At 44.0% G+C, this 57,671-nt stretch carries 57 protein-coding genes, 8 tRNA genes and 1 pseudogene (2 of these 66 running past the window's edge); 30 read left to right on the top strand and 36 right to left on the bottom strand.

The genetic code is table 11. The annotated features are described in order from the left end of the window. Together K5620_RS06580 and K5620_RS06575 are read right to left on the bottom strand one after the other, a co-directional pair. A protein-coding gene (locus K5620_RS06580) for a class I SAM-dependent methyltransferase (protein WP_016403915.1) crosses the window boundary here: on the bottom strand, positions 1-557 show its 5' portion. The gene continues 325 nt to the left of window position 1, outside the view; the window shows 557 of its 882 coding nt (coding positions 1-557); its start codon is at positions 555-557; its stop codon lies beyond the left edge, outside the window. Next, the gene (locus K5620_RS06575; protein WP_016403916.1) at positions 547-1,602 is read right to left on the bottom strand and encodes an AI-2E family transporter; all 1,056 of its coding nucleotides are present in this window, start codon (positions 1,600-1,602) and stop codon (positions 547-549) included. Before K5620_RS06575 ends, K5620_RS06580 begins: the two co-directional genes overlap by 11 nt. 100 nt (positions 1,603-1,702) lie before the next feature. Here K5620_RS06575 and K5620_RS06570 point away from each other — a divergent pair, with 100 nt between their 5' ends. Further along, on the top strand, positions 1,703-2,194 hold the full coding sequence (locus tag K5620_RS06570; protein ID WP_051147680.1) for a 2-amino-4-hydroxy-6-hydroxymethyldihydropteridine diphosphokinase: 492 nt from the start codon (positions 1,703-1,705) through the stop codon (positions 2,192-2,194). Here K5620_RS06570 and K5620_RS06565 read toward each other — a convergent pair. After that, positions 2,141-2,854: an SDR family oxidoreductase gene (locus K5620_RS06565; protein ID WP_016403917.1), complete on the bottom strand. Its 714-nt coding sequence runs from the start codon at positions 2,852-2,854 to the stop codon at positions 2,141-2,143. The genes K5620_RS06570 and K5620_RS06565 overlap by 54 nt on opposite strands. An 85-nt stretch (positions 2,855-2,939) precedes the next feature. Between K5620_RS06565 and K5620_RS06560 the strand changes: the two genes are divergently transcribed. Further along, positions 2,940-3,842: a TIGR01777 family oxidoreductase gene (locus tag K5620_RS06560; protein WP_016403918.1), complete on the top strand. Its 903-nt coding sequence runs from the start codon at positions 2,940-2,942 to the stop codon at positions 3,840-3,842. A 6-nt stretch (positions 3,843-3,848) separates the two neighbouring features. Here the strand turns inward: K5620_RS06560 and K5620_RS06555 are convergent, their stop codons facing one another. Next, positions 3,849-4,661 (bottom strand): hypothetical protein, encoded by an 813-nt coding sequence (locus K5620_RS06555; protein WP_016403919.1) that lies wholly within the window; start codon positions 4,659-4,661, stop codon positions 3,849-3,851. A gap of 101 nt (positions 4,662-4,762) precedes the next feature. Further along, entirely contained in the window at positions 4,763-5,446 is a 684-nt protein-coding gene (locus tag K5620_RS06550; protein WP_016403920.1) for a DNA-3-methyladenine glycosylase I, read from the bottom strand. 197 nt (positions 5,447-5,643) lie between these two features. On the opposite strand from K5620_RS06550, the gene K5620_RS06545 reads away from it, so the two are divergent. Both K5620_RS06545 and K5620_RS06540 read left to right on the top strand, forming a co-directional pair. After that, positions 5,644-6,618: an acetylxylan esterase gene (locus K5620_RS06545; RefSeq protein WP_016403921.1), complete on the top strand. Its 975-nt coding sequence runs from the start codon at positions 5,644-5,646 to the stop codon at positions 6,616-6,618. Continuing rightward, positions 6,611-7,339: an esterase family protein gene (locus K5620_RS06540; RefSeq protein WP_040307688.1), complete on the top strand. Its 729-nt coding sequence runs from the start codon at positions 6,611-6,613 to the stop codon at positions 7,337-7,339. Before K5620_RS06545 ends, K5620_RS06540 begins: the two co-directional genes overlap by 8 nt. A gap of 80 nt (positions 7,340-7,419) precedes the next feature. On the opposite strand, the gene K5620_RS06535 is transcribed toward K5620_RS06540, so the two are convergent. The 5 genes from K5620_RS06535 to K5620_RS06515 form a co-directional block, all read right to left on the bottom strand. Beyond that, a complete protein-coding gene (locus tag K5620_RS06535; RefSeq protein WP_016403923.1) occupies positions 7,420-8,124 on the bottom strand; it encodes an ankyrin repeat domain-containing protein in 705 nt (234 codons plus the stop codon). 571 nt (positions 8,125-8,695) lie between these two features. After that, a complete protein-coding gene (locus K5620_RS06530) occupies positions 8,696-9,694 on the bottom strand; it encodes a CobW family GTP-binding protein (protein WP_016403924.1) in 999 nt (332 codons plus the stop codon). 181 nt (positions 9,695-9,875) lie between these two features. Next, positions 9,876-10,286 carry a MerC domain-containing protein gene (locus tag K5620_RS06525; RefSeq protein WP_016403926.1) on the bottom strand — a complete coding sequence of 137 codons (411 nt, stop codon included), beginning with the start codon at positions 10,284-10,286 and terminating at the stop codon, positions 9,876-9,878. 30 nt (positions 10,287-10,316) lie between these two features. Continuing rightward, the gene (locus tag K5620_RS06520; protein WP_246612315.1) at positions 10,317-10,790 is read right to left on the bottom strand and encodes a Fur family transcriptional regulator; all 474 of its coding nucleotides are present in this window, start codon (positions 10,788-10,790) and stop codon (positions 10,317-10,319) included. Between the two features lie 236 nt (positions 10,791-11,026). Then, complete coding sequence (locus K5620_RS06515; protein WP_016403929.1) at positions 11,027-12,886, bottom strand: TIGR00341 family protein; 1,860 nt, start codon at positions 12,884-12,886, stop codon at positions 11,027-11,029. A gap of 440 nt (positions 12,887-13,326) precedes the next feature. On the opposite strand from K5620_RS06515, the gene K5620_RS06510 reads away from it, so the two are divergent. From K5620_RS06510 to K5620_RS06500, 3 genes are all read left to right on the top strand, one after another. After that, the gene (locus tag K5620_RS06510) at positions 13,327-14,121 is read left to right on the top strand and encodes a transporter substrate-binding domain-containing protein (RefSeq protein WP_016403930.1); all 795 of its coding nucleotides are present in this window, start codon (positions 13,327-13,329) and stop codon (positions 14,119-14,121) included. 100 nt (positions 14,122-14,221) lie between these two features. After that, positions 14,222-15,169 (top strand): amino acid ABC transporter permease, encoded by a 948-nt coding sequence (locus tag K5620_RS06505; RefSeq protein WP_016403931.1) that lies wholly within the window; start codon positions 14,222-14,224, stop codon positions 15,167-15,169. A gap of 19 nt (positions 15,170-15,188) precedes the next feature. After that, positions 15,189-15,914: an amino acid ABC transporter ATP-binding protein gene (locus K5620_RS06500; RefSeq protein ID WP_040307693.1), complete on the top strand. Its 726-nt coding sequence runs from the start codon at positions 15,189-15,191 to the stop codon at positions 15,912-15,914. A gap of 73 nt (positions 15,915-15,987) precedes the next feature. Here K5620_RS06500 and K5620_RS06495 read toward each other — a convergent pair whose 3' ends face one another. Beyond that, entirely contained in the window at positions 15,988-16,854 is an 867-nt protein-coding gene (locus tag K5620_RS06495) for a LysR family transcriptional regulator (protein ID WP_016403933.1), read from the bottom strand. A 155-nt stretch (positions 16,855-17,009) separates the two neighbouring features. Between K5620_RS06495 and K5620_RS06490 the strand changes: the two genes are divergently transcribed. Both K5620_RS06490 and K5620_RS06485 read left to right on the top strand, forming a co-directional pair. After that, positions 17,010-17,732: a sulfite exporter TauE/SafE family protein gene (locus K5620_RS06490; RefSeq protein WP_040307694.1), complete on the top strand. Its 723-nt coding sequence runs from the start codon at positions 17,010-17,012 to the stop codon at positions 17,730-17,732. A gap of 188 nt (positions 17,733-17,920) precedes the next feature. Beyond that, positions 17,921-18,412, top strand: coding sequence for a VOC family protein (locus K5620_RS06485; protein WP_016403935.1), 492 nt, complete (start codon positions 17,921-17,923; stop codon positions 18,410-18,412). An 85-nt stretch (positions 18,413-18,497) separates the two neighbouring features. Here the strand turns inward: K5620_RS06485 and K5620_RS06480 are convergent, their stop codons facing one another. From K5620_RS06480 to gltX, 9 genes are all read right to left on the bottom strand, one after another. Continuing rightward, positions 18,498-19,334 carry a DUF3626 domain-containing protein gene (locus tag K5620_RS06480; protein ID WP_016403936.1) on the bottom strand — a complete coding sequence of 279 codons (837 nt, stop codon included), beginning with the start codon at positions 19,332-19,334 and terminating at the stop codon, positions 18,498-18,500. A gap of 240 nt (positions 19,335-19,574) precedes the next feature. Beyond that, positions 19,575-20,570: a GGGtGRT protein gene (locus tag K5620_RS06475; protein WP_016403937.1), complete on the bottom strand. Its 996-nt coding sequence runs from the start codon at positions 20,568-20,570 to the stop codon at positions 19,575-19,577. An 11-nt stretch (positions 20,571-20,581) separates the two neighbouring features. After that, a complete protein-coding gene (locus K5620_RS06470) occupies positions 20,582-21,274 on the bottom strand; it encodes an iron-sulfur cluster assembly scaffold protein (RefSeq protein WP_016403938.1) in 693 nt (230 codons plus the stop codon). Positions 21,275-21,405: 131 nt separating this feature from the next. After that, positions 21,406-21,807 (bottom strand): hypothetical protein, encoded by a 402-nt coding sequence (locus tag K5620_RS06465; RefSeq protein ID WP_016403939.1) that lies wholly within the window; start codon positions 21,805-21,807, stop codon positions 21,406-21,408. A gap of 123 nt (positions 21,808-21,930) precedes the next feature. After that, a tRNA-Ala gene (locus tag K5620_RS06460) sits at positions 21,931-22,006 on the bottom strand. 21 nt (positions 22,007-22,027) lie between these two features. Then, positions 22,028-22,103, bottom strand: a tRNA-Ala gene (locus K5620_RS06455). Positions 22,104-22,246: 143 nt separating this feature from the next. Beyond that, positions 22,247-23,944: a fused response regulator/phosphatase gene (locus K5620_RS06450; RefSeq protein WP_016403940.1), complete on the bottom strand. Its 1,698-nt coding sequence runs from the start codon at positions 23,942-23,944 to the stop codon at positions 22,247-22,249. Then, positions 23,944-24,255: an STAS domain-containing protein gene (locus K5620_RS06445; RefSeq protein ID WP_016403941.1), complete on the bottom strand. Its 312-nt coding sequence runs from the start codon at positions 24,253-24,255 to the stop codon at positions 23,944-23,946. Before K5620_RS06445 ends, K5620_RS06450 begins: the two co-directional genes overlap by 1 nt. Before the next feature lie 565 nt (positions 24,256-24,820). Next, entirely contained in the window at positions 24,821-26,308 is a 1,488-nt protein-coding gene (gene gltX / locus K5620_RS06440) for a glutamate--tRNA ligase (protein WP_016403942.1), read from the bottom strand. 229 nt (positions 26,309-26,537) lie between these two features. On the opposite strand from gltX, the gene K5620_RS06435 reads away from it, so the two are divergent. The 7 genes and pseudogenes from K5620_RS06435 (at position 26,538) to K5620_RS06405 (ending at position 27,511) form a co-directional block, all read left to right on the top strand. Beyond that, positions 26,538-26,613: transfer RNA gene (locus K5620_RS06435), tRNA-Val, on the top strand. Positions 26,614-26,662: 49 nt separating this feature from the next. Further along, positions 26,663-26,738, top strand: a tRNA-Val gene (locus K5620_RS06430). Between the two features lie 155 nt (positions 26,739-26,893). Further along, positions 26,894-26,969: transfer RNA gene (locus tag K5620_RS06425), tRNA-Val, on the top strand. Between the two features lie 49 nt (positions 26,970-27,018). Continuing rightward, positions 27,019-27,094: transfer RNA gene (locus K5620_RS06420), tRNA-Val, on the top strand. Between the two features lie 49 nt (positions 27,095-27,143). After that, positions 27,144-27,219, top strand: a tRNA-Val gene (locus K5620_RS06415). A gap of 62 nt (positions 27,220-27,281) precedes the next feature. Continuing rightward, positions 27,282-27,362 (top strand) — tRNA-Val (locus K5620_RS06410). A gap of 62 nt (positions 27,363-27,424) precedes the next feature. Further along, positions 27,425-27,511 (top strand): annotated as a pseudogene (locus K5620_RS06405). A 235-nt stretch (positions 27,512-27,746) separates the two neighbouring features. Here K5620_RS06405 and K5620_RS06400 read toward each other — a convergent pair. The 11 genes from K5620_RS06400 to smc form a co-directional block, all read right to left on the bottom strand. Continuing rightward, the gene (locus K5620_RS06400; RefSeq protein ID WP_016403622.1) at positions 27,747-28,688 is read right to left on the bottom strand and encodes a CgeB family protein; all 942 of its coding nucleotides are present in this window, start codon (positions 28,686-28,688) and stop codon (positions 27,747-27,749) included. 104 nt (positions 28,689-28,792) lie between these two features. Further along, positions 28,793-29,728, bottom strand: coding sequence for a homocysteine S-methyltransferase family protein (locus tag K5620_RS06395; RefSeq protein ID WP_016403623.1), 936 nt, complete (start codon positions 29,726-29,728; stop codon positions 28,793-28,795). 91 nt (positions 29,729-29,819) lie between these two features. Beyond that, a complete protein-coding gene (locus tag K5620_RS06390) occupies positions 29,820-30,542 on the bottom strand; it encodes a substrate-binding periplasmic protein (protein ID WP_084682006.1) in 723 nt (240 codons plus the stop codon). Positions 30,543-30,680: 138 nt separating this feature from the next. Further along, a complete protein-coding gene (locus K5620_RS06385) occupies positions 30,681-31,121 on the bottom strand; it encodes a DUF411 domain-containing protein (protein ID WP_246612314.1) in 441 nt (146 codons plus the stop codon). Positions 31,122-31,128: 7 nt separating this feature from the next. After that, positions 31,129-31,692 carry a c-type cytochrome gene (locus K5620_RS06380; protein ID WP_040307620.1) on the bottom strand — a complete coding sequence of 188 codons (564 nt, stop codon included), beginning with the start codon at positions 31,690-31,692 and terminating at the stop codon, positions 31,129-31,131. Positions 31,693-31,779: 87 nt separating this feature from the next. After that, complete coding sequence (locus tag K5620_RS06375) at positions 31,780-32,202, bottom strand: hypothetical protein (protein ID WP_016403627.1); 423 nt, start codon at positions 32,200-32,202, stop codon at positions 31,780-31,782. 67 nt (positions 32,203-32,269) lie between these two features. Further along, a complete protein-coding gene (locus K5620_RS06370; RefSeq protein WP_016403628.1) occupies positions 32,270-33,580 on the bottom strand; it encodes a hypothetical protein in 1,311 nt (436 codons plus the stop codon). 223 nt (positions 33,581-33,803) lie between these two features. Further along, entirely contained in the window at positions 33,804-34,646 is an 843-nt protein-coding gene (gene focA / locus K5620_RS06365) for a formate transporter FocA (RefSeq protein WP_016403629.1), read from the bottom strand. Positions 34,647-34,808: 162 nt separating this feature from the next. Further along, entirely contained in the window at positions 34,809-36,818 is a 2,010-nt protein-coding gene (gene ligA, locus K5620_RS06360) for an NAD-dependent DNA ligase LigA (RefSeq protein WP_016403630.1), read from the bottom strand. 71 nt (positions 36,819-36,889) lie between these two features. Next, the gene (zipA, locus tag K5620_RS06355) at positions 36,890-37,876 is read right to left on the bottom strand and encodes a cell division protein ZipA (protein ID WP_016403631.1); all 987 of its coding nucleotides are present in this window, start codon (positions 37,874-37,876) and stop codon (positions 36,890-36,892) included. Positions 37,877-37,896: 20 nt separating this feature from the next. After that, on the bottom strand, positions 37,897-41,322 hold the full coding sequence (smc, locus tag K5620_RS06350) for a chromosome segregation protein SMC (protein WP_040307621.1): 3,426 nt from the start codon (positions 41,320-41,322) through the stop codon (positions 37,897-37,899). A gap of 102 nt (positions 41,323-41,424) precedes the next feature. Here smc and cysZ point away from each other — a divergent pair, with 102 nt between their 5' ends. Further along, the gene (gene cysZ / locus K5620_RS06345) at positions 41,425-42,186 is read left to right on the top strand and encodes a sulfate transporter CysZ (protein WP_016403633.1); all 762 of its coding nucleotides are present in this window, start codon (positions 41,425-41,427) and stop codon (positions 42,184-42,186) included. Further along, positions 42,186-42,482, top strand: a complete 297-nt coding sequence (locus K5620_RS06340) for a hypothetical protein (protein ID WP_016403634.1) — start codon at positions 42,186-42,188, stop codon at positions 42,480-42,482. Before cysZ ends, K5620_RS06340 begins: the two co-directional genes overlap by 1 nt. Here K5620_RS06340 and K5620_RS21700 read toward each other — a convergent pair. Beyond that, positions 42,479-43,954, bottom strand: coding sequence for an HD-GYP domain-containing protein (locus tag K5620_RS21700; RefSeq protein WP_016403635.1), 1,476 nt, complete (start codon positions 43,952-43,954; stop codon positions 42,479-42,481). The genes K5620_RS06340 and K5620_RS21700 overlap by 4 nt on opposite strands. 420 nt (positions 43,955-44,374) lie before the next feature. On the opposite strand from K5620_RS21700, the gene cysK reads away from it, so the two are divergent. The 9 genes from cysK (at position 44,375) to K5620_RS06290 (ending at position 51,773) form a co-directional block, all read left to right on the top strand. Then, positions 44,375-45,343, top strand: coding sequence for a cysteine synthase A (gene cysK, locus K5620_RS06330; RefSeq protein WP_016403636.1), 969 nt, complete (start codon positions 44,375-44,377; stop codon positions 45,341-45,343). A gap of 413 nt (positions 45,344-45,756) precedes the next feature. Further along, positions 45,757-46,014 carry an HPr family phosphocarrier protein gene (locus K5620_RS06325; protein ID WP_016403637.1) on the top strand — a complete coding sequence of 86 codons (258 nt, stop codon included), beginning with the start codon at positions 45,757-45,759 and terminating at the stop codon, positions 46,012-46,014. Between the two features lie 51 nt (positions 46,015-46,065). Beyond that, positions 46,066-47,793 (top strand): phosphoenolpyruvate-protein phosphotransferase PtsI, encoded by a 1,728-nt coding sequence (ptsI, locus tag K5620_RS06320; RefSeq protein WP_016403638.1) that lies wholly within the window; start codon positions 46,066-46,068, stop codon positions 47,791-47,793. A 44-nt stretch (positions 47,794-47,837) separates the two neighbouring features. After that, positions 47,838-48,347, top strand: a complete 510-nt coding sequence (crr, locus tag K5620_RS06315; protein ID WP_016403639.1) for a PTS glucose transporter subunit IIA — start codon at positions 47,838-47,840, stop codon at positions 48,345-48,347. A 319-nt stretch (positions 48,348-48,666) separates the two neighbouring features. Continuing rightward, on the top strand, positions 48,667-49,032 hold the full coding sequence (locus tag K5620_RS06310; protein WP_016403640.1) for an ArsC family reductase: 366 nt from the start codon (positions 48,667-48,669) through the stop codon (positions 49,030-49,032). Positions 49,033-49,036: 4 nt separating this feature from the next. Continuing rightward, positions 49,037-50,179, top strand: a complete 1,143-nt coding sequence (gene dapE, locus K5620_RS06305) for a succinyl-diaminopimelate desuccinylase (protein ID WP_016403641.1) — start codon at positions 49,037-49,039, stop codon at positions 50,177-50,179. After that, positions 50,172-50,861 carry a M15 family metallopeptidase gene (locus tag K5620_RS06300; protein ID WP_016403642.1) on the top strand — a complete coding sequence of 230 codons (690 nt, stop codon included), beginning with the start codon at positions 50,172-50,174 and terminating at the stop codon, positions 50,859-50,861. Before dapE ends, K5620_RS06300 begins: the two co-directional genes overlap by 8 nt. Beyond that, positions 50,861-51,562 (top strand): hypothetical protein, encoded by a 702-nt coding sequence (locus K5620_RS06295; protein WP_016403643.1) that lies wholly within the window; start codon positions 50,861-50,863, stop codon positions 51,560-51,562. The genes K5620_RS06300 and K5620_RS06295 overlap by 1 nt, the downstream gene beginning before the upstream one ends. Positions 51,563-51,626: 64 nt before the next feature. After that, complete coding sequence (locus K5620_RS06290) at positions 51,627-51,773, top strand: DUF2897 family protein (RefSeq protein ID WP_084682008.1); 147 nt, start codon at positions 51,627-51,629, stop codon at positions 51,771-51,773. A 30-nt stretch (positions 51,774-51,803) separates the two neighbouring features. Here the strand turns inward: K5620_RS06290 and K5620_RS06285 are convergent, their stop codons facing one another. Both K5620_RS06285 and bamC read right to left on the bottom strand, forming a co-directional pair. Further along, the gene (locus K5620_RS06285) at positions 51,804-52,208 is read right to left on the bottom strand and encodes a hypothetical protein (RefSeq protein WP_040307622.1); all 405 of its coding nucleotides are present in this window, start codon (positions 52,206-52,208) and stop codon (positions 51,804-51,806) included. Between the two features lie 243 nt (positions 52,209-52,451). Continuing rightward, a complete protein-coding gene (gene bamC / locus K5620_RS06280; protein ID WP_221077458.1) occupies positions 52,452-53,639 on the bottom strand; it encodes an outer membrane protein assembly factor BamC in 1,188 nt (395 codons plus the stop codon). A gap of 234 nt (positions 53,640-53,873) precedes the next feature. On the opposite strand from bamC, the gene K5620_RS06275 reads away from it, so the two are divergent. Next, the gene (locus tag K5620_RS06275) at positions 53,874-54,401 is read left to right on the top strand and encodes a glycine cleavage system transcriptional repressor (RefSeq protein ID WP_016403647.1); all 528 of its coding nucleotides are present in this window, start codon (positions 53,874-53,876) and stop codon (positions 54,399-54,401) included. Positions 54,402-54,425: 24 nt separating this feature from the next. Next, positions 54,426-54,890, top strand: coding sequence for a thioredoxin-dependent thiol peroxidase (gene bcp, locus K5620_RS06270; protein ID WP_016403648.1), 465 nt, complete (start codon positions 54,426-54,428; stop codon positions 54,888-54,890). Here the strand turns inward: bcp and K5620_RS06265 are convergent, their stop codons facing one another. Further along, on the bottom strand, positions 54,891-55,979 hold the full coding sequence (locus tag K5620_RS06265) for an AI-2E family transporter (RefSeq protein ID WP_051147670.1): 1,089 nt from the start codon (positions 55,977-55,979) through the stop codon (positions 54,891-54,893). Positions 55,980-55,989: 10 nt separating this feature from the next. Next, positions 55,990-56,217: a sulfurtransferase TusA family protein gene (locus tag K5620_RS21870; RefSeq protein WP_016403650.1), complete on the bottom strand. Its 228-nt coding sequence runs from the start codon at positions 56,215-56,217 to the stop codon at positions 55,990-55,992. Positions 56,218-56,346: 129 nt separating this feature from the next. Here K5620_RS21870 and bepA point away from each other — a divergent pair, with 129 nt between their 5' ends. Continuing rightward, on the top strand, positions 56,347-57,671 hold the 5' portion of the coding sequence (bepA, locus tag K5620_RS06255) for a beta-barrel assembly-enhancing protease (protein ID WP_016403651.1). Its footprint extends 115 nt past the window's final position; only the first 1,325 of its 1,440 coding nucleotides appear in the window; it begins with the start codon at positions 56,347-56,349; its stop codon lies beyond the right edge, outside the window.

Here is a 57,671-nt window from a genome sequence, read left to right as displayed (position 1 = left end):
TCGTGGCCAAAGAAACGGGCTTTTTTGTCATCCAGCTGGTTTAGCCGCAAGTTGTCGCGGCCAACACTTAACGCTGCTTTACTCATATCGATATTAACTACCGACTTAGCGCCACCAGCAATCGCGGCTACGGCAAAGCCACAAGTATAAGAGAACAAGTTAAGCACTTGTTTACCTTCGGCTTGCTGCTTTACCCATTCTCGTCCTTTGGCCATATCTAAAAAGATCCCAAAGTTTTGATGAGTGCCAACTTCAACCTTGTAGCGTAAACCTTGTTCAGTTACTTCATTCGGCGTTTGCTCACAACCCCATAAGTGGCTTACTGGAGCCATGGCTTGGTCACGCTGTTGCAAAAATACGCCCTCAACCAAAGGCTCTGCACTCAATTGCTCCACTAACTGACTCACCAACTCTTCGCTGAGAGGCGCATAAGCCACAATCAGCATTATTGGTGGTAGCCATTCAATATTGAAGGATTCAGCACCTTCTACGCAGTGGCCGCGACCATGTACAACACGTAATGCATTATCACTTAGCTGCGGAAGATTAAGCTTCATCTACAGGTTCACTCTCTTTCTTTAAATCGTCTGGGTGGCTAAGGATACGCGAGAACCAGTGGCCACTGTTACTAGATTCCAAGCCAATTTTGATAATCATGGTCAAGGGTACCGATAACAACATGCCAACACTGCCAAACAACCAGCCCCAGAATATTAACGACAGCACCACCACCAGAGAAGACAAACCTAAACCTTTGCCCATAATACGTGGTTCAACTATGTTGCCCATCACCAAGTTTACGCCCACATATAAACCCGCCACAGCCAAAGCTTGGCTAGGCCCCAATTGCAATAAGGCTAATAATACCGGTGGAATCGCAGCAATAAGCGAACCCACATTAGGAATATAGTTAAGCAAGAAGGCCAAAATACCCCACAAAATCGCATAGTCTAGATCCAGCAAGGTCAGCACAATGGTGATAGGAATCGCGGTAAATAAACTAATCATGGTTTTAACCGCAATGTAGCTGTTAACCGCTTTTAGGAACTTATTCACCTGAGACATACGCACGCCGGGATTATGAATCGCATCGTGCATTCGCTGTGGCATGGTATCGGCTTCTAGCAACATAAAAATCGTCACTAGCAAAATAATGAAGATGTTAGCCGCTGCTCCGCTTAAACCAGTTAAGGTATTAGCAAATAGCCCCAGAATAATACCTGGGTCAAAGTAATCAGTCACAATGCTCATCGACAGGTCGATATCAAAACGCGCTGCAAATGCGCTTAAACCCGCCAATTGCACCAGCAGCTGCTCTCGATAAACCGGAATAGAGGCTCTAAAGTCACTAATCGAGCTACCTACAACGCCTGCTAACAGCATGATTAAAAATACAATTAGCAACAGCACCATCATTACCGACAATACCCGTGGAATTCTTAGTCGGGTTAAAAAATTAACAATGGGACTGGCAATAATGGCGATAAACATCGACATCAAAAATGGGATTAATACAGGTGTTGCAGCTTTAAGCCCTGCCAGTAAAACCACTAAGGCAGCGGCTGTAACTAAGCCATGGCGCATCGAGGTGGGTTGATTCACCACTCACTCCTAGAAATAACTGATTATGCTCAGCAGTTTAGCTTGCATAAGCGCTGGCGAAAAGGCTAAATAAAATCCAATAGCAAACGGGAGTAACCAGATGTTTTACTTATGCAGCCTTGGCAGCAACATTGAGCCACTCGAGCACCTTCCTGCTGCGCTATGCCAACTTAGTGAACGCTTGCATACACTCACCATTAGTTCGTTTATCGAAACCACACCTTTTGATATTCAAACTGAACATAAATTTGTGAATGCCCTAGGCTGGTTTGAATCGAAGCAAAGCCCCAGCCAACTTAAACAGTTTTTTAATCAACTTGAAGCTAGGCACGGACGTAATCGCAACGATCCGCTATCTAGCGCTAAAGACCGAAGCTTAGACATTGATTTAATTGGGCCGGTAGAGCAGCAAGCTGCCCTTGGCTACCTAGCTATAGACCCTTTTTTGCACACGCTACAACAGCAACTATTTACCACCGCAGCAAAAACGCTTCCTCAAGCGCTAGATATAAACCTGCAACTAAGCCCACAACAATGCCTACCACTGGGTAAGCGACCTACCACCATCCACTTTAATCGAGCATCCAGTTAGGAACTCATTGTTAATCAGCAACTCAATGGTTTGCCAAACCGGCGCTATGCCGCCTTCTTTAGCTAAGGGGGTTTGCGCCAGTACCCGCTCTCGATGCTGTTGATCATGCTCATCCAAAAATAACATCGGCCCTGGCTCTATGCCGTTAACTCTCACCTCTGGTGCCCAATGGCTAGCATAAGCTTTTAGCATATTAGCCAAGCCCGCTTTAGAAGCGCAGTAAGAGCGAAACTTAGCATGTGGCTGCTGAGCATAAATATCGGTCATCATTACTACGCAACCTTTGGCCCTACATAATGCGCTATGCATAGTCTCGTTAATCAGCTTGGGGGCTAACATGTGCACTGCATATATTGCGTCAAAAAACTCAGCTTGCTCGGCAGGGCTGTGATTTGGCTCATCGCTAACGAATAACGAAGCGTTATGAATGAGTACGTCCAAGCTGTCGCAAAGCTGTGGTAGCTGCTTCACAAAGCCCAATAGCTGAGTGCGTTGGCTAAAATCGGCTTGTACTAATGTAACCCCTAAGTCTCTTAGCTCAACTAGTTCGGTGCGCTCACTTCGATATTGACCAATAACCCGATAACCTAAGCCAACAAACTGATGCGCAAGAAAAAAACCTAAACGTCGACCAACCCCCGTAATCAAAACCGTCTTCATCTTGCTTTCCATCCTATAAATCTCTGCTATTGTTAACTAAATCAAAGAGTAACATGGCTAGCCCTGACAAGGACTGCTCAACATTATGAAAATACTACTTACCGGTGGAACTGGCTTCATCGGCAGCCGCTTAGTAAAACATTTACAATTTAGTCATGAACTGACGATATTGTCACGCAACCCTATTCGCGCCTATCAAAAGCTTGGGCATAACTTACTGGCCATTCCTTCTCTTAAAGATCTCAATAACCTTAACGAATACGATGCCGTTATTAACCTAGCTGGCGAACCTATCGCCAACAAACGTTGGACCGAACAACAAAAGAAGCGTATTTGCGATAGCCGCTGGGCACTCACCGAGCGCCTAGTAGAGCTATTTGAACAAAGTGAGCAAGCACCAGAAACCTTTATTAGTGGCAGTGCCATTGGCTATTACGGCGAGCAAGGCCAACAAGCCTTAGACGAAACCAGCATCATAGAAGACGACTCCTTCCCTCATCAAGTATGTAAAACCTGGGAGCAAATCGCATTAAAAGCAGCTAACGAGCATACCCGTGTATGTGTTTTGCGCACTGGCGTGGTTATTGGCATAGAAGGTGGGGCATTGGCAAAAATGTTGCCAGCCTTTCGTTTAGGTTTAGGCGGCCCAGTGGCCGATGGCCAACAGCAAATGTCGTGGATCCACATTAGTGACATGGTAGACGCCATTATATTTCTGCTCAACAATCAGCAATGCCATGGCGCTTACAACTTAACCTCTCCTAACCCTGTCACTAACCAACAATTTAGCCAAGCGCTAAGTAAGCAACTTAAACGCCCATGCTTATTTCGGGCACCAGCTTGGGTGTTAAATACCGCAATGGGCGAAATGGCCAGCTTAATTACTGGCGGGCAAAAGGTGCTGCCAAAACGGCTAAGCGGAGAAGGCTTTAACTTTCGCTACAAAGAGCTAGACCATGCCTTCAAAGAAATACTGCTGCGCCGCTAAGAACGTCTAGGGCTCAATCACTACCGAGCGCAACGGCCTTTTCTGCTCTTCATCAAACATTTGTTGGCGCTTTGCATCAAGGAACTGCTGTAACTCGGCTTGAGGCTCACAACGTAAAGTGCCGCCAAATAAACCCGCGGCGATAGTCGCAGCCCGCTTAGCCGAGTTGCTGCAATCCACCTTAACTTCTAGGCTTTGCTTAAACTGCTGCTCTGCGCTCAAGCTGGATTTGTGCTTTTTGGGATTAGCTGTAGCCGGAGCGTTTTTTTGTTGCTCAAAGCGCTTAGCCCGCTGCGTGGCAAGTTTGTCCAGTTGCTGCTGTTGGTAACGTTCTAGATATGACGCTGCTGAGCGCGGCTGTTGCGGCGGAGCAGTTCGTGGAACTGGCGCTTGAACAACACGTTTACTTTTAAAGGCTTGGGTGACTATATCGTCCCGTTCAGTTGGCTTTAAGTTTGCTGTTGGGCTTTCTGCTGGCTCTGCACTGCTAGGCTTGTTAGCGGGTAGCTGACTACCAGAGTTGCTTTGCAGGTTACTTGGTTTATCGGTGACTTTACTCGTGTGTCGTTTAGGCTCTACCAACAAGTTGGCATCTTTAGGGGCTTCAAGTGTTTGGATCTGCTTAGCTTCTTGCTGCGTAGTCAATGCCAGACTTGGTATTTTATACAAACTGGCTTGAATAATCGGGCGAGAGGCCTTGGCAGGCTGACTCACACGAGTTTGATACAAGTGATTCAACAATACATATAACAGCCCCGCATGCGCCAAGGTAGAAACCACCAGCGCCGAATTCCAAAAGCTGTTGCCACGCTTTGCCATCCCTGAAAGCCTATTACCCACAAAAACCAATAGACTGATGGCAACGCGCTTAGTTCAGCAGAGTTTGTGTTGATTCTGTCAGCAGCAAATTGCCCTGGGCTTTATAAGTTGTTTTCACCGATAGAGTAGGCCACGGTTTGGCTAATGGCCGCTAAAGGTAAACTGCTTTGTAACTGCCAACTGTTAAACACCTCTTGCACTGCTTTTAACCCTTTAATACTGGTTGGCGCTTTGTTTATCACTCCACGATTAACCAAGTAAGCCACCACATCATTCGACAACATAAAGGTATCTTTCCCCATGCGACGCAAGGTATAAGAGGCGGAATTACCGCCAAGGCGCGCACCTTGCTTCTTAAGCAATAACCATAAACCTACAATGTCATCACAAGGCCACTGCGCAACAAACTTGGCAAAGCTGCCATGCTCGCTGGCAAGGTCTAAAATCATCTGAGCGTTATGTGGCACGGTGATGATTTTTTGGCGATTACGAATAATGCTGGCATCGTTACATAAACGTTCAATATGGCTGTCGTCCAGCATCAGCATTTTTTCTGGGTCAAAGTCGAAAAAGGCCCGCTCAAAATCTGGCCACTTATTTTCTACCACTCGCCACACAAAGCCAGATTGGAATATAGTTTTAGTCATGGCCGATAGCCAGCGGTCATCACTAATGCCAGCTAAGTGTTCACTACTTAAAGGGGTAGTAAGTAAATGTTGTAACGCAGCATCGCCACCTTTACGCTCCGCGGCTCGTTGCCAAATAGAAGAAAAGTCTTCAACCACAATCAATCCTTATTTGTTAAATCAGAGATGCCTAAGTGAGAATCATTCTATACCGCTTAGCCGTATTGACTAAAGCCTGTTGTTTAGCATTTTTTAATAGCGACTGATTCGACCACACTTACAAAAATATTTAACATTAGAAATCTGTAACATAAAAGCGTTATAGTTTTCATAAACCTAAACGAAGATAGCGAAATATGCCCAGCAAACTTAAACATGATTTTGAGTTTGAGCCAGACTACGGATACACCTTAAGCCAACTTAAAGCGATTCATCCAGATGATCGACCAAGAGGTTTTAAAAGCTTTTGGCAAAACAAATATCAACATGCTCTGCAAATTAGGCCCGACGTCGCTATTCAAGATTGCCACCAAGACACCCCCAACTGGCGCATTTTTAAGTGCTATTACAACTCTACTAAGCAAATGCGTTGCGGCGGCTGGCTGCTACTTCCCCGCTCGGGTGTGGTAAAACAAGCAATCATTAGTGCCCATGGTTATGGTGGTATCGAACAAGTAGACTGCCCAGTATCACTTAAAAATACAGCAGTGTTAATGCCCTGCTCACGGGGCATTGGCTTAAGTGCCAAAGCGCCTATTTCAGACAACCCCATGTGGCACGTACTGCACAACATTCAAGATAAAGACCGCTACATTATTGGCGGTTGTGTTCAAGATTTATGGTGCGGAGTTAGCGCCTTGTTACGCCTATTTCCACAAGTTACTAATAAAATAGGCCTAATGGGCAGCAGCTTTGGTGGCGGACTAGGCATATTTGCTAGCGCCTTTGACCCACGCATTCAGCGTGCTCATTTTCATGTTCCCACTTTTGGTAACGTAGCGCTGCGTTTAAAGCTGGCTACCCACGGCAGCGGCAAAGCATTACAAGACTTTTACCAACAGCAACCAAAACTAGCATTAAGTACATTACGCTATTTTGACTCAGCCACCGCAGCCACTTACTTAAGGTGCCCTAGCCATTGGGCCTTGGCCTTATTTGACCCTTTTGTCGCACCACCAGGACAGTTTTCGGCTTACAACAACGCTCCTCAGCCTAAACAACTCGCAGTGCTAAAAGCAGGACATTTCGACTACCCAGAGCAACAACAGCAGCGCCAGCAGGTAAATCAACAATTGGCTACATTTTTTGCTGAGCTCACTAAGCATGAATAGAGAATATCATCGTTGGTGGAGCCCCAATTTACATCGCGATATGGAGCTATTGGTATTTGGTCACGCAGGGGCTAAAGTGCTGGTATTTCCTACTCGCGGCGGGCGTTTTTATGAATACGAGAACCTAGGGCTAGTTAACTCAATCGCCCACAAAATTAATGCCGGACAGCTTCAATTATATTGTGTAGACAGCATCGATATCGAAAGCATGTATTGTTTTTGGGCCCACCCTGCTGGGCGTATTCAGCGCCACCAGCAATACGAAGACTACATTCTGCGCGAAGTACTGCCCTTAATGGCGCAGAAAAATGACCACCCTTGCACCATCTCTCACGGATGCTCCTTAGGTGCTTATCACGCCGCTAACATTGTATTTCGCCACCCTCACTTGTTTAACAAGCTGGCAGCTTTTTCGGGCCGTTTCGACCTGACTTGGCAGGTTGAATCTTTCAGTGATTTATTCGAAGGCTTTTACAACGACAACGTCTATTTTCACACACCCACCCATTACCTAGTAAACCTAAACTGCCCTCAACGCTTATCTGAGCTAGCCAATACCGATTTACTGTTCATTATTGGTAATCAAGATCCCTTCCTGCAAAATAACCACACCCTAAGCCATATTCTTAATCACAAAGGCTTAAATCATAGAATGATTGAATGGCAAGGGCGCGCCCACCGCGGACGTTACTGGCGAGAAATGGTGCCGCAGTATTTGTAGCGGTTCAATTAAAAAAAACGGTGAACTTCATCACTCTCAATTATCTTTACTAAATGAAAGAAAAACTGTTTAGCTGTAGTCTACTTGATACCTTCAGAGTAGATCGTTTTAATGTAGTTATAATCATCGATATACTCTTTAGATTTATTTAGAAATGGACCATTAATAAAATAGGAAATATCAAAACCATAAGAATCTTTGTGCCAAAGATCGCACCCGTTACTATAGAGCAGCCTAACAATATTCCAATCCCCAACCTCTGCTGCTTTTGAACATATAGTTTCACTATACTTATTAAGAGCTTTTACGTCGGCACCAGAGGAAATTAACAAGTTGATAATAGCTTCATTATTCTTACTAGTCGCTAAGAAAATAGGGGTAGGATAGTTTGCACTATTCATATCTAAATTTACGTCTAAGCCGTATTCAATCAACAAAGATAAGTACCTTGTATTTTCATTTTGAATTGCCAACTTAATTGCAGAGTATTTTTTATCGTGTTCGAAGAGATTAGGATTAGCTCCTAGTTCTAAAAAGTGCTCATAAAGATCTACTCTTCCTTTAACCATCGCATATACCAATGGGCTAACACCATCTCTTGTTTGGAAATCCAGATTTTCAAGTCCCGACTCAAGTCTATCAACATAAAGAGAATCTCCACTTATGATTCCAGCTATAAGATTAGTTTGCTCTTCAGTAAAACCGGTGTTTAGAAGCTCACCTTTACTTCCCGTGCTACAACCAATCAAATAAGTCATAGATAGAACAAATACAAAAACTCTCAATGTAAGTCCTCTGCACTGCTTAGCAAAAATTCAAGTAATATGAGCGAAACTATATGTGTAAAAAACAAAGCCATTAGTAGTAACATCCAGTACCCAAAGGCCTGATAAGGCCTTCTAAGGTTTCAACATTGTTAATTCATACCAATGAAAGAAATAGCATAGAGACAGATAAAATAAAACTGCTCCCCAATAAATATCTAAGTCATATAACGAAGCAATGTAGAATGCTATTACGATACATATATGAGAAGCAATACTTACCGCGCATAGCAACTTGCTTTTCTTCATAAGGCTGAACTCTCTCCCTACCAACCATAAAAAGAATGATAACGCCAGTGAGCAAGCCCCTAACCAAATATCGACTGTGACCAAGCTTAAACCTAATACATAGAATACATGTGGAATAAACAACCCTCTAGCGAAATCAATTTTATCCACTTTCTCACTTCTATAAAACATAGTTAATCTTATTTACCGAAAACTTCAATAATATAAAGTCCAAATTGAGGAACCCTAAAGCCCACAGCGTATTCCATTAGATTAAATCAAGAAATAATATTTTTCTCATTACCTACTCCACCAAACACTCAAGCAACCTTGTTTCTAAATCATCATCTAGCTCATCGGCAATTACTTCTATGCGGCTTTCTAGGCAATCATCTAGCTCGGCTTCGCTTAAGCCATCGCTGGTGTAGTTGTAGCCAAATACGCCGCTGCTAGTGATAAATACGGCTTTTATGCGCTCTACTTTTAAGCTTAATAGCAGCAAACACAGCTTCTTGCGGTCGAATACTTTATTAGGCGCAAAACGCCATCCTATACTGTTAAACCCTTCGCCTTGGTTGCTGGCTTTTAAGTAACCACTCTCTGGAATAACTTGCTCGGAAGCTAGAGGTTTATTATGCCCATGATGATGATGTTCATCAGGTGCATAGCTACCGGCCGTAGCGCCTTGCAGGCAGCTAATGTCCATCTGGCCGTTTTTGCTAAACAGAACTTGCGCACCTTTGCGCCCGTGTTGAGCAACATATTCACGTAGCTGTTGCTGCTCATCTGTTTGATAAAGGTCTAACTTATTGCCTATCACCGTATCGGCTATGGCGATTTGTTGGTTAAAGGTTTCGTGGCCAGTGTAACGGGCATCACTAAGGTTTCTGGCATCAACTAAGGTTATGGTTTTGTTTAGTGCTAACACTTGTTGGTAATACTTGGATGAGAGCACTTGTAACACTTCTTTGGGGTGACCTAACCCGGTAGGTTCGATCAGTAGCCTGTCTGGGGTTGATTCACTTAACAACCGATTTAATGCAATTTGCATTGGCAAGCCCGCAGCGCAGCACATGCAGCCTCCTGGTACTTCGCGAATATATACTTGTTGCTGCTGATGTTGGCCTTGCAACAAAGCGCCGTCGATACCTATTTCGCCAAATTCGTTTACTAATACCGCCCAGCGTTCATTTTCTGGTTTATTGCGCATTAGCTGCAAAATGGCCGAGGTTTTACCTACACCTAAAAAGCCAGTGATGATATTGGTTGGTACGGCGCTAATGGGCTGGCGCTTACTGCTCATGGTTTGTGTTCCAATTAACTAATAGGGTAAGCATTGCTGCAAAAACTAAGTATTGGTTATAGCATTACTTAACTGAGGAAAGAACGTTGATTACTAGACTAACTCAACCAAGCCTTTAAGTTTAAGACTTGGTTTAATGATGGGGCTAAACAAGTAATACAGGTTAAAAAAGCTGAAAGCCTTAATGCTCTGGGCAATCGCAATTGTTGTGATCATGCTGGTGACACAAACGATAGTTCATCCAGTGGCCAACAGCTACTAACGTTGCTCCTAACAAGGTAAGCGATTTTTCGCCAATTTCCCCAATACGGTCTTCACCAAGGGCGACTGCCAAAATCAATAGAGCCAAACCTGCAACACCCCAAAGCAGCACTTTGGTTCGTTTGTGTTGTTTACACCCCATGGTGAGTGCATAAGCGCTAATGGGTATAACCGCTACTACCATCCAAAGGTGAAAGGCCTCGTTGTGTAAAGGTAGCGCAACCATGCTGGGCACTAAGACAAACAACATTGGTAACGCCAAACAATGAATGGCGCACGCAAATGATAAACCGATGGCAAACTTATCGCCGATTGCTTGAGTGACTTTCATTAACTTTCCTTGTTTTAAATGTTGATTAAATTAAGCCGCTTGCTGAATACAATCTTCGCACAGGCAGTTCATTTCCAATTGCTGGCTAACTAAGGTAAAACCAGCCTGCTCGGCATTCTGTTTTAGCTCGTTAATGGTTGAAGCAGCGATGCTGATTTCTTTTACTTTGCTGCACTTACCGCATATCAAAAATTGCGGTACCCCATGGCTATGGCTGCAGCAAATATGCGCACATGCGACATATTTATTGGCCAAGCTAAGTTTGTGCACAAGGTGCTCGGTTTCTAGAAAATCAAGGATGCGATACACTGACATGGCAGGAATGCTTTGGTCGAATAGTTGCTTACAATAATCGGTGAGTTCATAAGCAGAGAGCGCTTTGTTTGACTGTACTAAGCTAGATAACACCTGTTTGCGTTTGGTGGTTAAGCGAACACCTCGTTGCTTGCAGTGTTGCTCGGCATGTTGAATAACGCTATCAATTTGCATCATAAATTTGCTCACATTTTGTTTTACTTGGTTTAAAAATAACCCGCCAACAAAATGTTACGTTATATCATAACTGTAATTCAAGGCTTATTTTGATTTTATGTTCAAGGTAAATTGCAATGGCCTTGTTAATAGTAAAACCAGATTGACCAATAAACCTTTAGGCGCTTTGGTAGGAGTAATAAAAGAGGCTATGTGTTGCATCACTTATAGCCTCTTTAGAAATATATTCAGAGCAATAACAAAAGACATTAACGCCGAATAATGATTGAAGCTTCTAACTGAAAGCTACGCCCAAGCTCTTGTTCAATGCGCGCTTTAAGCCCATCTAATTGTTGGTCGTTTAGTGAATGTTCACTAACCAACTGCAAATGCAAAGTGAGCGGCTTGGTGCTTTGGGCGCGAACTGTTCGCAATAATACCTCATTAAAGGTTTTGCCTTGTAGGCGCTGCACTATTTGCGCTTCTTCTGATAGGCGGTTAAAACTGAATACCAGCGGAATGCTCACAAGGGTCACTGCGACTAAAGCGATGCCTAATCCCTTTTTGGCTCGGGTAAACGGCGCAAAACCTAAGGCCAAAAACGTTAAAGCGGCCGAAAATACAATGCCGGCTAAGTTAGTTAAAAACAGCAAAAAGGCGCCTGAGGCCACACCAATGTTTAACCAGCCTAAGCCTATACCAGTTACCGCTAAAGGCGGCACCAACGCCACGGCAATAGCAACGCCTGCCAAGCTTTTGGCCGCGTCAATCCGCGCATGGGCATAAGCACCGGCAATGCCGGAGATAATCGCCACCCCTAAATCAAGTAAATTGGGGCTTAGGCGCGCCGAGATTTCGGGCGTAATTACTTCCATTGGAATAATAAAGCTGGCGCTTGCAGCAAAGCCCAGGGCTACACACAAGCCAGTAAACAAAGTACCTAAACTGGCGGTCATTAAGCTGGGATCTTGGCGAGTAAGCGCCATAGAAAGTGAGATAATCGGTGCCATTAACGGCGCTAAAATCATCGCACCAATAATCACCGGCGCCGAGCTGGCATAAAGGCCAATGGTAGCTAGCAACGTAGACAATACCATTAGGGTTAAAAAGGCTGGCGAGGTAGTAGCGTTGTCACGTAGCAGCTGGTAGAGATCTTTAAATTCTTCTTTGGCGGCATGGGCAATCCAAGGCAATGGCTTGGCTGCTAAGGCATTTATCGCCTCGCCCTCCGGCAAGTTGGCAATTTTGCGGCTCTCCTTTACTGCAGTCGCGCTGTCTTGGCAGAGCATGTCTGCTGAGGGCAAAATACTCAAGGCGCGGTGTTCGCAGTCAATGGTTAAGCTGTTGGCTTTTGAAAGGGTGCCATCGTGCCAATACTCCAGTTCACCCTCACTACTAACCTGTATTGATTTAGACTTAATTAAACTAAGAAAGCGCGGCTTTTTAACCACCCGTCCAAACATAGCGAGCACTAAAAAACGGAACATCTCCATAATGCTACGGGGAGCTAGCAGCATGCTTTCTAACATGCCGTCGTTACAGTGGGTATCGGTAAGTATTCGTTTAGATAACATCGAGCCTTGGGCATGTTCAATAATTACTAGCCCCACCAACGAGGTTTCTAAACAGGTGTCACTGCCAGTGGTTAAACTGAGTTTTTGCGGTTTAATATCACCAATTTTTCGAATATTTTGCCACGTCTGGGCAATGCGCTGTCGCCACGAGGCATTGTGCCCGCCAGGTCGCAGGTTAAAGCTATGCCCTACCACTAAGTGATTTAACACCACTTGATGGTTACAACGCAGCACATCTATTTTTGTGGCTTCGGCTTGCTGAAACTCCGCCAATGCTTTCTCTGGAGAGTTAGCCAAACTAAAAGCCCGGCGGGCAAGGTTTGCTTTAGGGTGAGGCAATACCGCAACCACCCATTGCTGCTCCACTGCAAGCGCAATGGCAGCAGTTAAGCTTTCATCACTGAGATAACAATAAACCAAGCTTTCGGCCTTAAATTCGGGCGGTTGGTTCGCTTCCCACATTTTTGGCAATATTACATCGTCGAACAGCGGAACGAGCTTTTGACTCACCATATCGCTGGCATCGGGCTCAAATAATAAAAAACTATCGGCCATTCCTGTTTCCATACAAGAGGTTAGATCTTACCTCAGCATGGGGGCTGTCGCTTAAAACTGCAAGTAACAGCGCTACCAATTAGTACCCATTTTTTAGCGCTCTGCTCATTTAGCACTGCCTAAATATTCTACATTTAGCCTTGATAACCATAGATTTTCTTTGTGGCCTAAAATTTTTTTATCATTAATAACAAATAAAACAGTTAAACAAGCAGTACGACTAAAGCCTTAATCTGCGGGCATTTAGACGTCCATGCGGCTAACTAAACTTGAAAGCATCGTTTATTTTGTAAACAAGAAGCAAAAAACCGCCGCTATTTTTTTCTAGTGTATTCTGCTATAACTTCCCTGAAACACTAAGGGTTCACGCTGTTTTGCAAGGATAGTGCAGAATATGAACTCAATAAAAATAACGAATTAAAAACACAACAAGGACCATTATGAAACGTGTCATTCAATCTGCGATTGCCGCAGTAACACTGTTATCAAGTGCTGCTTTTGCTCAGCAAACATTGCTACAAGAAATCACTGAATCTGGCGAGCTACGCGCTTGTTTTGATGCTGGCTACATGCCATTTGAAATGAAGGCCAAAAACGGCCAGTTCATTGGTTTTGATATTGATTTAGGTAAGCAAATGGCGCGTGCAATGGGCGTTAAATACGTACCAGTAAACACCGCTTGGGACGGTATTATTCCTACCCTACTTACTGGTAAGTGTCACCTAATTATGGGCGGCATGACCATTACGCCACAACGTAACATGCAAGTTAACTTTGCAGACCCATACGTAGTCATTGGCCAATCAATCCTACTTAGCCCTAAATTAGAAGGCAAAGTAACCAGCTACCGTGACCTAAACAGCGACCAATACACTGTGGTAACTAAATTAGGTACTACTGGTGAAGGTGCAATTAAGCGCTACATTCCTAAAGCTAAAGTAAACCTATTTGAAACCCAATCTGAAGCGGTACTAGAAGTGACTAACGGCAAAGCCGATGCCTTCATTTACGACTTACCGTTTAACGCGATTTACGCGGCAGAAAACCAAGGTCAACTAACTCACCTGGATCAACCGTTCACTTTTGAACCACTAGGTTGGGCTGTTCGCCAAGGCGATCCTGATTTCTTAAACTTCTTGAACGGTTACTTGCGTCAAATTAAAGGTGACGGCACCTACGACCGCATTTACGACAAGTGGTTTAAAGACGACGCTTGGTTAAAACAAGTTCAATAGTAAGACTTAAGTGGCTGCCCTTAGCAGCCACTTTTCTTTACTAAGCGCGCCTTAAGCGTGCTTAGTAAAGTAAAACCAAATATTAATAAAAGAGCTTCAGATGCAAACTCAAGCAAGCAAAATTCTGTGGAATGGTGTTTTTGTTGCCATTTTACTTAGCCTATGCGGACTCATTTATCTGTCGGGCGAAAAAATTGACTATAACTGGAACTGGCAACGTGTTGTTCCTTACATCGTAAATAACGAAGCAGCCAGCATTACTGCGCCGCAAGACGGCAGTATTGAAAGTAATGCAGCAGGCCAACTGCAATTAGTGTCTGATGGTGGCGAGGTATTAGTAAATCTATCTGAGTTTGAAAACATCTCAGTATACGAAGGTGACCTAGTATTTGAAGGCGACCAACTGGCCTCTTCTGAAGAGTGGCGAATTGGCCCGCTCACCGAAGGCTTAATTGTTACGATTAAAATTTCATTGTGGTCATTGGTATTTGCCATTTTGCTTGGCTTAGTGATTGGTTTAATGCGTATCGCCGACAACCCAGCGCTACGTAAGCTGTCTATCACCTATATTGAAATTATTCGCGGCACACCACTGCTGGTACAAATCTTTATTGTGTACTTTTTTATTGGCACCGTATTCGATTTAGAACGCTTTACTGCAGGTGTGATTGCTTTATCGGTGTTTACTGCTGCCTACGTAGCGGAGATCATCCGTTCAGGTATTCAGTCTATTCCTAAAGGCCAAATGGAAGCCGCCCGCTCTTTGGGTATGAACTACCCACAAGCCATGGTGAACGTGATTTTACCGCAGGCCTTTAAGCGAACCTTGCCACCAATGGCGGGCCAGTTTATTAACCTGATTAAAGATTCTTCACTGGTGTCAGTGATATCCATTACCGACTTAACCAAAGCCGGTCGTGAAGTAGTTAGCGGTAGCTTTGCACCTTTTGAAGTATGGTTTACTGTAGCCCTACTTTACTTGGTACTTACCAGCAGCCTGTCTTGGGCTATTCAACGCTTAGAAAAGAGGTTAGCTGCCAGTGACTAAAGATTACCAAGGCAACGACATGATTGTTGCAAAGAACATAAACAAAATTTACCCCAATGGCTGCCACGCATTAAAAGACGTATCCGCAACGGTAAACCGTGGCGAAGTAGTAGTGATTGTGGGGCCTTCTGGCTCGGGTAAGTCAACGTTTTTGCGTACCTTAAACCAGCTAGAAACCGTAAGCAGCGGCACCATTCATATTGATGGTACCGATATGTACGCTAAAGGCACCAACATTAATAGCCTGCGTGAAGAAGTAGGTATGGTGTTCCAAAATTTCAACTTGTTCCCACACAAAACAGCCTTAGGCAATGTAATGCTGGCACCACTAAAAGTGGCCAAACGCCCCAAACAACAAGCCGAAGATGAAGCTAAAGCCTTGCTACTTAAAGTAGGTTTAGCAGATAGAATGGGCAACTACCCTTCTCACCTATCTGGCGGTCAGCAGCAGCGTGTGGCGATTGCACGAGCTCTGGCGATGCAACCTAACATTATGTTGTTTGACGAGCCCACCTCGGCGCTTGACCCAGAAATGGTAGGCGAAGTATTAGATGTAATGAAAGGTCTCGCTGCCGACGGCATGACAATGGTGGTAGTTACCCACGAAATGGGTTTTGCCCGTGAAGTGGCAGACCGAGTATTGTTTATGGAAGATGGCGAGCTCTTAGTAGAAGCTACGCCAGAAGCGTTTTTCGACAAGCCTAGCCACCCAAGGCTGCAGCAGTTTTTGTCGATGGTTCTTTAACGTGAACTTGAATTACACGACAGAAAAGGGAGCTTAAGCTCCCTTTTTGTTTGCAGGCGTTACACCAACACCTTCAACTAAATTGCTGCCAAAACGCCCGCACAATTTCTTTATCTGCTCGCTCACGCAACTTGATTAAATAAATGGGTACTTGGCTACTATAAGCAAATTGCTCCACTTTCAAGCTTACCAATAAGCCCTGCTCTAGCTCTTGCTGCACAATATGCTCAGGCATTCTTGCCCAACCTAAGCCCGCTAACAGCAACTCCTTTTTTAGATGATAGTCATTTACATACCAGCGTTGGCCGCCAGCAATCACATTAATATTGTCTGAGCGAGCCTCGGAGCCAGAATCAGCCAATAAAATATGTGGTTTGTTACGCAACATGCTTTGTTTAAGCACTTGCTCGTGTTGCTCAAACAAATGTGGCGCCGCTGCCGTTATCATGTGAACTTTGCCTACTTCTACAAAATCAAAGCGGCCATCTAAGCCTATGTTGGGTGCCAAGGCTAGATCGGATTGTTGTTTTAACAAGGCCTCTAAAATGCCCGATAAATGGCCAGAGTCTAGGTTAAGTTGCAACTTACTGTAGTGTTTTGAAAAAGCTTCTATTTTGCTTACCAGCGGTGGCAAATAGCACATTGGGCTTAGGGTGAGAGCAAGCTCCGGATCGGCGCCTTGCGCAAGCTCATGGCCTAACAGCTCTAACTCATTAGCTTGTTTAAGCAAACTTTTGGCTTTAACTAAAAAGCGCTCCCCTTCTGCGGTAAGTGTTGGGCGATAACTAGAGCGATTAAACAGAGTAATAGAAAAGTGCTGCTCTAAGCTTTTAACCGAAGCGCTCAAGGTAGGTTGAGTTTTATTTAAATGCTGCGCTGCTGCCCGAAAACTTCCCAGCTGGGCAACACTCACAAAGGCGCGTAGCTGCTCATGGTTCATGTTCACTCTCGATATAGATACCCTAACAAGCAGCTTAATCTATATAGATAAATACAATCAAGATTATCCAAATAAGTGATTATTTATCTTTCATGGCATTTGCTATTCTGCGCAGCACATTCACAAGCTCAATGGCTTACATTGAAAGAGGTAAAGTGGATAGCACAATCATCATCTTGCACCTGGTTGCTTTATTAACCGGAATTTCTAAATTCTCTATTGGAGGAATGGGCGCACTTATCTTGCCCTTGTTACTCATCGCCTATCCCGATGGGCAAGCACTGGCGATACTCATCCCAATGTTTTTACTCACCGACATTCTCACCATGGCGGTATATCGCCACAAAATAGCATGGCGAATTCTACTGCGTTTGTTGGTATTTATGGTGTTGGGCTGTGGGATTGGTGCACTGTTGCTCTCCTATTTGGACCCTGGCGAATTTACCCTAGCCATTGGCTCTATCATTCTTGGTATGCTGGTTTTAAGTATCTACTTGGAACGCAGCAACTCACAATGTATAAAAACACCCGCGGTAGCTGCTGGCAGCGGCGTATTTGCCGGCTTTATTAGCATGACCGCCAATTCTGCTGGCCCAATAATAAGTTTATACATGATGCAGCAACAACTAGGTAAAACCAGTTATGTAAGCACCCGTGCCTGGGTAGCAGGCCTAGTTAATGTAGCCAAAGTGCCCATGCTAATCAGTATTGGCTTGCTCAACATAGAAACAGCAAAAACCAGTTTAAGTGCTCTGCCTAGTCTGCTAGTTGGTTGCGCCTTGGGTTTTCTTATACTCAAAAAGATCAACTTAAAACAAATGACCTGGGCAATTAGAGTGCTAATTTTGTTTGCCGCGATAAAGCTGCTATTCAACTAAGCTAAACACGACTAGATTCGGCCCCATTAACTCTACAACGCAGCTTGTCTTCCGCTTCAAATTAGATAATAAAAAATTATCAAATTAATAATTTTTAATAATTTCATAAAATTTACCGAGCTGCATATACTTTCTCCATCGAAGCAAAACAACGCAACAGTTTACAAATTAAGGTTTGGAGAAGAATTATGAAAATGAATCACGTAGGTATCATGGTTGGCGATATGGACAAAGCGGTAGAGTTCTACACTAAAGCGCTAGGCCTTCGCATTGTAATGAACAACACTAAAGTAATCGAAGAGCGCGAATCAGCAATCGGTCGCATGTGTATCGCAGTATTTGGTGAAGGCTTCAAAGGTTTTAATATTGCCCACCTTGTGACTTCTGACGGTATTGGAGTGGAACTGTTTGAAATGAAAGAGCGCGATGAGCGTCACGAGGTAGACTTCTCTCGCCTTGGTATCTTCCATTTCTGTTTACAACTACCTAAAGAGCAGTTTGAATCAGCAATCAAACGTGTTGAAGAGTTTGGCGGTAAAGTGCGCATGGACATTCACCGTTATCACCCAGAAGATGATTCTAAGCAAGCACAAATGGTTTACCTAGAAGACCCATTTGGTAACCTATTTGAGTTCTACTCGCACTCTTACGAAGACACGTATGCCTCTGATTACGAGTAAGTAATAGCGTAATATAGCTACCAAAAAAGGCTTAGCAGCGATGCTAAGCCTTTTGCTTGTTTAACTACTACGCAGCGATAAAGGTTCAAATAGATGAATACCCAAATCTAGCGAGGTAGTGCCAGATTTTCTTTATGTCTTGTTCATCGTAACCCTGCCGGGTTATCGCTATCCCTAGCAATCTTGGGTTAATAAACCCGTTCTGCGCAATCTCTTTAGCCAGCTCAATAAACCGTTGCCCTCGATAATCTGGATAAAGACTCATACTCTCAAGACTCAGCTCATAGCCTTTATGCCATTTAACTGGAACACCTAGCTTTAAAGCATGCTCTTCAACAACGCTAGAGTGATAACAGGGATCAAGTACCAAACATTCAATATCATCTTTTACCGATAGAACTCCGTGAATGTGCGCTTCGATATAATCATCAAGCAAATCGTCATTTGAGGCATTCGCTTTGTCGATAAGACTACCTAACTGGCTACACACAGCAAAGTCTTCGGGAGTAAAGTAACTGTCGGGATAACAAAAGGTAGTGCGTTCTAGTACCTGTGGCTTTAACTCAAAATAGGCAGAGCCAAATCGGCAAGATGCACCTGTTTGATACTCTCGAAAGTTAAGTGCGCCATATTTAGGCCTAAGACGATTATCGGCGTTGTTGTATGCGCCATCAAATGCCTTTTGCTCCCATAGCCAACGCTCGCCGCCCTTATAAGCACTAAGCCCGCCGTTGCTAGTTGCCGTTTCAAACTGAGATTTCAAACAGCCATCTTGAGCGATTGCAAGCAGTAAAGGGATACCTGTGGTGGTATAGCGATCGGGATGAAAGTTTATGGTTATTCGGTAGTTACCTGGTGTGAAGCTTCCCTTAGACTTCTTTCTGACATTATCGATTGCTTGCTCTACAACTTTATCGCTCATTCACTCTCCAATTATCATATTACAGCCTTAACTCTATCGCTAAGCAAGCGGCAATATAAGGGGATTAAAACCAATCAAACAATTATGACATACCGCAAACTAGCTCAATTAGCCTTTTGTTATTAACGCTCAAAATATTTATGCGCACTCAAGCTAAGCATTACATTTACCAGCAGTTCACTAACACCAAAAAAGCCACCCTATAGGTGGCTATAATATGATTTTTGCGGAACCTGCATTTTATTGCGATTGCTCTACCGCCACACTCACCGCAACACTGGCACCCACCATAGGGTTGTTGCCCATACCGACTAAGCCCATCATCTCTACATGCGCCGGTACTGAAGAAGAGCCCGCAAATTGGGCATCGCAGTGCATTCTGCCCATGGTATCGGTTAACCCATAGGAAGCTGGCCCTGCGCCAACGTTATCTGGGTGCATGGTTCGCCCAGTACCACCACCAGAGGCTACCGAGAAATATTCTTTGCCCAGTAACAAGCGCTCCTTTTTGTAGGAGCCCGCAACCGGATGCTGAAAACGCGCTGCGTTAGTAGAGTTACCAGTAATGGATATATCCACGCCTTCGTGATGCATTACTGCCACACCTTCAACCACGTCGTCGGTGCCATAACAGCGGATAGTAGCTCGGTGGCCTTTACCAAACACCTTTTCTCGAGTGATATTGAGCTCGCCGGTTTGATAATCAAACTGCGTTTGCACGTAGGTAAAACCATTCATGCGCGCAATCATATAGGCGGCGTCTTTACCAAGGCCGTTAAGAATCAGGCGCAGCGGTTTACTTCTTACTTGGTTGGCATATTCAGAGATTTTAATCGCCCCTTCTGCAGCGGCATAAGACTCGTGGCCAGCCAAGAAGCAAAAGCAATCTGACTGAGTAGAAAGCAAGCGAGAAGCAAGTTGGCCATGCCCTAAGCCCACTTTACGTTGGTCGGCTACCGAGCCAGGTACACAAAAACTTTGTAAGGCCTCACCTATCGAGAGAGCAGCTTGCTCAGCGGTTTTATCTTGCTTTTTAATTGCTATGGCTCCGCCCAATACATAAGCCCAAGCGGCATTTTCGAAAGCAATCGGTTGAGTGGTTAAGGTAATGTCATGTGGGTCAAACCCGCGAGACTGACACAGCTCTCGAGCCGCTTCCAATGATTCAATTTGATACTGGGCTAAGGTTTGCTCAATCCGCTCAATTCGGCGCTCTTTTCCTTCAAATTCTGCCATAATACTGCTCCCTATACCTTTCGCGGATCAACATATTGAACGCCATCTTCGAAGCGACCATAATGAGATTTGCTGTCTTTTAAGGCTTGATTCGCGTCTACACCATCGGCAATTGCACTCATCATTTTGCCCATTTGCACTATCTCGTAACCGATGATTTCGTTGTCTTCGTCTAAAGCCATACGCGTAACATAACCTTCTGCTAGTTCTAAATAACGTGCGCCCTTCGCTTTGGTGCCATAGGCTGTACCTACTTGCGAACGCAAGCCCTTACCTAAATCATCTAAGCCCGCTCCAACAGGCAGGCCCCCTTCAGAAAATGCGGTTTGACTGCGTCCATAGGCCAGGTTTTCAAAAATAGAACGCATAGCGACATTAATTGCATCACAGACCAAATCGGTATTCAGAGCCTCCAACAAGGTTTTCCCGGTCAAGATCTCTGATGCCATTGCCGCTGAATGGGTCATACCCGAGCAGCCTACAGTTTCAATTAAACATTCTTCAATGATGCCGTTTTTGACATTTATGGAAACTTTGGTCGCCCCTTGATGAGGGGCGCAAGTACCCACCCCATTTGATAAACCCGAGATGTCGGTAACTTCAATGGCATTCACCCACTTTCCTTCCATTGGGATCGGTGAGTTTCGATGGTCGGGCCCGCGAGCAATCGGACACATTGACTCGATGGTATTGGTAAAAGACATACATAACACTCCTCAATTCACACGTCTTATCAAGAGGATAGACGATAAGTAAACAAGTAAGCGGTCAATTCCTCAGCTAAGAAGAATTAACCGTTTTAGCGATGGTATTGTTTGGTTATTTTTATGAGATGTTAATAGGGCAAACGTGAGCAGTCGTTGTCACTTTGAATGGCTTGATACAGCGAATCTCCATTGCTAGCGTTTATCACCAGTTTAACTCTTACCCCACGATACAAAGACTGCTGGTCGACTTTGCAAATATCGGCCCTTACTTGTTGGGCGAGCAGTTCGATGTCTTTAGCACTAGAGCCTTGCTCAGCTAAGGTAAGGTGGTAGTGAACCAAGTCTCCTTGAGCGCTGGCGGTAGCATTAACCGACTCAAGCATGAACTGGCGTTGCTGTTGGTTATAACTTGCTGCTAAAGCTTGTGCAGCTTGGTCTCGAGTGGGTAGTGGTTCGGCTAGAGAGGCAGTCGTAAAGGTCGCTAAACCAGCGGCTAATAAGCAAAGTAAACCAAGATTGCGGATAAACATAAGCGGTACTCAAGGTAATACATCAGACTTTGAGTGTAGTAAGTAGCGGCTTAAAGCAAAAATAGATAGCAACAGAAAATTACAACTACTGTTAGTTGTTCGATACAGAATAAGAAGGAAAATTGGTGGAGCTACGCGGGATCGAACCGCGGACCTCTTGCATGCCATGCAAGCGCTCTCCCAGCTGAGCTATAGCCCCGATATACGGTAGGGTGTGAATTGGTGGAGCTACGCGGGATCGAACCGCGGACCTCTTGCATGCCATGCAAGCGCTCTCCCAGCTGAGCTATAGCCCCAAAATCACACTGCTTTCAACACAATATCTGCCGAAAGCGAGCAGAATTCTAAGCAGCGGGAACTAGAGTGTCAACCGTTTTTACTAAGAAACGAGCCACTTGCTCATTTAGCCAACAATTCAAGACCATTTATAGAATTTTGTTTAATGTTGGCAGCGGTAAACCGCAGTAACGCAGTTGCCTTGCGGATTAAACGTCATGCTTTCGCAAAGAGACTCTACCAAACGCAAGCCTCTGCCCGAGTATTGCTGTTCAGCATTTTTTTCAGCAACTTGTGAGGCTTCAAACCCATTGCCACTGTCAGCAACTTGAATAGTGAATTGTCGAGTCTGCTTTCCATCAAATTCAATCGCAATGTTTACCGAGCCTTCGGTAAGTTGTTTGGCTCTGCGTTTACGCTGGCGATAATACTCTTCAAAACCACTAGCAGAAGTTTTTATCGCCGAATCTAGCCCTAATACGCCATGTTCAAAGGCGTTATTAAACAATTCACTGACTACGGTAAATAAAATATTGCGGTCAGTTTGGTGTACCGACAGCTCTTGCAAGGTGGTCATCAATAGGGGGATAGGCGTAAATTTTTTAAGACTGGTAGCGTCTAACTCTAGTTGCCAACTCCATCGCCCTGCAGCCAGTGGACCAGCGTTATAAGTATCGGCTGCGTGTTGGTTTGGCCTATTCAATAAATCGGGCACTTCTACCATGCTGATATCATCGAGTTGCTCAGCACCTTCACAAAATCCTTCTAGCGCATGCTGAATACTGGCAATAAAAGAGGGATGGCTCGCCTTATCAGTAATTGCATTTATTAAACGCTGTTCGCCAAACATCTCGCCACTAACACTAAGCGCTTCGGTCACGCCGTCACTTAATAACACCACGTGGTCATAGGGCAACCAAGGTAGCGTTTTGAGGTTGAGTTCTACTTCGTTTTGAATACCTAGAGGAATTGATTCAGATCTTAGGCGTTCACGAATACTTTGTTGTTGAATATTGTAAACAAGTAGCTCTGGCATGCCGCCATTCCACACTGTTAAGGATTTTTGCTGAAGCGAAAGCTCTACAAATATACCGGCCATAAACATACCGGTGGGTAATAAGCGATGCAGGCGACGGTTAATTTGCCGAAGAATGGCTTCGCCAGTATAACCTTTGCGAGTCATGCCTCTAAAAATATCGGCAACGGGCATTGCACCTATTGCTGCTCGCAAACCATGCCCAGTAAAGTCACCCAGCAAAACATGAATATCGCCATTTGGGCGATACTCTGCAAAAACAACATCTCCGGAAAAGGTAGACGCGCTATCGAGCGATACAAGCAGTTCTTGGTCGGCACAATGTGAGTTAGCCACCGCGCTACTAAATACTCGCTCGGCTAGCTCTTCTTCCTCTTGAAGCTGGTTATGCAGTCGGCTTATTTCATTGTAAATAGCTCTAGTGCGCTCAAAGCCAAGGGCTTTGGCTTTGAGTACCGCTTGATGAACAGGCTTAAATAGAATGTCGTCTCCGCCACAGGCAATGCACTTAACCAATGCATCCACTTCATTTTGCGCGGTAACAAATAAAACTGGGGTAAATTTTTGAGTACTTAAACGTTTAATTTCGGCGGTTGCTTGATACCCATCCATTACTGGCATCAAGACATCCATGAACACAATATCGATATCTTGCTGCTGAAACAGCTCTACCGCTTCTCGGCCATGTTCAGCAAATACCACCTGATAGCCAATATCACTGAGTATTTTTCCCAACAACAAACGATTTATGCGGGTATCGTCAACCACTAGGGCTGTGCCTTTAACCGCCTTGTTAAGAAAACTTAGCGTATCAACTTCAAACACTAATTTTCGATTTTAAGTAGTTTATCGAAGTTGGCTATTTCTAAAATTTTTAAAATTGCCGGTGAGGGTTTACGAATAGTAAGGGCTTCAGCTTGGCTTTTTTCAGCATGTTCTTTGAGCAACAACATCATGCCTAATGCTGAACTATCCATATAATCAGCACTGCTTAAGTCAAGAATTAGCTGAATTCCCTCTACCGATACGTGCTCGTAACAAGCTCTGAAGTCACGGTGCAAAGAATAATCAAACCTACCGGCCACACTAATAATAAGCTGACCTGAATCTTGATCTAACTGACTACTAATAGACATCGAATCTCCTTGTAACGATCACTATTGGTTTATGCTAAAAACCAAATTTAGTTGATTTCACTTAACCGAGTGCTAAAGCTTTCCTTGCTTCAAACTTATTCATGTTCACTCGGTCATAACTTATTGCTTAATATCCACAATCAAGCTTAGTGCAACTACAACAATAGCAAAAAAAAAGCCAAATACTAGATGCTCAATACTTTATTTACAAATAAGTCATTTGTGAATAAGCATGTTACGCCATTGTGTCAATTTGGTTACAAGATTGGCATTAAAACGCAATATAAATGAGACCTAAAGAAGGTTTTTAATGTATAAGCACTGGTCAAAAAACAAACTGTGAAGCAATTCAAGGTAATCGCTGCTGTGCTTGATGCAAGATAAGTTATCTACTGATGCATAATATAGGAACACGATGAGTATTAGACTTCAATTGCAGTTCTTGCTGGCACTAGGTTTACTGCTTGCAGCTTGTGGCAGCATGTTATTGGTATAAACAAACTATTTACGCTAAGAAATAAAAAAGCCAACGCTTAGCGTTGGCTTTTTAAGTATTAACGGCGGTTTACCAGCTAGCTTTGTATGCGCGATATGCTTTATCTAACGACTTAGCTTGCTTCTTACTGACGCCAATATGGCTTAGTGCAAAGCGTAAACGTGCTCGGCTCATGTCTGAACCTAGAATAGCCATAGCATCAACTACCGAGGTAGAACTGGTTTTGCCAGTAATCGCCACAAAAATAGGCTCTAAGAAATCACGGATTTTAACATCTAGATGAGTAGATAGTTGCTTAGCTACCGCAAATACCGTGTCTTTGTCCCATTGACGCTGCTCTTCTAATTGCCAAATAAACATCTGCAACAAACTACGAACTTGCTCTTCTTCAAGTTTACCTGCAGTAAGCAGCTCTGGCGCATATTCTGGAATGCCAGACACAAAGTGCCCAGCAAGCGGTGCTAAGTCACTTAATACATCTAAGCGCGCTTTGGCTTGCGGAATAATGCTCATTAAGGTTTCTTGATTGTAAGCCCACTCAACTAAACGTTGAGCTAACTGCTCATCGCTTAGCTCTTCACGGATCCACAAACCGTTTAACCATTTGAGTTTTTCTACATCAAATACTGGGCCGCCAAGCGATACACGTTTCATATCGAAGTGCTCAATCATTTCTGACAAGGTGAATTTCTCACGCTCATCAGGCATAGACCAACCCATACGGCCTAAATAGTTAAGCATTGCTTCTGGCAAGAAGCCCATTTTGCGATAGTAATTTACGCTGGTTGGGTTTTTACGCTTACTCAGCTTGCTCTTATCCGGGTTACGCAACAACGGCATGTGGCCAAGCACTGGCGCTTCCCAACCCAAATCTTGATATAACTTCAGCAGTTTTGGCGCAGAGTTTAACCATTCTTCACCGCGAAATACGTGGGTAATGCCCATTAGGTGGTCGTCTACAACGTTAGCCAAGAAGTAAGTTGGTAAACCATCGGCTTTAAGTAGCACTTGCATATCTACCTGTTCCCAAGGGATCTCAACTTCACCACGTAAATAGTCGGTAAAGCTAAAGCTACCAGACTCAGGTATTTTCATACGCACTACGTAAGGTTTGCCTTCTGCTAGGTTAGCAGCAATTTCTTCAGCGCTAAGTTTTAAGCCTCGGCCATCGTATTTAGGCTGCAGACCTTCTGCCATTTGCTGCTTACGCATTTCATCAAGCTCTTCTGACGTAGCAAAACAGTAAAATGCTTTGCCTTCATCAATAAGCTGTTGAGCGAATTTCTTGTATATGTCACTACGCTCGCTCTGGCGGTATGGGCCTGCGGCTCCGCCACAATCTGGGCCTTCATCCCAATTCAAACCTATCCAGCTTAGGCTGTCGTAGATCGCTTGTTCAGATTCACGCGAACTACGTGCTTGGTCGGTATCTTCAATACGTAGAATAAATTCGCCACCATGTTGCTTGGCAAAACAGTAGTTAAATAATGCGATATAGGCGGTACCTACATGTGGGTCACCCGTTGGTGAAGGTGCTACGCGAGTACGAACTGTCATGTTTATTCTCTAGTTAAATAGTTGACCGAGTTGAATGGCGCGGATTTTACCACACCCAACAAAATTCGCTAGCTAAGAGCCACACTCAAAATACGCTTAATTTGCTAACATTCTGGCCAATACAGCGGCCTAAATAGGCATTTTGACGAGAATTTGTGCAAGCAGTCAGTTTCCTTAAAATTTGCGTTGACACACACGCAGACCACCCTATAATACGCCCCCACAAGACGGTCGCTTAGCTCAGTTGGGAGAGCATCGCCCTTACAAGGCGAGGGTCACTGGTTCAAGCCCAGTAGCGACCACCATATTTAAAGTAAATGGTTCTTTGAACGGTTTGCTAGTAACACAAAATTCGGTCGCTTAGCTCAGTTGGGAGAGCATCGCCCTTACAAGGCGAGGGTCACTGGTTCAAGCCCAGTAGCGACCACCATATTTAAACACTTAGCATGAAGTGTTAGTGGTTGGTAAGGGCATCGCCCTACTCTCTATATGGCGAGAATCACCGATTCAAGTCCAGTAGCGACCACCATATTTATTGGGTGTTAATGTAAATTAGCCTCCAGTTGCATAGCAACGAAACCCGTTGGTCGCTTAGCTCAGTTGGGAGAGCATCGCCCTTACAAGGCGAGGGTCACTGGTTCAAGCCCAGTAGCGACCACCATATTTAAAGTAAATGGTTCTTTGAACGGTTTGCTAGTAACACAAAATTCGGTCGCTTAGCTCAGTTGGGAGAGCATCGCCCTTACAAGGCGAGGGTCACTGGTTCAAGCCCAGTAGCGACCACCATATTTAAAATAAATGGTTCTTTGAACGGTTTACGAGTAACACAAAATTCGGTCGCTTAGCTCAGTTGGGAGAGCATCGCCCTTACAAGGCGAGGGTCACTGGTTCAAGCCCAGTAGCGACCACCATATTAAGAAGGCCTGCATTATTTGCAGGCCTTTTTGCTTTCCGCCAATCAGAAAACTCAAACGTATCGCTTAGCCATAAAAAGCGGGAGAGCATCGCCCTTACAAGGCGAGGGTCACTGGTTCAAGCCCAGTAGCGACCACCATATTAAAAAGGCCTGCATCATTTGCAGGCCTTTTTGCTTTCTGCCAAACAGAAAACTCGAACGTATCGCTTAGCCATAAAAAGCGGGAGAGCAACGCCCTCCTCTTTGCTAGGCGAGGGTCACTGGTTCAAGCCCAGTAGCGACCACCATATTAAAAAAGCCTGCATTATTTGCAGGCCTTTTTGCTTTTGGCCAATCAGAAAACTCGAACTCATCGCTTAGCCATAAAGAGCGGGAGAGCAACGCCCTCCTCTTTGCTAGGCGAGGGTCACTGGTTCAAGCACCGTTGCGACCACCATAATAAAAAGTCCTGCATCATTTGCAGGCCTTTTTGCTTTCGGCCAAGCTGCTCACTCAAGCCTGTTGCTTACACCTTCAATATGCTTATTCAACCGATAAACTATCTACCTGCTTCGAGGCTCTAGTCACTTTCAGAGTAAACCTAAGCTCGTTTACAGCTGAAATAAACATATCTTTATATCGCGGTGCAGCTACTTCGATATACCAACTTCTTGCTCGTAAAGCAGTCTCTTCTAAGCTTTTCGGGTTTGCTAACAAAGCCAAGGTCTGATTTACCAGGTTAGAATAAGAGTGCACTTGAACCAACTGTTTTGGTATTAACTCATAAATACCATAACTGCTTTCAGTTATAAGTGGTGATTGCGCTAGAGCCCCCATCACTCGAGGGATCTCTAGGTGATTTGAACGCTCTAAGTGAATATTTAAGGTACAGCGAGATTGCGCAGACACCTCTTCTGCAACAACATTAGAGAAAGGTGAAAGCACGCACCCCTCAGCTTTTAGTTTATCTAGAACTCTTTGCCTTCTCTTACTAAGACTACCCACAAAACAAACATCATAGGCTCGTGACTCGAGAGGTATAGGCTTTAAGCCCGCACAAGGAGCGACCCAAGGAACAAAACCAAACACTGGAGTATTGAGTGTTTTCGATAAGTAACGTGTCTGTGGTGGGTAATAATCCATCACAGCATCAAACAAATCTAATTTGCTTTGCAAAAGCTGACTTTTATAACGAATTAGTTTGGAACCATTTAAGCTATTACTCGCGAGGCTCCCAAGTTTTGATACAACTGAAAAGTTTATAAAGATGTATCGCCTACCCTGTTTTCGGGTAAAACGCCCTAAGTTCTCTCCAATAATGAAAATATATTCAACATCCTTTGTTTCAGCAGAATCAATTGACGAGCAAGCTATCATCGGACAGTCACAGCCAAAAGCATCTTTAAGTGCATCCGCTATCGCCGCGAGAACATTTTTCACATAGGGTATTGAAGTCTCATGTACAACAAGACATACGCCTGCCATAAATCCTCCCTGATTTAATTTTAGGCAAGCTCACTGTAACATTTTCTACTTACTAATTCGCCAAGTGTATTCAGAAAATGAATAACTCCAGCCAAAGCGAACAACTATTTACCATTTAAAACCGCTTCAAATATTGATTTCATATGACGCATATCGGTACCGCAACAGCCGCCTAGAATATTGAGTTGGGGATACCGGCGATGAAATTCTGCAACTTGCTTACCTAACTCAGCCGGATTTCCTTCATCTAAGTCAGTGGCTTGTTCAAGCGTTTGGTGACTGCAACAAGAGGCATTTACAACCAAACCAAGCAAGCGTTGCATCCAAGCTCCTCCATCGAAGATCTGAGCAAAATGACTAGGGTGAGCACAGTTTATTAAGTAATAAAGCGCTGCTGAATCTGTTTCCGCATCCACCATCGCGATAGCATCTTTCAAGGCCATACCTGTAGGTAAACAGCCATCGATTTCTAAGGTGAACGCGATGGCAACAGGCATAGCGTACTTCTGCGCGGCCTTAACGATACCGATGGCTTCTTCGGCATAGCAAATAGTAAATGCACTGATAAGGTCCGCTTTAGTGCTGGAGTACACCATTATTTGCTCACAGTGATAACTAAAAGCCTGTTGCACATTCATTAAATGACGGGGGGCATAACCATCATCACGTGGGCCTACTTGCGCTGATAATACTATTGTCACATCAGGGTTCTGCTGCTTAATACTCGCGATGAATTCTATTGCTTCTATGTTAAACCACTTCAGCTGACCAACAGTGATGCCAAGAGCAGAAGCTCGGTCTCGATTTGCCGCCCAAGACACTGAATCAAGAATACACCCTACGCCCAACCCTCTCGCTAACTCGATCAGTTGCTTGTAATAAGCATCAAGCAAAAGTTTATCACTGGGAGTAGTTAACAAAGGATAAGCGGCAAAACCGGGTAAATTAAAACCACGGCGATAAACCAGCTCGGTTTCCAACCCGGTATAACAGGCAAAGAGTTTACTGCTTAGGTGCGGTAAAAGAGGATTCTGTTTCACTATACTCACCTGGATTGGCTTGGGTCGTATTGCTCACTTTGCAGCTAAAAGAAGAACACTTGGCTTAGTGCAAGAACGAGGTATTCAGATTTTAAGGTGCATTTTTTAATAAATCATTTATCACTTGCTTCCTAAGCAGCTCAAGCTCGCCACTCTCTTGCATATCGATAAACACCGCGTCGATTTTCTCGACCAAATCGGCATGTTTTTTATGCACGTAGTGATAGAGCAATTGCCGACTTACCGGAGGGCCAACCACATGTACATTATCTATATCCATGGTTTTTCTTAACCACATACCGTTGACCCAAGATGAAATAGCAAAATCAATTTTTTGTGCACTTAACATGGTCATCATCTTGGTAGATGTATTAAAAACCCTTTGAAGAGGAAGATCTCGAGTGCATTCTTCAGCATGCTTCACCCCTCTCACTATCCCAACAGTATAAGGCGCTAAATCTTCGCACTGCTTTATATCTACATTCTGTATCGAACTAAATACAACCTGGTCTATGTAATTAATTGGAGTGGGTACTCGAATCAGGTTTGGATAACTATCGACGATACTCCAAACACGGTGAATTTCACCATCAACTTTTCCTTCATTAGATTGTTTCAGTGCGCGTTTAGTGGGCATATCAACAAACTCGACCGCAATGCCCAGTTTTTGGTATGCAGTCTTAATAACCTCTGCGCCTATAGCTACGGTAAAATTATTGGGGATATTAGCGAAATACATGGTTGTTGTTTCGGATTGAGATTTGGCATGTATTGACCAAGAAAACAACAGAACCATGACTAATAATAGCTTCATTTGAATGTCTTCAATTTCAGTTATCTACGTAGATAAAGCTTAATTCACACCTCTGTCAAACGCGAACTCTCATTGTTAGCAACTAACAATGAAAAGGCCAGCAACGAGCTGGCCTAAGTTTAGAGCACCTACAACACCTTAATACTGCTTATAAATACTTAAGCCGTCCTCTGAAAAAGCGATAACTTTAAAGTCTTTATAAGCAGCTCCTTCTTTAGCCATGCCCGGCGAATGTTGTGGCATTCCAGGCGCAGCTAAGCCTTTGATGTTTTTGGGGCGTTCTTTTAACAAGCGGGCAATGTCACTTTCCGGTACATGCCCTTCTATTAAATAGCCATCAATCACTGCACTATGGCAAGACTGCAGCTGAGGAGGCATGTCATAACTTTGTTTTAGTACATTCCACTGTTGTTTGTGATGCACATTCACCTGATACCCTTTTTGCTCCATTATTTCCGCCCACTTTGTACAACAACCACAAGTGGGTGACTTATATAGCTCAATGCTAGTTTTAGCCAATACCGAACTGCTGAAACAGACCAAAAGGCTTAGTAGTATTTTGTTTAGTATTTTCATCATTATTCTCTTATTCGTTCACAAGTAATTGTAGAGCCTGCCCATTAACTTGTAGGCTTACCGAAAAAGCAGGCGCAATAAACTGCACAGCTTGGGTATCTAAAGGCTCTATATGTAATGTTTGATTTATTGCCAAGGGACTAAGATCCACCGCTATAGCAACTAAGGTGTCATTTTTAACAACCAACTGGCTCAACTGTTTGGGTATAAGCTGCTGAGCTTTAATGTCGGTATCTTCACCGATGCTCCACTCCACAAGCGGCATTGCACCTAAACTAGCCAGGTATTGCACAATCAACCCTCGTTGCTCTGGTACTAAAACGTCGCTTAGCAACTGCATAGTTGGTTCATTTTCTAAGGCGTGATTAAACTGCTCTAAGCTGGCACCACGAATGTTACCACCCACGTTCCCCGCCCCATTCGCGTATTTTCCATGGCAAGCAGCACATCCGTAACCGCCAATAGTTAAATACAGGTTTTCACCAAGTGCATTTTCATTCGGCTCTGCATAAACCAAATTTGCATAGGCGGTAAGCAGCATCGCAGCTACCAATCTATAAAAAGATATGTTCATTGTTGTTCCACTTTTGGCCCATCTAACTAGGGGCTTAATGCTTCCACTATCAATCCAAAAACTGATAATGCTTATAATCTTGGGAACTTAACCAATAGGAGGGCGATATAGAGGCTCAGCAGTATTGAATAGGGTAATACTGCGGGTAGAGGAAAAAGCTAAAAGGCTGCTCGGGGATTCTGCAATATTGAGTTTGAGCAAATTCATCAGCGGCGGAGCCATGCAAATTACGGTACAACAACTGCCGCCAATAGGCATTGTGTGTGTTAGTGCATGTCCATCGATATTGACTGCCGCAGAAGAACTAGCATTTACATGACAATCTTGCATCGGTGAGTGGCCGATTGCCAAGATATCTTCAGCCGTGTGTTGCTGCTCGATGAGCGCACCAGCACTTGCATTTATGCTAGTTAAAGCAAATGCCAGAGCTGTATAAACCACTAATGAAAAACGCGCCAAATTCAACAACACAAAACCAACAACTTTATTTAACCAACACTCTAGCGCCACCAATATACCATTGCAAGCCAGCTCGTTGGCTTGATGGCGTTATTAGACTTGCCGCAGACTTTAAGGCTTAAGCCTCTATTTGTTTCCTAAAAAACTGAATCATTTCATCACGGGTTTTACGGTGATTCAAATGGAAAATATCCATCGGGAATAGCAGCTCAATGACCCCGGTATCGAACATTCGCTTTACTTCATACTCATTGTGAGCAACATCTTGTTGATACATATAATTGAGCCAAGTCCGGTTGGTATGAATAATAAACTCCACCCGCATTCCGCCTAAACGCGCAAAAAACTTCATCATTGGCGTTTTTTCACTAGAGCCCACTGCCCTGCCGCGATACTCAGATCTATCGGTTAGGGTATCGGAAATGTCTTCTAGCACCATTAAGGAATTTGCGCTAGAAGCACTGCGCGTGAGGTGCTTTTGAAAGGCCTTAATATCGCTAACCGAATCTAGAACCGCCATTAAGCCAAGTTCGTCATCTACCGCCACCGCGGGGTTCTTCTGGTTTTTGCGCAATAGCTTTAATACTTTTGCTTCTGGCGGCTTTTTACGAATAGAAACGTAGATTGGAATTTTACGCTCGCCCACAGTAAAACTTCGGCGCTTTAACAAGGTGAGTTTTTCACGCTCGCCACGTTGAATAAGCTTGGCCTGTTGAGGGTTTAATACTTTAACCTCGCTACAGGCGTAATCGTCGTTAAGGTGTTTCGAGTGTAAATAAACCGGGTCTAGCTCCCCAATCTTGAGCTCTTTACTCCACACGTAGCCGTTTAAAAACTCAAGAAATGCTGAAAACTTGTTTTCAATTTCAGTTTCTCGCTCACGCTGCTCGATGCTGCCAGCCAGGGTCATCAAAATCAGTTTGCGTCGCGCTTCAAAGCGAGCTTTTTTGTGGTAGTCATCATTGAACATTATCAGCAATAACTCTACCGGATTATTGGTAACCTCAATTTCGTTGGTATTTTCAATATGCGAAGCATAAGGAGAAAGAATTTTTCCCTTAATTGAGTGAATGACCGCATCTGCAGTTCGCGCATATTCATCAACTCGGCTCTCAATTTCGTTCAAGTTGCCATCAATACCAAACATATTGCCCAATAAAGATAATGCTCGTTCGCTGCGCTGTTTACGCAAGCTAACGTCGTCAATCAAGTTCTGAATTTGTGAAAAACTGTCGATGCCCAAGAACTCAAATATCTGGCTTCGCAGCGCCCGGTATTTAGACACATTATTACTATCTTGCTGCAAGCGTTTTACCCAGCTGCGAACGCCAGTAGAAAATGGGTGCGCCACAAAAGCATCACGGCTTACCGCAAAGGGGCCATCTTGCTGAAGCGAAGTAAAAACACTATTTGGAGAAAGAACCGACATAAACTACCTAAATCACCAAGTACAACAACTAAACTCAAGAATTAACGAAGCAAAATATACACCAAAAGAGGTAATAATTCAGAGGAATCACTATTTGCGCTATGTTCCTACCGCAATGTTCAGCAAAACCAAGCTGTGGCTAAGTTAAGCGCAGTAAATACTGGCTAGCCGCAGGCTTAGTTAAGTGCTCAACAATCGCACCCTAACGATGCAACAAACGCGGTTAATCGGGCTTTCGTAGATAAATGAGCCAATAACCTAACCCCACAAATACCCCTCCGCCAATGATGTTACCGAGAGTGACCGGAATTAAATTATTGATGAAGAAGTTGCCAAAAGTGAGATCGGCAAAGTCTGCTGGGCTTAAGCCAGTTGCTTGCCAAAACTCGGGGCCAGCAAGATTTTTAATGCCAATGGCCATAGGTACTTGGAACATATTGGCAATACAGTGCTCAAAGCCCGCCGAGACAAACATTGCTACCGGCAGAATCATCACCATTACCTTGTCTGTTAAACTGCGGGCGCTAAACGTCATCCATACTGCGATACATACCAACACATTACACATAATGCCCAAGGCAACTGCTTGAAAAAAATCATGATGCAGCTTGTGCTGGGCAATACGCATGGTATTGATACCTACCTCTCCTTCGGCAAAAGTATATTGCTTGGTCATTAGCATTAGCGAAACTAAGACAAAAGCACCAGCCAAATTACCTAAGTAAACCAATGACCAATTAACACATAAGCTTTTCCATGAGATTTTACCGCTGGCTCTTGCCACCAGCGTCAATACAGAGCTGGTAAACAATTCACCACCGGTAATAATCACAAAAATCAGGCCTAAGCTAAATGCCATACCGCCGATTAAACGGGTAAAACCCCAAGGAAAATCTCCCGCACCAGTGGTTACAGTGGTATAAAAAACAAAGGCTATGCCGATATGTGCGCCAGCAGTAAGGGCAAGTAAAAATGCTTTAAGCGGATCTTTGGTGGCTTTACTCACTCCAACGTCGGCAGCACGTTCAGCCATTTGGGGTGGAAGCAAGGAATCGAATTGACTCATAGGGATCACTTTATTGGTGGTGGTTAATTAAGCGTAGCTGAATCGACATATAACAAGCCATTTAAGCCAAGCAATCAAAGTGGTTGTTAGTGACTATTCAACAAAAAGGCCCGCTAGCAAACTAGCGGACCTTTATAGTAGTGATAGTGAGAGAGCTTTCACTTAGCTTTGCAGCAAATCAACTAATTGTTGTTCATTCCATACTTCAATGCCCAAATCTTGGGCTTTAGTCAGCTTAGAGCCTGCCGCATCACCGGCAATCACAATGTCGGTTTTCTTTGAAACACTGCCGGTTACTTTAGCGCCTAAGGCTTGCAGCGCTTGTTTAGCTTCACTTCTGCCAAGTTGACTTAAGGTGCCGGTAAGTACAATTACCTTACCGTTCATGGCCAAGTCTTCTTCCGCCTTATCTTCTATCGCAGGCCAACTGAGTTGTTCGGCCAGCGCATTCACTAGTTCTGCATTTTGCTCTTGAGTGAAGAAGAAACGCAGGTGCTTAGCAACAATTTCACCCACATCCGGCACATCTTGGAGTTGTTCAAGGCTAGCACCGGCTATTGCGGGCAAGCTTTTAAAATGTTGAGCAAGGTTGCCAGCTGTCGCCTCGCCAACTTCACGGATCCCTAAAGAGTAAATGAAACGCGCCAAAGTGGTTTCTCGTGCTGCTTCGATACCGGCAAGCAACTTATCGACAGACTTCTCGCCCATGCGCTCTAAGCCCAACAAGGCGTCTCGTTGCTGCGCAAGGTGAAACAAATCTAAGGGGGTTTGCAGTAACTCAGCTTCGACTAACTGCTCTACCAACTTGTCACCAATACCGTCTATATCTAAAGCTTTACGGGCAACAAAATGTTTTAGTGCCTCTTTACGCTGCGCACCACAACGTAGGCCTGCTACACAACGCGCAACAGCCTCACCTTCGATACGCTCGATGGCGCTATCACACACCGGGCAGCTTTCGGGAAAAACTATCTCTTTTGCATCTTCTGGGCGACGCTCAAGGATGACTCCGGCTACCTGCGGAATCACATCACCCGCTCTGCGTACAATCACGCTATCACCAATGCGCACCGCTAAACGTTCAATTTCATCAGCGTTGTGCAAGGTGGCATTACTCACCGTAACGCCACCAACAAAAACCGGCTCTAAACGGGCCACGGGAGTTATCGCTCCAGTTCGCCCAACCTGAAATTCTACATCTCGCAATATTGTGATTTCTTCTTGAGCCGGATATTTATGGGCGGTTGCCCAGCGAGGTGCTCGCGCAACAAAACCCAATTGTTGCTGCAGTTCCAAACTATCTACTTTGTAAACAACGCCATCAATTTCATAGGCGAGGCTATTGCGGCGCTCACCAATTTCTTGGTAATAGGCAAAACACGCCTCACTGCCGCTAACAGTGCGCACTTCAGGACACACCGGTAAACCATAGTCTTTTAAGCTTTGTAAGTTCTGATAATGACTTTGACTTAAGCTTTCGCTCACCACGCCCAAGGAGTAGGCATAAAATGCCAAAGGACGCGTAGCAGTGATTTGCGAGTCTAACTGTCGCAAACTTCCTGCTGCTGCATTGCGTGGGTTGGCAAAGCCTTTTTCACCCTTTTCGATTGCTTGCTGGTTAAGTTTTTCAAAACCCGCCTTAGGCATAAATATTTCACCGCGCACTTCCAATCTGGCGGGCCAGTTATTGCCCCGTAAACGCAGAGGAATAGAGCGAATGGTTTTCACATTCTCGGTAACATTTTCACCGGTGCTGCCATCTCCACGTGTTGCAGCTTGCTGTAGCACACCATCAACATACAAAATGCTCACGGCTAAGCCATCAAGCTTGGGTTCGACGCAATAGGTAATTGCATCAGCTGTCACCAATCGCTCTTGCAAACGTTTATTAAAGGCGCTTAACTCTTCTTCACTGAATACGTTGTCTAAGGACAACATTGGCATTTCGTGCTGAATTTGATCGAAGGCTGATAGCGGCGTTCCGCTAACACGCTGGGTAGGCGAGTCACTTCGCAATAAGTCTGGATGCTGCTTTTCTAAGCTCTGTAATTCTCGAAATAAGCGGTCATATTCAGCATCAGGAACCGAAGGCTCATCCAATACGTAATATTGATAGTTATATTGCTCGAGTTGAGTTCTTAGCTGCTCAATTTGTTGTTCTGGCTTGTCCATGAGAGACCTTTCAAATAAAAAAGCCTTCCCAAATACATGTATTGGAAAGGCTTAAAAATACACACAATTTATTAGTTTACGAGCAGTTGCTTACGCTCGTATTCACGCACCCGTTGCTCATAGTGATTAACGGTTTGCTTGGTCAAAGGATTACGCTGGTCATCTAACATTATCGCGTCTAAATCTTTAGCCAAGGTCATTGCTGCGTTATACATTAAGGCAAAGTTTTTAGTTGGTTCGCCCTTACATGGCACGGTCATGAAAATGCTCACACCACGGGTTTCCAACTGGTCCATGGCATCAATATCAAAAGTGCCAGGGTTAACCATATTCGCCAAACTAAATATCACCGGACCCGTGCCGCTGTTATCTAAGTGACGATGAAAAATATCCATGTCACCATGGCGCAAACCTATTTTGTCTAAGCTTGCTAACAGCGCAGCACCTTTTAAGTAACGGCCACTCTGAGCCATAACATTTAAGATAAACACATCATCGGGTGCATTAGGATCTTTAACCGGCTCTTGTGGTTCTTCCACAACAGGCTCTACAAGTTCTTCTTTTACTTCATCCATATCAAAGGCAAACTCTGGTTCGCTAGACAAAGTACTTGGCTCAGGTTCAACACTCACAGCCTCTGGATTGGCCTTAGGTTCTAAGCCCTCTAAACCTTGGCTATCACTAATACTTGGCGCTTCATCTACCGCAGAAAAGCTAAATTCAGGCTCTTTGCGCTGCACTGGCGTGCTTGGCTCTGCGGCAAAATCTGGGCTTGCTTTTACTTCGGCTGATTTAGCCGCAGGTTTTGCGGCTGGAGCTACTTCTTGCTGAGTAATAGCATCTTCAATAGGGTCACCAATAACCCGAGCTTGGCCTACACCCAGATCATCAAAACCTTGTTCATCACGTGTTGCTGAAGATTCTTGAGCCCCTAAAGATTTTTTGGGACTAACCAGTTTTTCAGGTCGTTGTTTGCGACTACTCCAAAAACCATGAGCGAGCAAAGCAATAATTAAAATGATTCCAACAACGATAAGTACGATGCGTAATTCCTGCATTTAACTGTTCTCTAAAGCTATTATTCCACCATGGCTATCGCTTCTGCGATATCCACTGCTACCAAGCGTGATACGCCTGGCTCCTGCATTGTTACCCCGGCAAGTTGCGAGGCCTTTTCCATTGTCACTTTATTGTGACTGATAAATATAAATTGAACCGTATCAGACATACTATGCACTAAATCGGCAAAACGTCCCACATTTACTTCATCTAGCGGTGCATCTACCTCATCAAGCATACAAAATGGCGCAGGATTTAAGCGAAATATAGCAAAAACCAAGGCCAAGGCAGTCAGCGCTTTTTCTCCGCCCGACAATAAACTAATGCTAGCATTCTTTTTACCCGGAGGTCGCGCCATTATAGTTACACCAGTTTCGAGTAAGTCGTCGGAAGACAGTTCAAGCCAAGCCTTACCCCCACCAAAAACCTTGGGGAAAAGCTGCTGTAAGTCTGCATCTACTTTAGCAAAAGTTTCACTAAATTTAGAACGAGTTTGACGGTCTATTTTGGCGATTGCTGTTTGCAGCACTTCAATAGCGGCTTCTAAATCAGTAAGTTGCGTGCTTAACTCTTGATAACGTGCATTCTGCTGTTCAAATTCTTCTTCCGCTGCTAAGTTGACCGCGCCTAATCGCTTCAAGCGCGCATCTACTTGGCTTAGTTCACTGGCATAATCGTCTTCTAAGCTGGCTTCTGGCAACGACAACTCAAGGTGTTTTAAGTTTTCACCTTGCTCCGCTAGTTGCTCTAACAATACGGTTCGACGCGCTAACAAACTTTGCTGCTCAATTCGTTGTTGCGTACCTTGCTCAATCAATTCTTTTAAACGTAGCTGCGCATCTTTTAACTGCTGAGCCAAAGCTTGCTGTTGTTCAACACTTTTATGGTGTGCTTCGCTAGCGCCTGTTTGCTGCTCTTCCAATTCTAAGTGTCGCTCTAGCAACTGTTCTATTTGCTCACCAAGCAGGGCTAGTTGCTCATCGTGCTCTTCGGGCTGCGCCTGCAACTGCAGTTCAAGCTCAGCCAACTTTTGCCGCTGATAGCTTTGCTGCTGCAGTTGGGCTTGATATTTTGCTTGCTGTTGCTGCAATAACAATTGCTGCTGATGACTAGCTTGTTGCTGTTGCTGCAAGCTCAAGCGTTGCTGCTTTAGAGTATCTGTCGCCAGTGCAGTTTGTTGTTGCAAGTATTTTTGCTTTTCGCTTTGCTGGTTTAATTCAGCCTGATGCTGTTCAAGTTGCTCTTCAAGCAAAAACTGCGATTCTTGATCTTGCTCCTGCGTAATCTGCAGCTCGGCGATTTGCTGCTGTATTTGCTCGGCTTGTTGCTTGGCAAAGGCTTGCTGTTGCTCTAATAAGGCTAAGCGGCTGCGCCAGTCGGCAAGCTCGGCCTTCACTGTCGCTAAGTTTTGGCTTAGCCATTTTATCTGTTCAGCCTGTTGCTGAGATTGCTGCTGCAGGTCTTGTTGTTCAAGCTTTATCTGAGTAGCGTTTTCCTCCAACTGAGCCAATAATTCTTGTAGCTGCTGGCGCTCTTGTTGCAGACTTAACAAAGAATGTTGGTAGTTCGGTGGGCTCAACTGCTGCCAGTATTTTCCTACCCACTCGCCCTTGGCGGTTATCAATGATTGTTCATGACTTAGATGCTCTCGCAAGCTTATCGCTTGCTCAAGATTATCTACCACTAGCACTTGGCCACATAAGTATCCAAGCTCAACATTCTCTAACTGTTCGGCTAAGCTGCTCAACGTTGCTAACTGAGGGGCGAGCTGATGACTTAGTTCAGGCGCAACTGCGCTTAATGCTAAGGGAAACTGGGCGTCTAGTTGCTCACACCACTCCGCTTGTAGCCATGTACTTAAAACCACATCTGCAGCCAACTCCCATCCAGCCTTCACGCCCAAAACATCAAGCAGTGGCTGCTGGGCTGTCTGCTCAACTTGCCCAAGCAATTTGTCTACACCCTGCAGGCGGGTTTCTTCAGCAGTTTGCTGTAATTGTGTTTGTTGCAATTGTTGTTGGCAGGCCGCTAGTTTGTCGGCTAAGTGCTGCTTAGAGTCCTCGGACTGTGCCAACCGCGTCTCAAGATCTTGTTGTTTGGGTTCGCTTTCGTCGAGCTGCTGAGTTAAACGCTTTAGAGCAGCTTCATCACCATCGGTGGTGTGACTTAAGCTTTGCTCTAATTGAGCAATCTGCTGCTTATGGCGCTGCTGCATTTGCTCACAATGGCGCAATTGGGCTTCGCACTGCTGCACAGAGTGACGCGCCTGTTGGCTCGCAGCTAAAAAGGCATTACTCTCAGCTAGGGCATCGGCATGCTGGTGCTCGGCGTCTTCCAGCTGTGGCTCTAACTCTAACAACACTTGCTGCTGCATTTCTTGTTGCAATTCTAGTTCTGCGATGGCTTCTTGTTCCAGCGCTAACTGCTCACTTAGCACCTCTAAGCTTGTGTTAATTTCAGCTTGCTGAGTTAAGTTGCGGTCGCGACTTTGTTGCGACTGACTTTGTTGTTGCTTGGTATGTAATTGTTGCTGCTCAAGTTTCGCCAACTCAGTTTTAAGTTGGTAACTTTGCTGCTGCAGATTTTGAATCTGTTCTTGCTGCTCTGCAATTTGATGGTTAAGCAAGCTAAGCTGGTTTTCCGTTTGAGTTATCAGGTGTTCTTCGTGCCTTTGCTGCTGTTCGGCCTGATCATTCCCCTGATTGCCCTTATCAATGCTCGCGTCTAACTGGCGCAACTCTTGAAGACAAATAAGTGCCTTTAGTTCACGATGACGCTCTCGATACTGGCGATAACGCTTAGCCGCTTGCGCTTGGGTTTTAAGCTTACTGACTTGTTGCGCAAGCTCTGATTCGATATCTCGCAGACGCAGAATATTTTCATCGGTGTGTTTAATGCGAAGCTCAGTTTCGCGTCGGCGTTCTTTATACTTAGACACGCCAGCTGCTTCTTCGATAAACACCCGCAGCTCTTGTGGCTTCGACTCGATTAAACGGCTAATCATGCCCTGTTCAATAATCGCGTAACTGCGCGGACCAAGACCCGTTCCTAAAAACAAATCGGTAATATCGCGTTTACGGCATTTAGCACCATTTAGCAGATAGTTGTTTTGACCATCTCGACTAACTTCTCGGCGAACGGCAATCTCGGCGTAACTAGCAAACTCTCCGCCAATTCGCCCTTGCTGGTTATCGAAAATCAATTCCACCATGGCTTTAGATACAGCGGCGCGCTTGGTTGAACCATTAAAAATAACATCGGTCATAGAGCCACCGCGCAAATGGCGGGCATTGCTCTCACCTAATACCCAGCGAACAGCGTCGATCACGTTTGACTTGCCACAGCCGTTTGGCCCTACTATGGCTGTCATATCGGTGGGAAAAGGGATGGTGGTTCGGTCAACGAAAGATTTAAACCCGGCGAGACGGATTTGTTTCAAGCGCATAAATGATTTTGCTTAATTTGTTGCTATTGTTAAGCAAGACTTTACCAGAGCTATCAACGCTTTGTAATATATGAGTCCATAAACAAACGAGGGATCACAACAATGACGCAGCATTCGCTTGCTTCTCGCAGCGGAATTTCTTACATCGCCCAGGGTTTTAGCTTAATTACTCAACCTGGTCTTCGGCTTTTTGTGATGATTCCTCTAATCGCTAACATTCTGTTGTTTGGTGCAGCATTCTTCTTTTTATACCAACAGTTAGGCACTTGGGTTCAACAAATTATTGATTACTTACCAAGCTGGCTAGATTGGCTAAGCTGGTTAATTTGGCCAACGGCGATAATCGCTATTTTGATGGTGTTTGGTTTTACCTTTAGCATTATTGGAAACTGGATTGCAGCGCCTTTTAACGGCTTATTAGCTGAAAAAGTTGAAATGCACCTTAGTGGCAAAAAAGTCGACGACATGTCGATAGTCGAACTCATCAAAGATTTACCACGCATCTTCTCTCGAGAACTGCAAAAGCTGTGGTACTGGCTACCCAAAGCTTTGGGATTATTACTGTTGTTTTTAATCCCTGCCATTGGCCAAACTATTGCGCCTGTACTGTGGTTTTTATTCTGTGCTTGGATGATGTGCATTCAATACATTGATTACCCTTTTGACAATCATCGCATTCCATTTGCTACTATGCGTGATCAACTTAAGCAAGACCGCATTCGCAACAGTGGATTTGGGGCGATCGTTTTATTTTTTAGTACCGTACCCCTATTAAACTTAATTATCATGCCGGTGGCGGTATGTGGTGCCACAGCAATTTGGGTCGATAGTTATCGAGACAAGCTGGTCGAGGAGAAGCAATAATGAAAACCAAACATCTATTATCGGGCTTAGTACTAAGTGTCAGCTTACTGAGTGCGGGCTCTGTGATGGCAGCAGCCAGCGCACTGCAAAAGATAAACTACGGCGAAGCCCAGGAAATGAATTTAACCAAAGTGGCCCAAAAAACCTTTTTGAGCAACTTGGACTTAGATTTAGCGGAAAAAGAAGCCGTGGAATGGGCCAGTACCCAAAACGCTAGCCACTACTCGGTTTATACCGTAGAGCGCAGCCCTAAAAGAGATCGCTACCGCGTATCCATTGTGGTTTACAGCAACTAAGCGGCACACTCTGGTTTATCACTATATTGAGCAGCAATCTCGACAAATTGCTGCTCGCATCGGCAAAATGCCTCAACTACTGCAGGGTCAAAATGCGAGCCCTTCCCTTCTAAAATAATCTGCTTAGCTTTGTCGTGAGAAAAAGCAGGTTTGTATACCCGCTTAGAAATGAGCGCATCATAAACATCTGCCAAGGCCATTAAGCGCGCACTTAAGGGAATGTCATTTCCAGCTAACCCTTCGGGGTAACCACTTCCATCCCATTTCTCGTGATGAGATAAAGCGATTTCTTTAGCATATTGCAGGAAGGCCGCATCCTCACTGCCAAACTGGCGTTCAGCTTCGGCTAAAGCATCGGCTCCTATTTCAGGATGCTGGCGCATGATCTGCCACTGTTCATCATCAAGTTGACCGGGCTTAAGTAAAATGGCGTCTGGGATCCCCACTTTTCCTATGTCATGTAAGGGGGCTGACTTATAGATTAAATCAATAATCTGAGGGCTTAATAAATTGCTAAAACCTTGCTCATTTTGCAGTGCCTCAGCCAAGGCTTTAACGTAGTACTGGGTACGTAGAATATGCGCGCCGGTTTCATTGTCACGGGTTTCTGCTAGTGTCGCCAAACTGTGAATGGCGATATCTCGCGTTTGCTGAAGCGACAAAGTACTGCGTTGTAAACTAGCAATCATTGAATTAGTGCGCTGTGCTATCAAGCCAAATTCATCACTACTACTAATGGTGACCTGAGTATCTAATTGGCCGGCTTGTACCTTAGCCAAGCTATGATTTTCGTTTTCTAGCAAACGCTTTAGGTTACGTGAGTAACTGCTTATTACTCTTAGCACGTAGGCCAATACCACCAGCAATACAAAGCTTAGTTCGATAACAATATAACGCTGAGCCACTTCAATCGGGTAGAGATCTGAACCAACATTTACCAACCAATCTAAATCCTTATTAATCACCAAAAAGATAACACCTGCTAGCACGAAAGCGCTGGCCGCTGCGAAGGCTGAAAACTTTTGACTAACAGAATAAGGTTGCGGCTTAATCTGTAAGTGTTGGCCAGCACTCTCTAAGTCTTGAGCAATTTGCCACTCCTTAAACAAGGCTAAATCTGCCGCTACATAAAAGCCCAAAGCAGCCAAACCTAAAATAACCTTTAAGTTTGACTCCCAAGGCGGCTCAAACATCATTAAGTTATAACTAACGATGCTTAAGGCCATGATTAAAAACAGTGAAAAATCGAGAGTGAACTGGGCGCTTACTTGCTGTTCTTTTGGCTTCTTCTCTATTGCCAAACAGGCAAAGCGCCTCGCCAACAAGGTGACAAGAAAACTAATAATGATAGGGAGTAATAATTGAAGAGGCGTTTGAGCTTCCAAAAACGGACAAACTTGAACGCCATAAATAGAAAACAACACCATGGCAATTAGCCAGTGCTTACTTGCTAAACGCGCAACCTTTTCCATTTGTATCTCTCATCCTTTTAGCTGTTAAACGCTATTAAGCTTCAGTGTAAAGTTATACCAGACAACCGTATGTTAACTATTAAACAAAATAATGGGATGAAAGATAATAGTTAATCAGCTCGCAGTTTTGGCACTGCAAGTTTGTGGTTGCCTCATCATCTAGTCCAATTGCAGCTTAAAACTAACAATGCTTATAGCTTCAATAATAGACCTAGAGCCAGCTATAACTGCATTTATTCACAAGTCTTCTACAAATCCTAGCTTTATGGCATATCAATTTATCTCTTAATTACATAACGTTATAAATAAACGTTACTTCCCCTTCCCGAATAGCGCGTTATGCTAGTAACACAGTAATGCTGCTAAGTGCCGATAACCACTGATTGTAGCAAGCCTATTAACCTTAAAAAGGACGTTTCAATGAGTAAGATTTACGAAGACAATTCCCTGACTATCGGTCGCACTCCGCTAGTTCGCCTTAACCGCGTAAGCAAAGGTAACGTACTGGCTAAAGTAGAAAGCCGTAACCCAAGCTTCAGTGTTAAATGTCGTATTGGTGCAAACTTAGTATGGGATGCAGAAAAGAAAGGCTTATTGGGTCCAGGTAAAGAAATCATTGAACCTACCAGTGGTAATACCGGTATTGCTTTAGCATTTGTTGCAGCATCTCGCGGTTACCCAATCACCCTTACCATGCCAAACACCATGAGCTTAGAGCGTCGTAAATTGCTTAAAGCATTGGGTGCTAACTTAGTGTTAACTGAAGGCGCTAAAGGCATGAAAGGCGCTATCGGTAAAGCTGAAGAAATTCGTGATGGCAACCCAGAGAAATACGTATTACTAGGTCAATTTGATAACCCAGCTAACCCAGAAATTCACGAGAAAACAACTGGCCCAGAGATTTGGGAAGATACAGACGGTGAAATTGATGTGTTTGTAGCGGGTGTGGGTACCGGTGGTACAATTACAGGTGTTAGCCGTTACATTAAACTGGAACAAGGCAAAAGCATCACTTCTGTTGCAGTAGAGCCAGTTGATTCTCCAGTTATTGCGCAAGCTAAAGCGGGTGAAGATCTAACTCCTGGTCCACACAAAATTCAAGGTATTGGTGCAGGCTTCATCCCTGGCAACCTAGATTTAGAAATGGTTGACGCGGTTGAGCAAGTAACTAACGAAGACGCTATAGCTATGGCTCAACGCTTAATGGAAGAAGAAGGTATTTTAGCGGGTATCTCTTCAGGCGCCGCTGTTGTAGCTGCGAACCGTATCGCTGAAAAGCCAGAATTTGCAGATAAAACGATTGTTGTGATTCTGCCAAGCTCAGGTGAGCGTTACTTATCAAGTGCTTTATTTGCTAACATTTTCACTGAACAAGAAAACGTTCAATAAGTAAATTTAAGCAAGTAATCAATAAGCAACCTGTGAAGGTTGCTTTTTTTTGCGACAAAGACTTTATTTTCAAAGAAAATTAACCATTAAGACTTGTGCAACAAAACTGCAAAAACTATACTCCAAACCGCTAAATAATGCGCTTCACAATGTATCATTTTGTAACAAAAGGTATCAAAATTGACACATTGTTCACTTCGATAAATTAGTATTATTTATTAAATTACATAGGGTTACAGACAAAACCCCTATGTAATATTAAGTAACACTGTACAACTAAATAGGAAAATTTGACGTAGATTAAACTTTACCAAAGGCTTTTACGTTATTTTTTTCTCGAAAACGTTTTACTAATAAGCGTCTAAGCTTATATCAAGCTATAGGCGACATAATTTAACTTGAGGAATGATTGTATGTTTGAGAAAAGTGTTGTTATCACCGCCGAAAATGGTCTTCATACTCGCCCTGCGGCACAATTTGTAAAAGAAGCAAAAGCATTTTCTAGCGATATCACTGTTGAGAGTAATGGCAAATCTGCCAGTGCCAAAAGCCTTTTTAAACTACAAACTCTTGGCCTAACTAAAGGCACTAGTGTGGTAATTCGCGCTGAAGGCGAAGACGAAACTGCCGCTGTAGAAAAACTAGTTGCGTTAATGGATGAACTTGAATAAGTCAGCATTTTTATAAGTCCGTTAATCAGTTCAACTAAATAGGTGTAGGTTATGATTTCAGGTATTCTGGCATCTCCAGGAATTTCAATTGGTAAAGCACTGCTACTTGCGGAACAAGAAGTAGTGATTAACCAAACAAATATCGACGCAGCGCAGGTAGAAAGCGAAGTACAACGCTTTTTCGATGGACGTAATAAAACTTCTGCACAGCTCGAAGAAATTAAAATAATGGCAGGTAAAACCTTCGGTGAAGAGAAAGAAGCTATCTTCGAAGGACATATCATGCTGTTAGAAGATGAAGAGCTTGAAGAGGAAATTCTAGCCTGCATCAAAGATAACTTGCTTAGCGCCGACAATGCAGCTCATACCATTATCGAGCAAAACGCGCAGATGCTAGCCGAGTTAGACGACCCTTACCTAAAAGAACGCGCAACGGACTTTCGCGACATAGGTTCTCGTTTAGTTAAAAACATTCTAGGCATCGAGATTGTTTCTTTAAGTACTATTACTGAAGAAGTAATTTTAGTCGCCAACGATTTAACCCCTTCAGAAACAGCTCAAATTAACTTAGATAAAGTACTAGGTTTTGTTACTGATATCGGCGGTCGTACTTCTCACACTTCTATTATGGCTCGCTCTTTAGAGCTACCAGCTGTTGTTGGTACCAACGACGTAACCCAACAGGTTAAAAATGGCGATATCATTGCGTTAGATGCATTAAACAATGAAGTTGTTATCAACCCAAGCGATGAGCAACTAGCCACCTATAAACAGCGCCAACAAAGCTACATCGATGAAAAAGCTGAACTTGCCAAGTTAAAAGACCTACCTGCGGTTTCTTTAGATGGCCATCAAATTGAAGTATGTGCCAACATTGGCACCATTAAAGATGTAGACGGCGCTCACCGCAACGGCTCAGAAGGTGTTGGTTTATACCGTACCGAGTTTTTGTTCATGGATCGTGACTCACTGCCTAGCGAAGACGAGCAGTTCGAAGCTTACAAAGCTGTAGTAGAAGCGATGCAAGGCCACCCAGTGATTATCCGTACTATGGATATCGGTGGCGATAAAGACTTACCTTACTTAGATTTGCCAAAAGAGATGAATCCATTCTTGGGTTGGCGTGCAATTCGTATCTTCTTCGACCGAGAAGAAATTATGAATGCTCAACTTCGTGCGCTATTACGTGCGTCTGCTTTTGGTAAAGTGCGCATTATGTTCCCGATGATTGTTTCGGTTGAAGAGATTCGCAAGTTAAATGGTGTGTTAGATACACTAAAAGCCGAGTTACGTGCTGAAGGCATCGCCTTTGATGAAGAAGTTGAAGTTGGCGTAATGGTTGAAACACCTGCAGCAGCGGCTATTGCTCACCATTTAATTAAAGAAGTAGACTTCTTTAGTATTGGAACCAACGACTTAACTCAGTACACTCTAGCAGTAGATCGTGGCAACGAGCTTATTTCTTCACTCTATAACCCAATGTCACCCGCTGTCCTTACTTTAATCAAGCAAGTTATTGATGCTTCACATGCTGAAGGTAAGTGGACAGGTATGTGTGGTGAGTTGGCTGGTGATGAAACTGCCACCTTGTTATTGATGGGAATGGGCTTAGATGAATTTTCAATGAGTGCCATTTCTATACCAAGGATCAAAAAACTGATCCGTAATTCAAACTATGCTGATGTGAAGAAATTAGCCGATCAAGCTTTAGCGTTGCCAACAGCCGCTGAAATTGAAACGTTAGTTGACACTTTTGTTAAACAAAATTCCGTCTGTTAAGATAGTTACAACTGCACAATACATAAGAATTTAGGAGCGCCATAATGGGTCTATTCGACAAATTCAAGAAAATGGTTTCAGATGATAGTTCAAGCAAAGGCGGGATCGATATTATCGCCCCACTATCAGGTGAAATCGTTCCTATTGAAGAAGTGCCTGATGTAGTATTTGCTGAGAAAATCGTGGGCGATGGTATCGCGATTAAGCCAAGCGGTAACAAAATGGTAGCGCCATGTGATGGTACCATTGGTAAGATTTTTGAAACTAACCACGCGTTTTCACTAGAATCAACCGACGGCGTAGAACTGTTTGTTCACTTCGGTATTGATACCGTTGAGCTAAAAGGTGAAGGTTTCACTCGTATCGCGGCTGAAGGCCAAGAAGTGAAACAAGGTGATGTGATTATTGAGTTTGATCTAGCCGTACTAGAAGAAAAAGCAAAATCAACGCTAACGCCCGTGGTTATCTCTAACATGGACGAGATTAAAGAATTAGTGAAAAAATCAGGTTCTGTAACCATTAGCGAAACGCCGGTACTAACCATTATTAAATAAACTGGGCTTTTGCCTAAGTGATTAAACCACGCTATTTAGCGTGGTTTTTTTTGCCTTAAACTCACTCAAAGCCTTAATACCATTCACACTAAGTAAGTTTTCAGAAATAACGTAGGAAAAATACTCGAGAATAAGGCAGGATTTTTCGATAAGTAGTTATTCTACAATCAAAAATTCTAACGCAGTTATCGAGTATTTTAACCAGATAAAATGAACAGTTACTTAGTACGATTGGTATAAATCCCTTACCAGCTAAATTGGTCGATGAGCTTTGCCTTCAGCTCTGGTATTCTTAGCCAAAATAAAAAAGGGAACATACATGTCTGCAACAAACATAGTAATGTTCGGGATCCCCAACTGCGACACTATTAAAAAAGCCCGCCGTTGGTTAAACGAACACAACATTGAATTTAGCTTCCACGACTATCGTAAAGATGGTGTTAGTGTTGAACAAATTAGCCATTGGTGTGAACAGCTGGGTTGGGAAGTCGTTTTGAACAAACGTGGAACCACTTATCGCCAGCTAAGTGACCAACAAAAAGCTGACCTAAATAAAGATACAGCCATTCAACTGCTGGCCGAGTATCCAGCAATGATTAAACGCCCGTTACTTCAAGTTGACCAGTCTTTCACGCTTGGTTTTAAAGCCGACCAATACCAACAACTCTTTTCTCCGGAAGCATAAATCCATGTCAGATAGCCCAGTTTTACACTTAGCAAAAGATCTTATCAGCCGTCCGTCGGTGACCCCTGAAGACTGCGATTGCCAAAAGCTAATGGCCGACCGACTAAAGGCAGTTGGTTTTAACATTGAAGAAATGGTATTTGAAGACACCACCAATATGTGGGCGCGTAAAGGTGATACCGGCCCACTGTTTTGTTTTGCTGGACATACTGATGTAGTACCTCCTGGGCCTGCAGAAAAATGGCATACCCCACCCTTTGAGCCCACTGTTATTGATGGCATTCTACATGGGCGCGGAGCGGCTGACATGAAAGGCTCTTTAGCTGCCATGGTCGTTGCTACTGAGCGATTTGTGGCTGATTACCCTAATCACATAGGTTCTATCTCGTACTTAATCACCTCTGATGAAGAAGGACCTTTTATTAATGGTACAACCCGCGTGGTCGATACCTTAATGGCACGTAACGAACTGATTGATATGTGCTTGGTGGGTGAGCCATCCTCTACTCATCACGTTGGTGATGTAGTTAAAAATGGTCGCCGCGGCTCATTAACTGGAGATTTAACGGTAAAAGGTGTGCAAGGCCATGTGGCTTACCCCCACCTAGCTAAAAACCCTATTCATGATGCTGCACCAGCTCTTGCAGAACTAGCGGCAATGCATTGGGATAATGGTAATCAATTCTTCCCACCAACAAGCTTTCAAATTGCCAATATTCACGCTGGTACAGGTGCTTCTAATGTGATTCCTGGTGAGTTAGATGTTCAATTTAACTTCCGCTACTCAACTGAGCTAACGGATAGTGAGATTGTAAAACGGGTACACAATATCTTTGATAGCCACGGTTTAGATTACCAGTTAGATTGGACCTACAATGGCCAACCATTCTTAACTGAGGAAGGCGACTTCTTGTCTGCGGTGAGCAACGCGGTCAGCAAGGTAACCAAGAAAGCTCCTGAGCTACTCACTACTGGAGGCACGTCTGACGGTCGTTTCATTGCAAAAATGGGGACACAGGTGGTCGAGCTTGGCCCAGTTAACGCTACTATTCATAAAGTGAATGAGTGCGTTAAAGTGGCTGATTTAGAACAGTTAGCAGATATGTACTACGAGCTGTTAGTAAACGTTCTTGGCGGCAATGAGTAAACTTGCCAAGCCTCTAGCCCTTTATGGGCTAGACAAGAGCGAACTAATTGATGACTCCGAGCTTGCTTGGGTTCATCGCTTGGTTTTATCTGATCTCAAAAAGCTTATCAAAGCGGCTGCGCGGGCTGGGTTTAACCTAAGCATTTTTAGTGGTTATCGAGATTTTCACCGCCAACTGGCGATCTGGAATAACAAATGGAATGGTCTGCGTCCAATTCTTGATGCCAATAGTCGCCCACTGGATATCTCAAGCCTAAGCGATGAGCAAAAGCTGCATGCTATTTTGCGTTGGTCTGCTTTACCTGGCACCAGCCGCCATCATTGGGGCACCGATTTTGATTTCTACGACCCCAAACTACTACCATCAGGAACTCGTCTAGAACTCATCCCCCAAGAGTATGCAGAGCAAGGTTGCCAGCACGCCTTATCGATATGGTTAAATGAATATGCTCAAGATTTTGGTTTTTTCTACCCTTATCTGCGCTTTAAGGGCGGCGTAGAGTTTGAACCATGGCACTTGAGCCACCTAGCCACCAGCCAAACAATGATGAGCAAACTCGATGCTAGCCAAACCCTAGAACACTTAAGAAATAACCAGGTGGCAGGCTTCGCTTGTATTGAACAGCACATCGAACAAATTTTTAGCCAATACGTTACCAATATCTGTTTACCGGAGACCTAATGCCAAGCTTGTATACCACCTTGTTTGTTAGCCTTGTTAGTTGTTCTGCACTGGCCTTTCTTGTATTGATGCTGGTTTTACATAAGGGAGAGTTATGCCCTGGGCAAACAGGCAGAATTCAACGTCAATTAAGCACACTTGTTAGCTTTATAACCTTGGCAGGTTTAAGTGGATTTGAAAGCCAACAAGCAACTTGGTTAGTAGGCTTAGTCTTCGCCAGTGCGTTAATCGGTTGGGTACTTACTTTCAAAATCAACAAGCTTAAACACAAACGCAGCCTAAATATTAACCTTTGGTGGTTAATGGGTATGCCACTGTTATTAGCCGCTACGGTTGTTTTGCTGCAACATAGTATTGGGACCTTTAGCTTCATTGCTTGTGCGGCGGCAATTGCTCACTGGCTAATGGTTAAGGCTAAACACCGCTTAACAAGCTTTGATAAACTACTGCCATTTGCCGGGCTTGCTGCGGCAATGTGTAGCCTTGTGGCAGTGTGTATTTATCTCGTTTTAAACCAAACACTCTTGGAACAATCTGATACAGTTAAGCACTTTGTAGTAATGAGCAGCTTGTTATTGCTAGCAACTCTGTTGTGGTTATTCCCGCAACTAAAGAAAACAGCCCCGCCAGCCCCCTTATTATTGGCCGTGGCGTTTATTAGCTTTATTTCTAGCCTTAAGCTTCAAGCACTCAGCGTTTAACAGGCTAAACTAGCTTTGGCACAGCTAGTTTGAATACCCACATATCAGGATTTGGAGGCTTACCATGGCTATCGGATACGTTATTCTTATCATTGCTCTGGTACTGGGGTTTATCCTTGGCAACTTGATGCTGCTCAGGCACATGGACCGATTTAGCATCAAGACAAAACTGCCTAAATCAATAAAGTCGCACGACTCAGAGCAACGTTAAATCGCCCATTAATAGTAAACTCCCCAAGCTTTACTGCTGCTGTTCCTTTTGCTTTTCTAAAGCCTGCAAATAAACATCTCTGGCCTTGAGTGAACCGGCTTGCTCGGCATCTTCTACAAGCTTCAAGGCCTGTTGTTCATTTCCGTTCGCGATAGACTGTCGAATTAGCTGCCCAAACATTGCGTCTACCTCTGGATCAATAACCGGCGTTGTCGTTTCGCTTGTCGCCTCATTTGCGCCAATCGTATCTACGCTAGAGTTACTGGCTTCCCCAGCAGCAGTGGTAGCAGTTGTTTCTGTAGAATTAGCGCCTACACTTTCCACACTGGAATGACTGGGTTCAACCGCTATAGAGCTATTTTCAGCTGTATCCACATTTTGACTGCTGCATGCGCTTAGAGCGAATACAGCACCAATAATTAGTATAAATCTCATAACATCTTCCTTTTAGTCTATCAGTTACTTATTTAATACGAATACAAGCCAAAATAAGTTTAGCCAAGAGTGAGTAGATAAGCCCACTTTAAGCTGGGGAAGAACTCTCAACTAAAAACAAATGGCTTTTCACACTGTAATAGTCAATTGCCTATAGGGCAAAGATGCAAGAAAAAACATAAAAGGCTAATAAAAAAGGCCTCTTAAAGAGGCCTTATAAATCTAGCTTAATGCGAGCGAGTATTATCGAGACAAGCTATCGCTTGTATCTAAGCCCATCTTCATCAGAATGGCTAAGTACGGATACAGCGCTTTTACTTCACTTGGCTTAAGTACAACACCTTCATTATCACTTAAGGTAATTTGAGTAACATTGCCATTTGAGCCCACCGTAAAGATGTAGTCTTTTTCTTCAAACTCCATGGTGCTTAAACCATAGTTTTCAAGAACTTGCTCCGGTGGACGCTCGTAAGTTAAGTACAAGCTGCCAGAGTTAGCAATGTAATCAGTAATAGTGAAACCCGCTAGAGGTAATACTAAACGCAAACGCTTCATGGTTTTTTCCATGTTAGCACGCGCTTTGTAGTAAGCAGCACCGCTATCGTTTACTAATACTAAGTTAACCGTCTCATCGTAAAGCTGTTCTTTCTCGGCTTCACTCATGGCCGCCAAGCGCGCTTCTTCACGTTGCGCCGCAAGCTGTTCTTCTAGCTCTTCACGTCGGTCACTTATATAACCAATTAAGCGATTAAGCTCTACCACTGCAAGGCGCTGCTTGTCGAACTCATCTAAATCAATCGCTAAGTCTCCACCGTCGCGATAAATCTCACCGTCGATAAAGCTTACTTTTAGACCAGCGGTTCGACCATGAGGTTTAACATCTAGCTGATAGGTAAATTTTTGGCGTTGCTCCATTACTGTGTCGCTGGAGAAAAACCACCAACTACCTTCTACAGTTTCGGCATCAACTAACCAATTTGATTCGATTATAGCTTGCTGGTCATCACGGCGAGCGATAGAAGAGTCACGATAGGCAATATAGTCACTAATGGTTTGCATCATCGTAGCTGTTGTTTCGGTAGCGGTTTGGGCTTGTAGAATATCAAACCAAAAAATCAGACCGTCTTCGGTATTTTCGATACGGCTTCCCGCGATGAGCGGTATAATTTGCACAGGTGCGCGAACATCTACCGCCGACCCGACTAAAACTTCCTCTTTAGCTTGCGGTGTTGGAATAACAAATTCACTACTTTGCTCAGGTGGTGTTATCCCTTCTGGGATCACTAAAGGCTCTACTTGAGTAGCTTCTAAATACTCAAAGCCTCGCTCAGCCTGACGGTGTTTCTCACCGCTACTAGAGCATGCTGCCAGAGTCGCTACTAGGCTGCCAAAAAACACGACTTTCATCGTTGGAAAAGAAACTAGTTGCATATCCCACTACATCTACAAACAAAAATATTTACTGGTAAGCGATTTCGTCATACGAAAACAATCCAGAGTAAGGGCGCTATACTACTTAGCCACTTTCATAAACACAAGGCGAAAACATTCAGGGCTTGATACAAACTCACCTTTTACTTTCTGCTAAATTTATATGCGCTAGAATTCCCAGCTTTAAGCAAGTATCCTGACACACTAAATCTAGCTAAATATGTAAAACGGAATATGAGTCAACATCTTGTGGTCACCGCTGTTGGCAGTAATCGGCCAGGCATCGTCAATCAATTAACTCAACTGGTTTCTAGCTGCGGCTGTAACATTGTAGATAGCCGAATGGCACTCTTTGGCTCAGAGTTTACCTTAATCATGCTAGTGGCCGGTACTCATAATGCCATTATTCAAATAGAGACTCGATTACCCGCAACCGCGCAAGAATTGCAACTGCTAACGGTAATGAAAAAAACCTCGCGCCACGAATTGATCGATTACTCACATGCCGCCGTTTTGCAATTAACTTTGCCTGATGCAACCGGGGTGATTAGCAAAGTGACCCAATTTATCAGCGACCATCAAATGAATATGGTGAGCTTAAAATCAAATCTGTTCACTAAGAATAATATTGAGATGTTACACGCTGAGTTTGACGTAAAGCTAAACCAAACCCATCAACCAGAACAAATTGAACAGGCATTTGCACAACTATGCCAAGAGTTAGGCAGCGAGCAGTTCAATTTACAAATTTTGTCAAATTAAGTACCACTATAAAGGACACCTTTAATGAACACATTGACGGCCGGAGCTGCTGCTCCGCAATTTGATTTGCCAAACCAAGATGAAAAGCGCATTAAACTTAGCGACTACGCAGGTAAAAAAGTATTGGTGTATTTTTACCCTAAAGCCTTAACGCCGGGTTGTACTACCCAAGCTTGTGGCTTGCGTGACAGCATTGAACAGCTCAAAGATGCGAACACTGTAGTATTTGGGGTAAGCCCAGATCCAGTAAAACGCCTACCTAAATTTATAGAAAAACATCAGCTTAACTTTGATTTACTGTCTGACGAAGATCATGCAGTTGCCGACCAATTCGGAGTTTGGGGTTTAAAGAAGTTTATGGGTAAAGAATACGATGGTATTCACCGCATTAGCTTTTTAATCGACGAGCAAGGCCAAATTGAGCATGTGTTTAATAAGTTTAAAACTAAAGAGCACCATCAAGTAGTGCTCGATTACTTAAACCAATAACTATTCAGCAGAGGTTGAGGGCTCGTTGTCCTCAACCTTTTCTATATGGTGCGGCCAGGCATTCATTACCGCTTTCACCAAAGTGGCTAGTGGAATTGCAAAGAATACTCCCCAAAATCCCCACAAGCCGCCAAACACCAACACCGCGACAATAATTGCCAAGGGGTGAAGGTTAACCGCTTCTGAGAACAAAATGGGCACCAATACGTTACCATCAATCACCTGTATTATGCCGTAAGCCAGAATAAGGTAACCAAATTGAGGGCTTAACCCCCACTGGAATAAGCCAACCATAGCAACCGGTAGGGTTACTGCAAAGGCACCAATGAAGGGAATAAGTACCGACAAACCCACTAACACGCCAAGTAATGCCGAGTAACGCAGATCCATAATTGCGAACACAATATAGCTAGCACCGCCCACGAGCAGTATTTCAATCGCTTTGCCGCGAATATAATTAATCACTTGGCCATTCATTTCTGACCATACTTGAGTTAACAAACGACGATCATTAGGCAAAAAGCGCGACACGCTATTCAGTAACACTTGTTTGTCACTTAGCATGAAAAACACCATCAACGGCACCAACACGCTATACACCAGCACCGTGGCTAAGTTGATAATTGACGAAAGTGAAGACTGCAACAATTGCTCTCCCACGCCCATTAAGCGGGTTCTAACATTGTCTACCACACTTTCTACTAAGGCACCGTCGATAAACTCTGGGTATTGCTGTGGCAGAGACTCAAGCCATTGCTGAGTGCTGTTGAGCATCACCGGGTACTCACTGAGTAAGTTCATCCCCTGCCCCCACACGGTGGGCAAAATGCGTAATACAGTAAATGTGGCAATCAGGAAAAATATGAGTAGCACTAAGGCGCTAGCAAAGCCCCGGCGAAATCCGTGATTGGCTAAAAAGCTCACTGGCCAATCCAACAAGTAAGCAAGTACTAAAGCAATAAGTAATGGTGCGAGTAAATTGCCAAAGAAATACAGCAGCACAAAACCAATAACCAACACAAGAGCCATAGCCACCGCTTCCGGATCAGAAAACATGCGGCGGTACCAATTTGATAAGACTTTAAACATAGTTACAGCTTTAATCCTTTAGCGGGTGGACAGTTATGGTGACGCAAAAACCACGGGCGCCTTGCTCTATACTTACGCCATGCCCTAATCGGCGAAAGTACTTGGGGATATCACTACGTGATCCGCTGTCCCCTAACAGCAACTGAATCTGATCACCTACTTTAGCTTGTTTTAGCCAAAGCTTACTTTCCAATAATGGGTAAGGACAGTTGTGTTTTTGTAAATCGAGGCAAAGCATTTGTAATAATTACCATAAAATAACCATGACATTATTACAGGCTATTGATCAGGACTCAATTTATAGCTTTTGAATAACAAACAAAATCGGGGTATTCTCGCGATACAAATGGAAAGTTATCGGATTTCAATGACGCGTTTCGCACATTTTGTTTTAGCAGGCCTGCTGTTTGGCTACGCCCCTCTTATGTCTGCCAATAATCAATTACCTGAAATAGGTACCGCCGGTGCGTCGGCTTTATCCATCGACAAAGAAATTATATACGGTAATGCCTACATGCGAATTATTCGCGCTAGTAGCCGTATGACCAATGACCCAGTGTTATCTGAATATGTCACCGAGCTAGGCAACCACCTGGTTGCCAAAGCTGATTTAGTGCGTACACCCTTTAACTTCTTTTTAGTAACCGATAATGAAATTAACGCTGCGGCTTTTCTTGGTGGCTACGTAAAAATTCATACTGGCTTATTTTTATACGCCGATACTGAAAGTGAATTCGCCTCGGTAATTGCTCACGAAATTGCTCACGTTACTCAACGTCATATTGCCCGAAGTATTGAAAACCAAGCGGCAGCGCAAAACCTGTCTATGGCCGGTATGCTAGGTTCTTTATTGCTAGGCATAGCCAACCCAGTTGCAGGTATAGCAGCGTTACAGGCTACCATGGCGGCAGGTGTGCAAAACTCAATAAACTACACCCGTGCCAACGAATTTGAAGCAGACCGAATTGGCCTTCGCACCTTGGCCAATGCCGGTTATGACCCAATAGGAATGGGCAACTTTTTTGGCAAACTGTCCGAGAAATACCGTTACGCTAGCAAGCCTCCGCAAATGCTAATCACTCACCCATTGCCAGAAACGCGGGTTAGTGAAGCGCGTGCTCGGGCAAATCAATACCCTAATCGTTACGTTGCGCCCTCCCTATCGTTCCAGTTTGCCAAATCACGAATTATTGTGCGTCATGGCACCCTTTCTCCTTCCGAAGCTTTAGAGCACTACAACCGAGTAATAAAGCGCAAAGAATACCGAATTGAAGATGCAGCCCTCTATGGCAAAGCCTTAGCTTTGTTTGGTATGGGTAAATACAAAGAGTCGAAAACAATCGTTGATGGTCTTGCCACGCGCCATCCCGACAACCTTTTTGTAATCGATACCCAAACTGACATCGATTTAGCAATGAAAAACTACCAACCTGCAATTAAACGTTTGCAAGTGGCGCAGACTCGTTACCCCAATAATCAAGTAATTGTGCTCAACTTGGCTCACGCATTTAGCGAAAATGGCCAATTTGAAGAAGGTGCCAAACTGCTTGATCGTTACCTACGCGAGCGCCCCAACGATGCTCTGGCTTGGGGAGAGCTTAGCCGCAGCCAACGACGCCTCAAAAATATGGCTGCTAGCCATACTGCGCGAGCCGAGTACCTTTCATTGCATTCAGATTATCGCCGCGCCAT

It is taken from the genome of Agarivorans albus (assembly GCF_019670105.1).
Classification (GTDB): Bacteria; Pseudomonadota; Gammaproteobacteria; order Enterobacterales; family Celerinatantimonadaceae; genus Agarivorans; species Agarivorans albus.
Note: the sequence above shows the minus strand (reverse complement) of the source record. Positions and strands in the feature narration are given on the sequence as shown.

Excerpts from the sequence above, each read along its gene's own strand:
- K5620_RS06500 (WP_040307693.1), top strand. The coding sequence starts at position 15,189 with ATGATTGTTGCAAAGAACATAAACAAAATTTACCCCAATGGCTGCCAC.
- cysK (WP_016403636.1), top strand. The coding sequence starts at position 44,375 with ATGAGTAAGATTTACGAAGACAATTCCCTGACTATCGGTCGCACTCCG.
- cysZ (WP_016403633.1), top strand. The coding sequence starts at position 41,425 with ATGACGCAGCATTCGCTTGCTTCTCGCAGCGGAATTTCTTACATCGCC.
- K5620_RS06295 (WP_016403643.1), top strand. The coding sequence starts at position 50,861 with ATGCCAAGCTTGTATACCACCTTGTTTGTTAGCCTTGTTAGTTGTTCT.
- dapE (WP_016403641.1), top strand. The coding sequence starts at position 49,037 with ATGTCAGATAGCCCAGTTTTACACTTAGCAAAAGATCTTATCAGCCGT.
- K5620_RS06470 (WP_016403938.1), bottom strand. The coding sequence starts at position 21,274 with ATGTCTTTTACCAATACCATCGAGTCAATGTGTCCGATTGCTCGCGGG.
- K5620_RS06265 (WP_051147670.1), bottom strand. The coding sequence starts at position 55,979 with ATGTTTAAAGTCTTATCAAATTGGTACCGCCGCATGTTTTCTGATCCG.
- K5620_RS06275 (WP_016403647.1), top strand. The coding sequence starts at position 53,874 with ATGAGTCAACATCTTGTGGTCACCGCTGTTGGCAGTAATCGGCCAGGC.
- bcp (WP_016403648.1), top strand. The coding sequence starts at position 54,426 with ATGAACACATTGACGGCCGGAGCTGCTGCTCCGCAATTTGATTTGCCA.
- K5620_RS06385 (WP_246612314.1), bottom strand. The coding sequence starts at position 31,121 with ATGATGAAAATACTAAACAAAATACTACTAAGCCTTTTGGTCTGTTTC.
- ptsI (WP_016403638.1), top strand. The coding sequence starts at position 46,066 with ATGATTTCAGGTATTCTGGCATCTCCAGGAATTTCAATTGGTAAAGCA.
- K5620_RS06445 (WP_016403941.1), bottom strand. The coding sequence starts at position 24,255 with ATGTCTATTAGTAGTCAGTTAGATCAAGATTCAGGTCAGCTTATTATT.
- K5620_RS06570 (WP_051147680.1), top strand. The coding sequence starts at position 1,703 with ATGTTTTACTTATGCAGCCTTGGCAGCAACATTGAGCCACTCGAGCAC.
- K5620_RS06290 (WP_084682008.1), top strand. The coding sequence starts at position 51,627 with ATGGCTATCGGATACGTTATTCTTATCATTGCTCTGGTACTGGGGTTT.
- K5620_RS06530 (WP_016403924.1), bottom strand. The coding sequence starts at position 9,694 with ATGAGCAGTAAGCGCCAGCCCATTAGCGCCGTACCAACCAATATCATC.
- K5620_RS06380 (WP_040307620.1), bottom strand. The coding sequence starts at position 31,692 with ATGAACATATCTTTTTATAGATTGGTAGCTGCGATGCTGCTTACCGCC.
- K5620_RS06515 (WP_016403929.1), bottom strand. The coding sequence starts at position 12,886 with ATGGCCGATAGTTTTTTATTATTTGAGCCCGATGCCAGCGATATGGTG.
- K5620_RS06310 (WP_016403640.1), top strand. The coding sequence starts at position 48,667 with ATGTCTGCAACAAACATAGTAATGTTCGGGATCCCCAACTGCGACACT.
- K5620_RS06285 (WP_040307622.1), bottom strand. The coding sequence starts at position 52,208 with ATGAGATTTATACTAATTATTGGTGCTGTATTCGCTCTAAGCGCATGC.
- K5620_RS06400 (WP_016403622.1), bottom strand. The coding sequence starts at position 28,688 with ATGGCAGGCGTATGTCTTGTTGTACATGAGACTTCAATACCCTATGTG.
- K5620_RS06495 (WP_016403933.1), bottom strand. The coding sequence starts at position 16,854 with ATGAACCATGAGCAGCTACGCGCCTTTGTGAGTGTTGCCCAGCTGGGA.
- focA (WP_016403629.1), bottom strand. The coding sequence starts at position 34,646 with ATGAGTCAATTCGATTCCTTGCTTCCACCCCAAATGGCTGAACGTGCT.
- K5620_RS06465 (WP_016403939.1), bottom strand. The coding sequence starts at position 21,807 with ATGTTTATCCGCAATCTTGGTTTACTTTGCTTATTAGCCGCTGGTTTA.
- K5620_RS06475 (WP_016403937.1), bottom strand. The coding sequence starts at position 20,570 with ATGGCAGAATTTGAAGGAAAAGAGCGCCGAATTGAGCGGATTGAGCAA.
- K5620_RS06540 (WP_040307688.1), top strand. The coding sequence starts at position 6,611 with ATGAATAGAGAATATCATCGTTGGTGGAGCCCCAATTTACATCGCGAT.
- K5620_RS06325 (WP_016403637.1), top strand. The coding sequence starts at position 45,757 with ATGTTTGAGAAAAGTGTTGTTATCACCGCCGAAAATGGTCTTCATACT.
- K5620_RS21700 (WP_016403635.1), bottom strand. The coding sequence starts at position 43,954 with ATGGAAAAGGTTGCGCGTTTAGCAAGTAAGCACTGGCTAATTGCCATG.
- K5620_RS06560 (WP_016403918.1), top strand. The coding sequence starts at position 2,940 with ATGAAAATACTACTTACCGGTGGAACTGGCTTCATCGGCAGCCGCTTA.
- K5620_RS06485 (WP_016403935.1), top strand. The coding sequence starts at position 17,921 with ATGAAAATGAATCACGTAGGTATCATGGTTGGCGATATGGACAAAGCG.
- K5620_RS06525 (WP_016403926.1), bottom strand. The coding sequence starts at position 10,286 with ATGAAAGTCACTCAAGCAATCGGCGATAAGTTTGCCATCGGTTTATCA.
- ligA (WP_016403630.1), bottom strand. The coding sequence starts at position 36,818 with ATGGACAAGCCAGAACAACAAATTGAGCAGCTAAGAACTCAACTCGAG.
- K5620_RS06510 (WP_016403930.1), top strand. The coding sequence starts at position 13,327 with ATGAAACGTGTCATTCAATCTGCGATTGCCGCAGTAACACTGTTATCA.
- K5620_RS06480 (WP_016403936.1), bottom strand. The coding sequence starts at position 19,334 with ATGAGCGATAAAGTTGTAGAGCAAGCAATCGATAATGTCAGAAAGAAG.
- bamC (WP_221077458.1), bottom strand. The coding sequence starts at position 53,639 with ATGCAACTAGTTTCTTTTCCAACGATGAAAGTCGTGTTTTTTGGCAGC.
- K5620_RS06505 (WP_016403931.1), top strand. The coding sequence starts at position 14,222 with ATGCAAACTCAAGCAAGCAAAATTCTGTGGAATGGTGTTTTTGTTGCC.
- K5620_RS06545 (WP_016403921.1), top strand. The coding sequence starts at position 5,644 with ATGCCCAGCAAACTTAAACATGATTTTGAGTTTGAGCCAGACTACGGA.
- K5620_RS06565 (WP_016403917.1), bottom strand. The coding sequence starts at position 2,854 with ATGAAGACGGTTTTGATTACGGGGGTTGGTCGACGTTTAGGTTTTTTT.
- K5620_RS06370 (WP_016403628.1), bottom strand. The coding sequence starts at position 33,580 with ATGTCGGTTCTTTCTCCAAATAGTGTTTTTACTTCGCTTCAGCAAGAT.
- K5620_RS06300 (WP_016403642.1), top strand. The coding sequence starts at position 50,172 with ATGAGTAAACTTGCCAAGCCTCTAGCCCTTTATGGGCTAGACAAGAGC.
- smc (WP_040307621.1), bottom strand. The coding sequence starts at position 41,322 with ATGCGCTTGAAACAAATCCGTCTCGCCGGGTTTAAATCTTTCGTTGAC.
- crr (WP_016403639.1), top strand. The coding sequence starts at position 47,838 with ATGGGTCTATTCGACAAATTCAAGAAAATGGTTTCAGATGATAGTTCA.
- gltX (WP_016403942.1), bottom strand. The coding sequence starts at position 26,308 with ATGACAGTTCGTACTCGCGTAGCACCTTCACCAACGGGTGACCCACAT.
- K5620_RS06555 (WP_016403919.1), bottom strand. The coding sequence starts at position 4,661 with ATGGCAAAGCGTGGCAACAGCTTTTGGAATTCGGCGCTGGTGGTTTCT.
- K5620_RS06340 (WP_016403634.1), top strand. The coding sequence starts at position 42,186 with ATGAAAACCAAACATCTATTATCGGGCTTAGTACTAAGTGTCAGCTTA.
- K5620_RS06390 (WP_084682006.1), bottom strand. The coding sequence starts at position 30,542 with ATGAAGCTATTATTAGTCATGGTTCTGTTGTTTTCTTGGTCAATACAT.
- K5620_RS21870 (WP_016403650.1), bottom strand. The coding sequence starts at position 56,217 with ATGCTTTGCCTCGATTTACAAAAACACAACTGTCCTTACCCATTATTG.
- zipA (WP_016403631.1), bottom strand. The coding sequence starts at position 37,876 with ATGCAGGAATTACGCATCGTACTTATCGTTGTTGGAATCATTTTAATT.